The 56856-nt window shown below is 74.3% G+C and carries 53 protein-coding genes and 1 pseudogene (1 of these 54 only partly in view); 31 read left to right on the top strand and 23 right to left on the bottom strand.

Annotated features, from left to right (window positions below):
- From NUM_RS37255 to NUM_RS19195, 4 genes and pseudogenes are all read right to left on the bottom strand, one after another.
- Positions 1 to 51 (bottom strand): annotated as a pseudogene (locus NUM_RS37255) (arsenate reductase/protein-tyrosine-phosphatase family protein) (its annotated part extends 54 nt beyond the left edge of the window); the annotation flags it as partial.
- The gene (arsB, locus tag NUM_RS19205; protein ID WP_308440579.1) at positions 48 to 1136 is read right to left on the bottom strand and encodes an ACR3 family arsenite efflux transporter; all 1089 of its coding nucleotides are present in this window, start codon (positions 1134 to 1136) and stop codon (positions 48 to 50) included. The pseudogene NUM_RS37255 and the gene arsB, both read right to left, overlap by 4 nt.
- Positions 1136 to 1441, bottom strand: coding sequence for an ArsR/SmtB family transcription factor (locus tag NUM_RS19200; RefSeq protein ID WP_207126269.1), 306 nt, complete (start codon positions 1439 to 1441; stop codon positions 1136 to 1138). Before NUM_RS19200 ends, arsB begins: the two co-directional genes overlap by 1 nt.
- A gap of 107 nt (positions 1442 to 1548) precedes the next feature.
- Positions 1549 to 3066 carry an FAD-dependent oxidoreductase gene (locus tag NUM_RS19195; RefSeq protein WP_207126268.1) on the bottom strand — a complete coding sequence of 506 codons (1518 nt, stop codon included), beginning with the start codon at positions 3064 to 3066 and terminating at the stop codon, positions 1549 to 1551.
- An 88-nt stretch (positions 3067 to 3154) separates the two neighbouring features.
- Here NUM_RS19195 and NUM_RS19190 point away from each other — a divergent pair, with 88 nt between their 5' ends.
- The gene (locus NUM_RS19190; RefSeq protein ID WP_207126267.1) at positions 3155 to 3523 is read left to right on the top strand and encodes an ArsR/SmtB family transcription factor; all 369 of its coding nucleotides are present in this window, start codon (positions 3155 to 3157) and stop codon (positions 3521 to 3523) included.
- Positions 3524 to 3539: 16 nt separating this feature from the next.
- Here NUM_RS19190 and NUM_RS19185 read toward each other — a convergent pair whose 3' ends face one another.
- On the bottom strand, positions 3540 to 3911 hold the full coding sequence (locus NUM_RS19185; protein WP_207126266.1) for an ArsR/SmtB family transcription factor: 372 nt from the start codon (positions 3909 to 3911) through the stop codon (positions 3540 to 3542).
- Between the two features lie 250 nt (positions 3912 to 4161).
- Here NUM_RS19185 and arsM point away from each other — a divergent pair, with 250 nt between their 5' ends.
- A complete protein-coding gene (gene arsM, locus NUM_RS19180) occupies positions 4162 to 5004 on the top strand; it encodes an arsenite methyltransferase (protein WP_207126265.1) in 843 nt (280 codons plus the stop codon).
- A gap of 82 nt (positions 5005 to 5086) precedes the next feature.
- Here the strand turns inward: arsM and NUM_RS19175 are convergent, their stop codons facing one another.
- Entirely contained in the window at positions 5087 to 6478 is a 1392-nt protein-coding gene (locus NUM_RS19175; RefSeq protein WP_207126264.1) for a polysaccharide deacetylase family protein, read from the bottom strand.
- Positions 6479 to 6820: 342 nt separating this feature from the next.
- Between NUM_RS19175 and NUM_RS19170 the strand changes: the two genes are divergently transcribed.
- The 9 genes from NUM_RS19170 to NUM_RS19130 are packed head-to-tail and all read left to right on the top strand — an operon-like array spanning position 6821 to position 16803.
- Complete coding sequence (locus tag NUM_RS19170) at positions 6821 to 8170, top strand: nucleotide sugar dehydrogenase (RefSeq protein ID WP_207126263.1); 1350 nt, start codon at positions 6821 to 6823, stop codon at positions 8168 to 8170.
- Between the two features lie 10 nt (positions 8171 to 8180).
- Positions 8181 to 9473 carry a carboxylate--amine ligase gene (locus NUM_RS19165; protein WP_207126262.1) on the top strand — a complete coding sequence of 431 codons (1293 nt, stop codon included), beginning with the start codon at positions 8181 to 8183 and terminating at the stop codon, positions 9471 to 9473.
- A complete protein-coding gene (locus NUM_RS19160; protein WP_207126261.1) occupies positions 9473 to 10699 on the top strand; it encodes an NAD(P)-binding domain-containing protein in 1227 nt (408 codons plus the stop codon). Before NUM_RS19165 ends, NUM_RS19160 begins: the two co-directional genes overlap by 1 nt.
- On the top strand, positions 10696 to 11538 hold the full coding sequence (locus NUM_RS19155; protein ID WP_207126260.1) for a sugar transferase: 843 nt from the start codon (positions 10696 to 10698) through the stop codon (positions 11536 to 11538). Before NUM_RS19160 ends, NUM_RS19155 begins: the two co-directional genes overlap by 4 nt.
- The gene (locus NUM_RS19150; RefSeq protein ID WP_207126259.1) at positions 11529 to 12281 is read left to right on the top strand and encodes a polysaccharide deacetylase family protein; all 753 of its coding nucleotides are present in this window, start codon (positions 11529 to 11531) and stop codon (positions 12279 to 12281) included. Before NUM_RS19155 ends, NUM_RS19150 begins: the two co-directional genes overlap by 10 nt.
- Positions 12278 to 13396: a glycosyltransferase gene (locus NUM_RS19145; protein WP_207126258.1), complete on the top strand. Its 1119-nt coding sequence runs from the start codon at positions 12278 to 12280 to the stop codon at positions 13394 to 13396. The genes NUM_RS19150 and NUM_RS19145 overlap by 4 nt, the downstream gene beginning before the upstream one ends.
- Before the next feature lie 40 nt (positions 13397 to 13436).
- On the top strand, positions 13437 to 14426 hold the full coding sequence (locus NUM_RS19140; protein ID WP_207126257.1) for an NAD-dependent epimerase/dehydratase family protein: 990 nt from the start codon (positions 13437 to 13439) through the stop codon (positions 14424 to 14426).
- Positions 14423 to 15466, top strand: coding sequence for a glycosyl hydrolase family 18 protein (locus NUM_RS19135; RefSeq protein ID WP_207126256.1), 1044 nt, complete (start codon positions 14423 to 14425; stop codon positions 15464 to 15466). The genes NUM_RS19140 and NUM_RS19135 overlap by 4 nt, the downstream gene beginning before the upstream one ends.
- Positions 15466 to 16803: a glycosyltransferase family 2 protein gene (locus NUM_RS19130; protein WP_207126255.1), complete on the top strand. Its 1338-nt coding sequence runs from the start codon at positions 15466 to 15468 to the stop codon at positions 16801 to 16803. The genes NUM_RS19135 and NUM_RS19130 overlap by 1 nt, the downstream gene beginning before the upstream one ends.
- Before the next feature lie 52 nt (positions 16804 to 16855).
- Here NUM_RS19130 and NUM_RS19125 read toward each other — a convergent pair whose 3' ends face one another.
- The 6 genes from NUM_RS19125 to NUM_RS19100 all read right to left on the bottom strand — a co-directional run bounded on the left by NUM_RS19125 (position 16856) and on the right by NUM_RS19100 (position 22040).
- The gene (locus tag NUM_RS19125) at positions 16856 to 17638 is read right to left on the bottom strand and encodes a response regulator transcription factor (protein ID WP_207126254.1); all 783 of its coding nucleotides are present in this window, start codon (positions 17636 to 17638) and stop codon (positions 16856 to 16858) included.
- On the bottom strand, positions 17635 to 17838 hold the full coding sequence (locus NUM_RS19120; RefSeq protein ID WP_207126253.1) for a hypothetical protein: 204 nt from the start codon (positions 17836 to 17838) through the stop codon (positions 17635 to 17637). The genes NUM_RS19125 and NUM_RS19120 overlap by 4 nt, the downstream gene beginning before the upstream one ends.
- Positions 17839 to 18086: 248 nt before the next feature.
- Positions 18087 to 18983: a hypothetical protein gene (locus NUM_RS19115; RefSeq protein WP_207126252.1), complete on the bottom strand. Its 897-nt coding sequence runs from the start codon at positions 18981 to 18983 to the stop codon at positions 18087 to 18089.
- The gene (locus tag NUM_RS19110; protein ID WP_207126251.1) at positions 18980 to 20221 is read right to left on the bottom strand and encodes a glycosyltransferase; all 1242 of its coding nucleotides are present in this window, start codon (positions 20219 to 20221) and stop codon (positions 18980 to 18982) included. The genes NUM_RS19115 and NUM_RS19110 overlap by 4 nt, the downstream gene beginning before the upstream one ends.
- 84 nt (positions 20222 to 20305) lie before the next feature.
- Entirely contained in the window at positions 20306 to 20977 is a 672-nt protein-coding gene (locus NUM_RS19105; RefSeq protein WP_207126250.1) for a response regulator, read from the bottom strand.
- Between the two features lie 73 nt (positions 20978 to 21050).
- Positions 21051 to 22040 carry a helix-turn-helix transcriptional regulator gene (locus NUM_RS19100; RefSeq protein ID WP_207126249.1) on the bottom strand — a complete coding sequence of 330 codons (990 nt, stop codon included), beginning with the start codon at positions 22038 to 22040 and terminating at the stop codon, positions 21051 to 21053.
- 165 nt (positions 22041 to 22205) lie between these two features.
- Between NUM_RS19100 and NUM_RS19095 the strand changes: the two genes are divergently transcribed.
- A complete protein-coding gene (locus NUM_RS19095) occupies positions 22206 to 26054 on the top strand; it encodes a Kelch repeat-containing protein (RefSeq protein ID WP_207126248.1) in 3849 nt (1282 codons plus the stop codon).
- A gap of 87 nt (positions 26055 to 26141) precedes the next feature.
- Here NUM_RS19095 and NUM_RS19090 read toward each other — a convergent pair whose 3' ends face one another.
- The 3 genes from NUM_RS19090 to NUM_RS19080 form a co-directional block, all read right to left on the bottom strand.
- A complete protein-coding gene (locus NUM_RS19090; RefSeq protein WP_207126247.1) occupies positions 26142 to 27506 on the bottom strand; it encodes a serine hydrolase domain-containing protein in 1365 nt (454 codons plus the stop codon).
- 104 nt (positions 27507 to 27610) lie between these two features.
- A complete protein-coding gene (locus tag NUM_RS19085; protein WP_207126246.1) occupies positions 27611 to 28537 on the bottom strand; it encodes a phosphotransferase in 927 nt (308 codons plus the stop codon).
- A gap of 52 nt (positions 28538 to 28589) precedes the next feature.
- Complete coding sequence (locus tag NUM_RS19080) at positions 28590 to 29822, bottom strand: MFS transporter (protein WP_207126245.1); 1233 nt, start codon at positions 29820 to 29822, stop codon at positions 28590 to 28592.
- A gap of 108 nt (positions 29823 to 29930) precedes the next feature.
- Between NUM_RS19080 and NUM_RS19075 the strand changes: the two genes are divergently transcribed.
- On the top strand, positions 29931 to 30887 hold the full coding sequence (locus NUM_RS19075) for a helix-turn-helix domain-containing protein (RefSeq protein ID WP_207126244.1): 957 nt from the start codon (positions 29931 to 29933) through the stop codon (positions 30885 to 30887).
- Between the two features lie 106 nt (positions 30888 to 30993).
- On the opposite strand, the gene NUM_RS19070 is transcribed toward NUM_RS19075, so the two are convergent.
- Positions 30994 to 31773, bottom strand: coding sequence for an SDR family NAD(P)-dependent oxidoreductase (locus NUM_RS19070; RefSeq protein ID WP_207126243.1), 780 nt, complete (start codon positions 31771 to 31773; stop codon positions 30994 to 30996).
- Positions 31774 to 31939: 166 nt separating this feature from the next.
- On the opposite strand from NUM_RS19070, the gene NUM_RS19065 reads away from it, so the two are divergent.
- Positions 31940 to 32929: an alpha/beta hydrolase gene (locus NUM_RS19065; RefSeq protein ID WP_225918697.1), complete on the top strand. Its 990-nt coding sequence runs from the start codon at positions 31940 to 31942 to the stop codon at positions 32927 to 32929.
- A 50-nt stretch (positions 32930 to 32979) separates the two neighbouring features.
- Here the strand turns inward: NUM_RS19065 and NUM_RS19060 are convergent, their stop codons facing one another.
- From NUM_RS19060 to NUM_RS37250, 5 genes are all read right to left on the bottom strand, one after another.
- Positions 32980 to 33450 carry a GNAT family N-acetyltransferase gene (locus NUM_RS19060; protein WP_225918696.1) on the bottom strand — a complete coding sequence of 157 codons (471 nt, stop codon included), beginning with the start codon at positions 33448 to 33450 and terminating at the stop codon, positions 32980 to 32982.
- 155 nt (positions 33451 to 33605) lie between these two features.
- On the bottom strand, positions 33606 to 34208 hold the full coding sequence (locus tag NUM_RS19055) for a dihydrofolate reductase family protein (RefSeq protein ID WP_225918695.1): 603 nt from the start codon (positions 34206 to 34208) through the stop codon (positions 33606 to 33608).
- Positions 34209 to 34291: 83 nt separating this feature from the next.
- Positions 34292 to 36067, bottom strand: coding sequence for an FtsX-like permease family protein (locus NUM_RS19050; protein WP_207126241.1), 1776 nt, complete (start codon positions 36065 to 36067; stop codon positions 34292 to 34294).
- Between the two features lie 5 nt (positions 36068 to 36072).
- Positions 36073 to 36846: an ABC transporter ATP-binding protein gene (locus NUM_RS19045; protein ID WP_225918694.1), complete on the bottom strand. Its 774-nt coding sequence runs from the start codon at positions 36844 to 36846 to the stop codon at positions 36073 to 36075.
- Positions 36843 to 37514 carry a PadR family transcriptional regulator gene (locus NUM_RS37250; RefSeq protein ID WP_225918693.1) on the bottom strand — a complete coding sequence of 224 codons (672 nt, stop codon included), beginning with the start codon at positions 37512 to 37514 and terminating at the stop codon, positions 36843 to 36845. The genes NUM_RS19045 and NUM_RS37250 overlap by 4 nt, the downstream gene beginning before the upstream one ends.
- A 260-nt stretch (positions 37515 to 37774) precedes the next feature.
- Between NUM_RS37250 and NUM_RS19035 the strand changes: the two genes are divergently transcribed.
- The 7 genes from NUM_RS19035 to NUM_RS19005 are packed head-to-tail and all read left to right on the top strand — an operon-like array spanning position 37775 to position 44953.
- Positions 37775 to 38551, top strand: coding sequence for an IclR family transcriptional regulator (locus NUM_RS19035; RefSeq protein WP_207126239.1), 777 nt, complete (start codon positions 37775 to 37777; stop codon positions 38549 to 38551).
- A 28-nt stretch (positions 38552 to 38579) separates the two neighbouring features.
- Complete coding sequence (locus tag NUM_RS19030; RefSeq protein ID WP_207126238.1) at positions 38580 to 40244, top strand: OPT/YSL family transporter; 1665 nt, start codon at positions 38580 to 38582, stop codon at positions 40242 to 40244.
- A 7-nt stretch (positions 40245 to 40251) separates the two neighbouring features.
- Entirely contained in the window at positions 40252 to 41331 is a 1080-nt protein-coding gene (locus NUM_RS19025) for a M29 family metallopeptidase (RefSeq protein WP_207126237.1), read from the top strand.
- Positions 41331 to 42602: an alpha/beta fold hydrolase gene (locus tag NUM_RS19020; RefSeq protein WP_207126236.1), complete on the top strand. Its 1272-nt coding sequence runs from the start codon at positions 41331 to 41333 to the stop codon at positions 42600 to 42602. The genes NUM_RS19025 and NUM_RS19020 overlap by 1 nt, the downstream gene beginning before the upstream one ends.
- Positions 42599 to 43276 (top strand): AroM family protein, encoded by a 678-nt coding sequence (locus NUM_RS19015; RefSeq protein ID WP_207126235.1) that lies wholly within the window; start codon positions 42599 to 42601, stop codon positions 43274 to 43276. The genes NUM_RS19020 and NUM_RS19015 overlap by 4 nt, the downstream gene beginning before the upstream one ends.
- A 54-nt stretch (positions 43277 to 43330) precedes the next feature.
- On the top strand, positions 43331 to 43975 hold the full coding sequence (locus tag NUM_RS19010; RefSeq protein ID WP_207126234.1) for an aspartate/glutamate racemase family protein: 645 nt from the start codon (positions 43331 to 43333) through the stop codon (positions 43973 to 43975).
- A 42-nt stretch (positions 43976 to 44017) separates the two neighbouring features.
- On the top strand, positions 44018 to 44953 hold the full coding sequence (locus NUM_RS19005; RefSeq protein WP_207126233.1) for a DUF1177 domain-containing protein: 936 nt from the start codon (positions 44018 to 44020) through the stop codon (positions 44951 to 44953).
- A 75-nt stretch (positions 44954 to 45028) separates the two neighbouring features.
- On the opposite strand, the gene pepE is transcribed toward NUM_RS19005, so the two are convergent.
- Entirely contained in the window at positions 45029 to 45757 is a 729-nt protein-coding gene (pepE, locus tag NUM_RS19000) for a dipeptidase PepE (RefSeq protein ID WP_207126232.1), read from the bottom strand.
- A 112-nt stretch (positions 45758 to 45869) separates the two neighbouring features.
- On the opposite strand from pepE, the gene NUM_RS18995 reads away from it, so the two are divergent.
- From NUM_RS18995 to NUM_RS18950, 10 genes are all read left to right on the top strand, one after another.
- Positions 45870 to 46202 (top strand): helix-turn-helix transcriptional regulator, encoded by a 333-nt coding sequence (locus tag NUM_RS18995; RefSeq protein ID WP_207126231.1) that lies wholly within the window; start codon positions 45870 to 45872, stop codon positions 46200 to 46202.
- Positions 46199 to 46909: a hypothetical protein gene (locus NUM_RS18990; RefSeq protein ID WP_207126230.1), complete on the top strand. Its 711-nt coding sequence runs from the start codon at positions 46199 to 46201 to the stop codon at positions 46907 to 46909. The genes NUM_RS18995 and NUM_RS18990 overlap by 4 nt, the downstream gene beginning before the upstream one ends.
- Before the next feature lie 172 nt (positions 46910 to 47081).
- The gene (locus NUM_RS18985) at positions 47082 to 48077 is read left to right on the top strand and encodes a MarR family transcriptional regulator (RefSeq protein WP_207126229.1); all 996 of its coding nucleotides are present in this window, start codon (positions 47082 to 47084) and stop codon (positions 48075 to 48077) included.
- A gap of 439 nt (positions 48078 to 48516) precedes the next feature.
- Positions 48517 to 49569: an LPXTG cell wall anchor domain-containing protein gene (locus NUM_RS18980; protein ID WP_207126228.1), complete on the top strand. Its 1053-nt coding sequence runs from the start codon at positions 48517 to 48519 to the stop codon at positions 49567 to 49569.
- A gap of 358 nt (positions 49570 to 49927) precedes the next feature.
- Positions 49928 to 50743 (top strand): endo alpha-1,4 polygalactosaminidase, encoded by an 816-nt coding sequence (locus NUM_RS18975; protein WP_225918692.1) that lies wholly within the window; start codon positions 49928 to 49930, stop codon positions 50741 to 50743.
- A 37-nt stretch (positions 50744 to 50780) separates the two neighbouring features.
- Entirely contained in the window at positions 50781 to 52085 is a 1305-nt protein-coding gene (melA, locus tag NUM_RS18970) for an alpha-glucosidase/alpha-galactosidase (protein ID WP_207126227.1), read from the top strand.
- A complete protein-coding gene (locus NUM_RS18965) occupies positions 52082 to 53092 on the top strand; it encodes a carbohydrate kinase family protein (protein ID WP_225918691.1) in 1011 nt (336 codons plus the stop codon). The genes melA and NUM_RS18965 overlap by 4 nt, the downstream gene beginning before the upstream one ends.
- A 9-nt stretch (positions 53093 to 53101) precedes the next feature.
- Entirely contained in the window at positions 53102 to 54394 is a 1293-nt protein-coding gene (locus NUM_RS18960; protein WP_207126226.1) for an ABC transporter substrate-binding protein, read from the top strand.
- Between the two features lie 77 nt (positions 54395 to 54471).
- Positions 54472 to 55407 (top strand): carbohydrate ABC transporter permease, encoded by a 936-nt coding sequence (locus tag NUM_RS18955; protein WP_207126225.1) that lies wholly within the window; start codon positions 54472 to 54474, stop codon positions 55405 to 55407.
- A gap of 4 nt (positions 55408 to 55411) precedes the next feature.
- Positions 55412 to 56266, top strand: a complete 855-nt coding sequence (locus tag NUM_RS18950) for a carbohydrate ABC transporter permease (protein ID WP_207126224.1) — start codon at positions 55412 to 55414, stop codon at positions 56264 to 56266.
- 7 nt (positions 56267 to 56273) lie between these two features.
- Here the strand turns inward: NUM_RS18950 and NUM_RS18945 are convergent.
- A partial coding sequence (locus NUM_RS18945; protein WP_207126223.1) for a class F sortase occupies positions 56274 to 56856 on the bottom strand: 583 nt, incomplete at its 5' end.

Here is a 56856-nt window from a genome sequence, read left to right as displayed (position 1 = left end):
GCGGCCGGCGTTGTGGACGCAGACGAACAGCACCTCGGGCGTGGTGGTCATGTCGACTCCGTGGCGGTGAGGCGTCGCCGCGCGGCGAGCGAGACGTAGACCAGTGCGATGAGTACGGGCACTTCGATGAGCGGGCCGACGACGCCGGCGAGGGCCTGGCCGGAGGTGGCGCCGAAGGTGGCGATGGCCACCGCGATGGCGAGCTCGAAGTTGTTGCCGGCGGCGGTGAACGCCAGCGTCGCGGCCCGCTGGTAGGGCAGGCGGACGGCGCGGGCGAGCGCGAACGAGCCGAACCACATGATGGCGAAGTAGGCCAGCAGCGGCAGTGCGATGCGGGCGACGTCGAGGGGCTGGCTGGTGATCTGCCTGCCCTGCAGCGCGAACAGGACGATGATGGTGAACAGCAGTCCGTAGAGGGCGATCGGCCCGACCCTGGGCAGGTACCGGGATTCGTACCAGGCTCGGCCCTTGACGCGTTCCCCCACCCGGCGGGACAGGTAGCCGGCGGCCAGCGGGATGCCGAGGAAGATCAGCACGTTGACGACGATCGTCCAGACCGAGACGTGCAGGTCGGTGGTGGGAAGCCCGAGCCAGCCGGGCAGTACGGACAGGTAGAACCAGCCGAGCGCGCCGAACGCGACGACCTGGAACACCGAGTTGAGCGCGACCAGCACGGCGGCGGCTTCCCGGTCGCCGCAGGCCAGGTCGTTCCAGATGATCACCATGGCGATGCAGCGGGCGAGGCCCACGACGATCAGCCCGGTGCGGTAGGCGGGCAGATCCGGCAGGAAGATCCAGGCCAGCGCGAACATCACGGCCGGGCCGGCGACCCAGTTGAGGATCAGGGACGGGATCAGCAGCCGGCGGTCGCGGGTGACTCTGTCGAGCCGGTCGTAGCGCACCTTCGCCAGCACCGGGTACATCATCGCGAGCAGGCCGACCGCGATCGGCAGCGAGACGCCGTCGATCTGGACGGCCTGCACGGCGTCACCGAACCCGGGAATCGCGCGGCCGGCGGCGAGGCCGACGGCCATCGCGGCGAGGATCCAGGCGGGTAGCCACCGGTCGAGGACCGGCAGCCGGGCCACGACCGGGCTGCCGGTGGTGTCGGGGGCGTGCCGGTCGGTGGTGGTCATCAGCATTCCCGCCGTACGCCTGCGTTGGCCCGGGCGCGGGCGGCCAGGGCGGTGAGGCGGTCGGCGGCGGCGGTCAGCGTGTCCGGACGCAGCCGGTAGTAGGTGAACCGGCCGTGCGGTTCGCGTTCGACGACGCCGGCCTCGCGCAGCGCCCTCAGGTGGTGCGACACCAGCGGTTGTTTGGCGTCCAGCTCGGCGACCAGGTGGCAGGTGCACAGGGCGCCGTCGGCGAGTAGTTCGACCATCCGGGCGCGGAGCGGATCGGCCAGCAGCCGGATCACATCAACCTCGCTTGATATCAGCACAGGTTGATGAGACCTCGTCGGGGCGTCGGTTGTCAACTCGGCCACCGGGCCGGATGCCCGGCCGGTGCGGCACGGTCCGGACGTCCAGCCCGCCGGAAACGCCGCATTCAGCAGGACGGCAGGCTGCCCGTCGTGCCGGCCGTGGCCACCGGTTCCGGGTCGGTGGGGCCGCCGGAGAGCATCGCGTCGAGTTGGTCGGCGACCAGGACCGACAGCTGCGTCGCGGCGGTCGCCTCGATGCCCAGCTCGCCGGCCGCGGCGGCGACGGCGGCGGGCAGATCCTGGCTGTCGGGGTAGTGCGCGATGGTGGCGGACACCAGCTTGCCCGGCACGTCGGGTGCCAGGCCGAGGCGGGCGGCGGCGTCGGCGGCGATCGCGCGGGCGCCGGCGGTCACCGAGCACACCCCGGTCTCGGGCAGGTCCAGGTGCACGTCCCGGGCCGCGTCCCAGTCTCCGGCCAGCGCGGCGACGATCGAGCGAACCTGTTCGTAGCCGGTGGCCAGCAGGAACGTCGGCGCCCGGCCGTAGGACTTCATCCCGGCGATGAAGTAGCCCGGCTCGGGCTGGGTCAACTCGTCGACGCCGTGCGGGCGCACGGTGCCGCAGGAATGGATGTTCGGGTCGATCAACGGGGCCAGGGCGCGGGTGCAGCCCAGTGCCGGGTCCAGGTCCAGGCGCAGTTCGTCGGCGATGGTGTGGTCGGGCCGGAATCCGGTCGCCGAGACGATCCGGTCGACGGTGAGCACGTCGCCGCCGTCGACCTCGACCCGGCCGTCAGCGGTGGGTGTCACGGCGCGGACCTTGAACCCGGTCCGCACCTGGACGCGGCCGGAGTCGATCAGCAGCCGCAGCCCGGAGCCCAACGCGCCGCGGCCCGGCAACGCGTCGGCGTCCTCCCCGCCGAACGCCCGATCCGGGCTGCCCCCGCGCACCGCCCAGGTGATCTGGGTGCCCGGTGCGGTCTCGGCCAGCTCCGCCAGCGCGAGCAGCGTGTTCGCCGCCGAATGGCCTGCCCCGACCACCAGCGTGTGCCGGCCGGCGAACCGGTCCCGGTCGGCGCCCAGCACATCGGGCAGGGCGGTGTCGATGAACTCGCTCGCCTCGGCTTCGCCGACTGCCGGCAATCCGTTGGCTCCCAGCACGTTCGGCTGCCGCCACGTGCCGGCTGCGTCGATCACCGCGCGAGCCGGCAACTGCTGCCCGTCGTCGAACCGCAGCAGCAACGGCGCCCGCTCGCGGCCGGCCGTGCGCACCCGGTCGACGCCGTCACGCGACATCGCCACCACCCGCGCCCCGTACCGCACCTGCGCGGCGATACGGGGATGTGCCGCCAGCGGTACCAGGTAGTCGCGCACCAGTTCACCGCCGGTGGGCAACGTCTCGGCATCCGGCGACGCCCACCCCGACGGCTCCAACAAGCGGCGTGCCGCGGCGTCGGTGTCGTACCGCCACGGGCTGAACAACCGGACATGACCCCACTGCCGCACCGCGGCACCGGGCCCCTCGCCGGCCTCGACCACCAGGAACGGCATGCCCCGCTCGGCCAGGTGCGCCGCCGCGGCGAGCCCCACCGGCCCCGCGCCGATCACCACCACGGGAAGCGCCCGTGCCGTCGTCTCGTCCATCGCTGCCTCCACGCAGATCGAACAATGGATGCAAGTATTAACAGCGATGACTGTTGATAGCAAGTACGGTCGGTGCTTGAATGGAGGCATGACCGACGCAGTGGACGTGCGTACCCTCGACCTCACCGATGCGGCAGGCCTGCGCCACCGCGCCGCGGAGTTGGTGCCGTGCTTCAAGGCCCTCGCCGACGAACACCGCCTGGCGATCATGCTGCTGCTGGCCACCGGACCGCACACCGTCCGCGAGCTGACCGACGCCACCGGGTTCGCGCAGACCCTGGTCTCGCACCACCTGGCCGCGCTGCGCGAAGTGGGGCTGGTCACCTCCACTGCCCGTGGCCGGGCCAACCTCTACCGGCTGTGCTGCGACCAGCTCGCCGGCCCGGTCCGGCTGCTCGCGAGCCTCGCCACCCTCACCCCCGAGGGCAGCCAGGCCTGCTGCGCCGACCCCGCCTGAAGCGGGGCCGGCCGGGTCAACGCACCGCTGCGGGCTGCGGAACCTGCAGCAGGCCGGCCAGCCGGGTCAGCATCGCCGGGACGGCCCAGTAGTACACCCAGGTCCCGCGACGTTCGCAGTCGATCAGGCCCGCCTGCCGTAGCACCTTCAAGTGGTGCGAGATCGTCGGTCCGCTCACCGCGAACCGCGGGGTCAGGTCGCACACGCACACCTCGCCGCCCGCGTGCGAGGCGATCAGCGACACCAGCTGCAGCCGGGTCGGATCGCCCAACGCCTTGAACGCGGCCGCGAGATCAGCCGCGTCCGCCGCGGCGATCGGTTGCTCGGCCAGCGGTGAGCAGCAGCCGGTGGCCTCGGTACCGGTCAACACCGGACGCTGTTTCGACATGTCTCTATCTTGACGGATGGCTAATCATGGTGCAAGCTCTGCTTAGACGTTCATCTATCCAGCGAGGGCATCATGATCCGTCTCCGTCGCCACCGGCCCACCCCCACCCGCATCAACGAAGCGTGCGGCTGCGCCTGCGACAGCGCGTGCCACGCCAACGCCCGACTCGACCGCGCGCACACCCGGGCGATGACCGCCCTGGGCGGACCCCGCTGAACCACCACAGCCCAGCCAGCCGAAGGAGCACACCATGACCCAGCAGAGCACCGGCAACCCGCTGCGCGACGAGGTCCGCGCCCGCTACGCCGCGGCCGCCCGCCGCGTCAGCGCCAACGCCACCCAGACCGGCACCGGGCAGACCAGCGGATGTTGCGGCCCCACCGACAACTCCACCGTGCTGGCCACCATCGACGCCAACACCGACTGCTGCGGCGGCGGATCCTGCGCCACCAGCGACCCCGACCCGTTCGGCGCCACCCTCTACGACCAGGCAGACCGCGACCAACTGCCCGCCGACGCGGTCGCCGCCTCCCTCGGCTGCGGCAACCCCCTCGCCGTGGCCGACCTCAACGAGGGCGAGACCGTGCTCGACCTCGGCTCCGGCGGCGGCATCGACGTCCTGCTGTCGGCCAAGCGGGTCGGACCCAGCGGCAAGGCGTACGGCCTGGACATGACCGACGACATGCTCGACCTGGCCCGCCGCAACGCCGAGAAGGCCGGCGCCACCAACGTCGAGTTCCTCAGGGGCGAGATCGAAGCCGTGCCGCTGCCCGACGCGTCCGTGGACGTGATCATCTCCAACTGCGTGATCAACCTGTCCACCGACAAGTCCGCCGTGCTCGCCGAAGCGTTCCGCGTGCTCAAGCCCGGCGGACGCATCGGCGTCTCCGACGTCGTCGCGGAAGACCACCTCAGCCCCGCCGACCGCGCCGAACGCGGCCAATGGGTCGGCTGCATCGCCGGCGCCCTGTCCATCACCGAGTACTACGACGGCCTGACCGCCGCCGGCTTCACCAACGTCGACATCACCCCCACCCAGCAGGCCGCCGAAGGCATGCACTCCGCCATCATCAAGGCCACCAAGCCGGCCTAGCCGTCGTCGTCGGGCCGCGATGCCGCGTCGCCCGTTCCCCGGGGCCGGTCCGGCGGTCGGCCGCCGGACCGGCCGAACCGCATCACCCGACGAGACGGTAGCCGTCGGTGACCACCGTGCCGGCCGAGCGCAGGCGCAGTCCGAACGACACCGCGGTGGCGCCGTCCGGTACCGATGGGGTGCGCCAGGACAGCTGCCGCCAGGTGCCGGTGGCCGGCTGCGTCGGCGGACCGACCGACCAGGCGGTCCAGGCGCCGCGGGCGGTGCGGTAGTAGAGCACCGGCGTGGTCGGTGCGGTGGCGGTGTACCAGACACCCAGCGTGTACCGCCGACCCGGCGCCACCGCGGGCGCGCAGCTGCCGAGATCCAGCAGCGGCATCAGCTGTGCCGCACCGGAGTGGTACCCGCGCACGGTCAGGCTGGCGGCGAACCGCCCCCCGTGCGCGGTGCCGGTCCGGCGCACCGTCACCGAGTTCCGGCCGTACGAGGTGGGCCGGAAACAGGCCGGTTCGCCGTGCTGCCACCGCTCCAGCGACCCGTCCCGTACCGCGTCGTGCCCGGGCGGTGCCGCGGCGGGTGCGCCGAGCCGATGCGGTGCGCGGACCGAGCCGCCGACCACCGCGTCGACCGGCAGGACGGCCGTGCCGTGCGCGGCGCGCGGGGCAAGCCAGTCCAGGAAGCGGCGCAGCGTCTGCGGCGGGATGCCGATGTCGCTGCACCCGTCGCACACGTGGTGGAACGTCAGCGGCAGCCAGCCGCCGTGCCGTTCGGCCCCGCGTACCTCGTTGATCAGGTCGCCGAGCGTCCAGCCGCTGTCGAACTCCGCCGGCGCCCGCACGTCGTACGGGTCCGGTGGCGGGATCTGCTCGGTGTACGGGCAGTCGGCGCAGTCGGCCGGGCTACGCACCGAGTGCAGGTCGCCGAGCTGCCGCGCGCTGTTGTAGCCGCAGTCGCGCACGATCCGTCGCTCCCGCGGCCCGAGCGCGTCGTACGGGTAGGCGAACGAGGTCACCGGGATGCCCCAGCCGAGCCAGTTGGCGCGGTCGTCGCAGACCTCCCGGCGCGCCTCGGCGACGTCGACGTCCGGCAGGTTCTCGTGCAGCACGGTGTGCCCGCCGATCTCTAGCCCTTTCGCGCGCATCTCGCGCACCTGCGCGAGGCTCAGGTAGCCGGGCAGGCCGACCCAGCCGGACGGCACGTAGAAGGTGCCGGGAAGCTTGTGCCGCAACAGTTCCTGCGCGCCGACGAGCTGGTCGGCGTACCCGTCGTCGAAGGTCAGCGACACCACCAGGCGATGCCCGGTCGACGTGTCGCGCGCCGCGGAGACGGCGGCCAGGCCCGCGAGCGGACGGGGCGGCGGTGCGGGCCCGCCGCCACCCCGGTGGCCGGCGGCGAAGACCAACCCGCCGACCAGCACGGCGACCGCGAGCCAGGCCGGCAGCAGCCAGCCACGGGCGAGGCGGTGCGCGCGCATCGCCTCACACTAGGGCGATCGGCCTAGCCGCGCCCCCGCCAAACGACGTAGCGGCCGGTACGCCAGCGGTTCGACCGGCGAGCGGAACCGGTCCGGCCGGCGGCCCGGATCGGCAGCCCGGATCGGCCGTCCGGCACGCGCCTCGCGACCAGCCGCCGGCGCCGTGTCGGCCGCCCGGTCCGCCAATCGACGTAGGGCCCGCTACGCGCATCGCCCGGAGACCGCGGGCACCGCGGCGACCTAGGGTGCACGCAGGGCCGCCGGCAGCCGGCGGTGCACCGGGCTCGGCCGGACGTCGACGCGTCCCGCCGGGCCGCCCGAGGGACACGAGGTGGTGTCGCCATGGCCGGGTTGGAACTCGCGCTGGCAGTCAACGGCCCGCTGGACGACGTCAGGTCGCGACTGCTGCACCGCAGCGCGGCGCGGCCCGGCACCGAACCGCTGTCGGTGGGCGTCGTGGGGCTCGGCTACGTCGGCCTGCCCACCGCGCTGGGACTGTACGCGCGGGGCGTGCCGGGGATCGGCGTGGACGTCAGCGCCGAACGGCTGGCCGCGATCCGGACCGGCGCGGTGGATCTGCCCGACGACGACCGTGCCGCGCTGGCGGACGCGCTCGCGGCCGGTGGGCTGCGGCTGACCGACGATCCGGCGCTGCTGTCCGATGTGGACGCCGTGGTGGTCTGCGTACCGACGCCGGTGGACCGGCACCGGGTCCCGGATACCACCGCGCTGCGGGCGGCGTGCACCGCGGTGGTCCAGCATGCCCGCGCCGGCCAGACCATCGTGCTGACCTCGACCAGCTACGTCGGTACCACCCGGGAGATGCTGATCGACCCGTTGCAGCGCAAGGGACTGCGGGTCGGCGTGGACGTCTGCGTGGCGTTCAGCCCGGAGCGGATCGACCCGGGCGTCCCGGCGCACCGGCAGCGCGAGACGCCGCGGCTGGTCGGCGGCGAGACACCACGGTGCACCGAGCGGGCGGCGCGCCTGATCGGGTACCTGACCGACGCGGTGTACGCGGTCTCCACGCCGGAGGCCGCCGAGCTCGCGAAGCTGTACGAGAACGTCTACCGCGCGGTGAACCTGGCGCTGGCGAACGAGATCGCCGACATCTGCGGTCACCTGGCGCTGGATCCGATCGAGGTGACCACGGCGGCGGCGACCAAGCCGTACGGGTTCCTGGCCTGCTTCCCCGGGCCGGGGGTCGGCGGCCACTGCATCCCGTGCGACCCGCACTACCTGCTCTGGCAGCTGCGTACCGCGGCGCACCCGGCACCGCTGATCGAGCAGGCGATGACCGCGATCGCGGCGCGCCCGCGGCGGGTGGTGGCGCGCGCGGTGGAGCTGCTCGCCGACACCGGCGGATCGCTGCGCGGCGCCCGGGTCCTGGTGGTCGGCGTCAGCTACAAGCCGGGGGTACGGGACCTGCGCGGCTCGTCGGCGCTGGACATCCTCGCCGAGCTGGCCCGGCGCGGTGCGCAGGTGCACTACCACGACCCGCTGGTGCCCGACTGCACGCTGCCGGACGGCACCCGGCTGTCCGGCGAGACCGACCCGCAGGGCGCCGACTGGGACCTGGCGCTGATCCACACCGTGCATCCGGGCGTCGACTACGGCTGGGCCGCCGACTGCCCGCGGGTGCTGGACGCGACGTACCGGTTCGACCTCGCCCCGCACCGGCAGATCGTCTAGGGGAGCGACGATGCTCGACCAGGACGTTCCGGCGGTGGTGCTGAAGCTGGACCGCAACGTGTTCCACCACGGCGGTCTCGGCGTGATCCGCAGCCTGGGCCGCGCCGGCGTCGAGGTGTACGCGGTGTGCGAGGACCCGCTCACCCCGGCGGCGCGGTCGAGGTACCTGCGCGGCCGGTTGCGCTGGTTGCCCGATCCGGACCAGCCGTACCGGGTGCTGGCCGCGCTGGCCCGGGTCGCCGAGCGGATCGGTCGGCGATCGGTGCTGATCCCCACCGACGACGCGGGCGCGATCCTGCTCGCCGAACACGGATCGGTGCTGCGGCGGTGGTTCTCGTTCCCCGCGCAGCCGGCGGCGCTGCCCCGGCGGCTGGCCGGCAAGGCGAGCCTCGCGGCGCTCGGCCGCGATCTCGGGTTGCCCACGGTCGACTCGGTCGAGACCGACGATCCGGTGCTGGCGCGGGAGTTCGCCGAGCGGGTCGGCTATCCGGTGGTGGCGAAGCTGGCCGCGCCCTGGCGCCGCACCGGCGGGCTGCGCAGCACCACCGTCGTCTGGGACGCGGCCGCGCTGGCCGCGGCGTACGCGGCCGGCGTGCCGCTGCTGCTGCAGGAGTACCTGCCGGGCAGCGACTGGTTCTTCCACGGCTACTGCGACGCCGACTCGGTCTGCCGGCCCGCGTTCACCGGCCGCAAGCACCGCTCGTACCCGCCGCACGCCGGGCTGACCAGCCTCGGCGAGTGCGTGCCGGAGCCGGTACTCGCCGGCGAGATGGCGGCGCTGCTGTCCCGCCTGGGCTACCGCGGGATCCTGGACTGCGACCTGCGCCGGGACGCGCGCGACGGCCGGTTCCGGTTGCTGGACTTCAATCCGCGCATCGGCGCGCAGTTCCGGCTGTTCCGCACCGCCGCCGGGGTGGACGTGGCGCGGGCCGCGCACCTGGACCTCACCGGCCGACCGGTACCGGAGTCCGGGCAGGTCGCCGGCCGCCGGTTCGTGGTGGAGAACTACGACACCCTCGCCGCGCTGGGCTACCTGCGGCGCGGTGAGCTGGGCGTGCGGGCCTGGCTCGGCAGCCTGCGCGGCATCGACGAGACCGCGTGGTTCGCAGCCGACGACCTGGCCCCGTTCGGCCTGATGTGCCTGCGCACCGGGTGGCGCGCCGCGCATCGTCCGTTCGCGCGGCGGCGCCCGACCGGGTCGGTGCTGCCACCCCGGCCGGCCCGGTCCGGGCCACGCACCGCACCCCGGCGGCCGGCCCGATCGGCCCCGCCGATACCGATCGAAGCGGGAGGAACGGGCTGATGGCAAGGACGATCGACGTGGCCATCGTGGGCGCCGGGCCGTACGGGCTGTCGCTCGCCGCGCACCTGCGCGACACCGGCCTGACGGTCCGGGTGTTCGGCCGGCCGATGGCGCTGTGGCGCTCGGCGATGCCGGCCGGGATGCAGCTGAAATCCCAGCCGTACGCGTCGAACCTGTCCGACCCGGCGGGCGCCGCGACGCTGGCCGCCTACTGCGCGCACCGCGGCGAGCAGTACGTGCCGTACGGGAAACCGGTGCGGCTGGCCGACTTCACCGCGTACGGCGGCTGGTTCCAGCACACCCAGGTGCCCGACCTGACCGAGACGCTGGTACGCCGGATCGACTCGGTGGGCGCCCAGTTCGAGGTGACGCTCGACGACGGTGAGACGCTGCTGGCCCGCCGGGTGGTGGTCGCGGTCGGCGTCGAGCACTTCGACCGGATCCCGCCGCTGCTCGCCGACCTGCCGGACACCCTCGTCACGCACTCGTCGGCGCACACCGACTTGTCCCGCTTCGCCGGTACCGACCTGACCGTTCTGGGCGGCGGCCAGGCGGCGCTGGAGACCGCGGCGCTCGCCGCCGAGGCCGGCGCCACCGTACGGGTGGTGGTCCGCGCACCGCGCGTCGTGTGGAACGGCGATCCGCTGCGCGCCCGGCGCTCGCTGCGGGTCCGGCTGCGGGAGCCGGAGGCGCCGCTGGGCTCCGGCTGGACCACGCTGCTGTACTCCAACCGGCCGGATCTGCTGCACCGGCTGCCGGCCCGCCGCCGGGCCCGGATCGCCCGGACCGCGCTGGGCCCGGCCGGCGCGTACTGGCTGCGCCCGCGGGTGGAGGGCAGGCTGCCGGTGCTCACCGACCACGAGCTGATCGCCGTCGAGCCCGGCGCCGACTCGCTCCGGCTGACCCTGCGCGACGGCGCCGGTCCGGTGCGCATCAGCACCGAGCACGTCATCGCCGCCACCGGGTTCCGGCCGGACGTGTCCCGGCTGGCTTTCCTGGACGAGCGGCTCGCCGCCGCCGTCGCCACCCTGGACGGTGCGCCCGCGGTCGACCGGGTGTTCCAGTCCTCGGTTCCCGGCCTGTACTTCACCGGGCCGGCGGTGGCGAACTCGTTCGGCCCGGTGATGCGGTTCGTGCACGGCTGCGACTTTGCGGCGCGCCGGATCGCGCACCACCTGACCGGCACCGTGACGACCGGTCGGTCGCTGGCCCGGGCGGCCGGATGAGCGCCCCGACCACCCCGCATCCGGCGACCGGCTCCGGGGCCGCCGCACCGGTCCGACGCGCCGCCGCGTGGTGGCCGGCATCGAGCCTGCCGCCCGGTGGCCGGGCCGTCGGCGTGGCGCGACACGCGTCCGCTCCGGTGCTGCGGTTCCGGCGCAAGCGGGCGCTCGACCTGGCGTTGGGGGTACCGCTGCTGATCCTTTCGGCGCCGGTGGTCGCGCTGCTGGCGCTGGCGATCCGCTGCCTGGACGGTCGGCCGGTACTGTTCCGCCAGGTCCGGCTCACCGCCGGCGCGGCCACGTTCGTCCTGCTCAAGCTGCGCACGGTGGCGCCGGACCCGGACGCCGACGTGCGCTGGACGGTACCGCCGGGCGCGGTCACCGGGCTCGGCGTGGCGCTGCGCCGCAGCCACCTGGACGAGCTGCCGCAACTGGTCAACGTGCTGCGCGGGGAGATGTCGCTGGTCGGGCCGCGGCCGGAACGGCCGCACTTCGCCGAGCTGTTCGCCGCCACCGTGCCGGGCTACCCGGGCCGGTACCGGATGCCGGCCGGGATCACCGGTACCGCCCAGCTGCGCGGACTGTGCGGCGACACGCCGCTGATCACCCGGGTCGTCGCCGACAACGAGTACATCGAACGCTGGACGCTTCGTCGCGACCTTCGGATCCTCGCGGCGACGGCGGCCGGCGCGGCGGCCGGCTGCGCCGTGCCGGCGGGAGCGGCCGGACGTGCCGCGGTGACCGCGATCGGCCGTACCGCGGCGGTGCTTCGTCGCGGTGTCGTGGCGACTGCGGGTCGCGCCGTGCGGGCGGCGAGGGGAGGCGGGCGGCCATGGCGGTGATCGAGCGGGCCCGGCTGGCGGCACCGTGGCGGTGGCGGGAGGTGCCGCTGGTGCTGATGTACCACACCGTCGACGTGCTGGCCGACGACCCGCACCGGCTGGCGGTGTCACCCCGCCGGTTCGCCGCGCAGCTGGCCACGCTGCGCCGGCTCGGGCTGCGCGGTGTCGGTGTCGGGCAGCTGCTCGCCGCCCGCCGGGCCGGGCGTGGCGCCGGGCTGGTGGGCATCACGTTCGACGACGGGTACGCCGGGGTGGTCCGGCACGCGCTGCCGGCGATGCGCCGGTTCGGCTGTACCGCCACCGTGTTCGTGGTCGCCGACCGGATCGGCGCGGTCAACGACTGGGACGGGGGCGAGCTGGCGCTGCTGGACGCCCCGGATCTGGCCGCGCTCGCCGGCGCCGGCTGGGAGATCGGCGCGCACGGCGCCCGGCACGTACCGCTGGCCGGGCTGGCCGGTGCGCGGCTGCGCGACGAGGTCGCCGGCAGCCGGGACCGGCTGGCCGCGGTGATCGACCGGCCCGTCGACGGCTTCTGCTACCCGTACGGCTCGATGGACGCCGGGGCGCGCGCCGCGGTCACCGCCGCCGGCTACCGGTACGCCTGCGCCGTGGACGCACCGCGCTCGACGCTCGGCGTGGCCGCGGTACCGCGGATCTACGTCGGCGAGCGCGACGGCGCGCTGCGACTGACCGGCAAGCGGCTGCTCTACCGGGCCCGGCTGGCCGCCGGAGGCCGACCGTGAGGGTGCTGCACGTGATCACCGGGCTGGGCGTCGGCGGGGCCGAGCTCCAGCTGCCGACGGTCCTGGCCCGCACCCGGCACCACGCCGAGGTGCTCAGCCTGTACAACCCGGGGCCGGTCGCGGATCGGCTGGCGGCGGCCGGGATCGGCGTGCGCGACCTCGGCATGCGGCGCAACACCCAGCTGTCCGCGCTGCCCCGGCTGACCCGGCTGATCGCCGCCGGCCGCTACGACGTGGTGCACGCGCACCTCTACCGCGCCCAGGTGTACGGCCGGGCCGCGGCCCGGTTGGCCCGCACGCCGGTGATCGTGTCCACCGAGCACTCGATCGGCGAGACGCACCTGGAGCGGCGGCGGATGACCGCCGGCGTGCGCGCGCTGTACCTGGCCAGCGAGCGGTGCGGGCAGGTCACCGTCGCGGTGTCCGAGACGGTCCGCGACCGGCTGGTGCGGTGGGGCGTACCGGCGGCGCGGATCACGGTGATTCCCAACGCCGTCGACCTGGACCGGTCCCGGTACGACCCGGTGGCGCGGACCCGGCTGCGCACCGAGCTGCGGGTGCCGCCCGGCACCGTCGTGCTCGGCGTGCTCGGGCGGCTGGATCCGGTGAAGCGGGTCGACCTGGCACTGCGGGCGCTCGCGCCGCTGCTGACCGGCGGCCGGCTGTTCCTCGTGGTCGGCGACGGTCCCGAGCTGGCCCGGCTGCGCGCGCTGGCCGCCGAGCTCGGGATCGCCGACCGGGTCCGGTTCACCGGGGAACGGCACGACGTGGGGCCCCTGCTGTCCGCCATGGACGTGTTCCTGACCGTCTCGGAGCAGGAGACGTTCGGGCTCTCGGCGCTGGAGGCGCTCGCCGCCGGGCTGCCGGTGCGCTACACCACCTGCCCGGCGCTGGCCGGGCTCGACGTGCCGCAGGCCCGCCCGGTACCGGGCACCGTGGCGGGGCTGCGCGCCGAACTCGCCGCGGTCCTCGCCGCGCCACCCACCGACCGCCGGCCGGTCGAGGCGATCACCGACCGGTACGGGGTGGCCGCGGTCGCCGACCGCATCGACACGCTGTACGAACGGCTCGCGGCCCGCCCGCGGGCCGGCCGGCAGGGCCGGCCGACGGGCTGACACGACCCGGCGAGCGGGCCGGACACGACGGGGGGACGACATGCGCACACTGATCACCGGGGGCGCCGGGTTCATCGGCTCGCACCTGACGGAGGCGCTGCTCGCCGCCGGCGACCAGGTCACCGTGCTGGACGACCTGAGTACCGGGCGGTGGGAGAACCTCGCCGGCGTCGCCGACCGGCCGGGCCTGCGGCTGGTGCGCGGCTCGGTCCTGGACGCGGAGCTGGTCGAGCGGCTGGTGCTCGACGCCGACACCATCTACCACCTGGCCGCCGCGGTCGGCGCGTTCACCATCCGCGACCGCACCCTGGACAGCCTGCGCACCAACCTGCACGGCACCGAGCACGTCGTCGCCGCGGCGCACCGGTACGACGTGCGGCTACTGCTCGCCTCCACCAGCGAGATCTACGGCAAGAACGACAAGGTCGGGCTGCGCGAGGAGGACGACCGGATCATCGGCTCGCCGACCAAGAGCCGCTGGTCGTACTCGGAGGCGAAGGCGATCGACGAGACGCTGGTCACCGCGTACGGCCGGGCCGGGCTGCGGGCCGTGACGGTGCGGCTGTTCAACACCGTCGGCCCGCGCCAGACCGGCCGGTACGGGATGGTGGTGCCGCGGTTCGTCGGGCAGGCGCTGGCCGGTGACCCGCTCACCGTGTACGGCACCGGCGACCAGATCCGCTGCTTCTGCCACGTCGCCGACGTGGTCGCCGCGCTGCCCGCGCTGCTGGCCGAGCGCGCGGCGATCGGCGGCGTGTTCAACCTCGGCTCCGCCGAGCAGGTCAGCATCGGGGAGCTGGCCCGGCGGGTGGTGACGCTGACCGGGTCGCACTCGACGATCGACCGCATCCCGTACCAGGTGGCGTACGGGGACGGGTACGAGGACATGATGCGCCGGGTGCCGGACTGCCGGCGGGCCCGGGAGCTGGTCGGCTTCGTCCCGGGCCGTGACCTGGACACCATCCTGCGCGACGTCGTCGACGAGCACCGCGCCGTTCCGCTGGCACGGCGGGTGCTCGCCACACCATGACCGGGCCGGTACGACGATGGCCGCCGCTCGCGGTGGTGGGGTTGCTGCTGATCGGACTGCTCGTGGGGTGCGGACAGGATCGTCCACAGTGGAGGCACGGGGTGCTCGCCGCGGTACCGTACTGGAACTTCGGCGCCGCGCGGCTGGACGGCCACGCCGGCCGGATCGACACGTACTCGCCCTGGGTGTACGGGATCGCCGCGGACGGCACCGTGGTCCCGCAGCGGCCCGGCGCGGACACCGCGGCGCTGCGCTCCCGGCCGCCCGGCACCCGGTACGTGCCGACCGTGGCGAACGCGCTGGACGGCACCTTCTCGTACCGGCCGGTGTCGCGGGTGCTGCACGATCCGGCGGCCCGGGCGCGGCACGTCCGGTCCCTGGTCGCGCTCGCGGAGGCGCCGCACGTGGCCGGGATCGACCTGGACTACGAGGACCTGCGGGCCGGCGACCGGGCCGCGTTCACCGCGCTGGTGCGGCAGGTGGCCGCCGCGCTGCACGCGCGGGACCGTACCCTCAGCGTCGACCTGTTCGCCAAGGACACCGACGCCGGGTACGCGCCGCGCAACGTCGCGCAGGACTACCGGCGGCTCGGCCGGGCCGTCGACCAGGTCCGGCTGATGGCCTACGACTACCACTGGGAGACCTCCGGCCCCGGCCCCATCTCGCCGACCCCGTGGGTACGCCGGGTGCTGCGGTACGCGACCGCGACGATCGGCGCGGACAAGCTCGTCCTCGGCATGTCGCTGTCCGGGTACGACTGGGTCGGCCACCGCGGCACCGACCGCAGCGTCGCCACGCTGCGGCGCGCCGCCACCGACCGGCACGTACCGGTGCGCTGGGACGCCACCGCCCAGGCGCCGTGGTACTCCTACCGGGACGCGCGGGGCCGCCGGCACGAGGTGTGGTTCGAGAACGACCGCAGCGTCGACGCGAAGCTGGCGCTCGCCCGGTCCGCCCACCTGGCCGGGGTGTTCTTCTGGCTCAACGAGGGCAGCGCCGACGGCGCGGTCTGGCGCGCCGCCGCCGGCGGAGGTGACTGATGTTCCCCTGGTGGCTGCTGGTGTTCGTGTTCGGCCTCAACTTCACCCTGTGGGGCCTGATCGGCCTGCTGCGGCTGATCGACGACCGGTTCGTGCGCCGGCACGACCGGCCGGACGTGGCGCCCGGGCCGCGGCTGCTGCGCGACCCGGACGCACCCCGTACCGGGCCGATCGGGCTGGACGAGGTCGCGGTGCTGATCCCGGCGCACAACGAGGCGGTAGTGCTGGCCGCGTCGATCACCGCGGTGCGGCGGCTGGTACCGGCCGGCGCGGTGCACGTGGTCTCGGACGGCTCCACCGACGACACCGTCGCGATCGCCCGCCGCTGCGGCGCCCGGGTCCTCGCCACCCCGGGCAACCTGGGCAAGGCCGGCGCGCTGCAGTACGCGATCCGGCGGTTCGGGCTGGTTCGCCGCTACCGGGCGGTGCTGCTGCTGGACGCCGACACCCAGCTCGCCGACGGCTACTTCGAGGCCGCGCTGCCGCTGTTCGACGACCCCGCGGTCGTGGCCGTCGCCGGCTGTGCCCGTACCCACTGGGCGCCGGGACGGATGTCGCACACCGGGCAGCTGATCGTGGCGCACCGGGAACGGATCTACACGATGACCCAGCGGCTGCTCAAGTACGGCCAGACCTGGCGGTCGCTCAACGCCACGCACATCGTGCCGGGCTTCGCCAGCCTGTACCGCACCGAGATCCTGCCCCGGATCGACATGAACCCGCCGGGGCTGGTGATCGAGGACTTCAACATGACCTTCGAGGTGTACCGGCGGCGGCTCGGCCGGGTCGGGTTCCGCCTCGACGCCGCGGCCACCACCCAGGACCCGGACACCTTCCGCGACTATCTCCAGCAGACCACCCGGTGGTCGCTCGGGCTGTGGCAGACGGTGCGCCGGCACGGGCTGCGGCGCAACCTGTTCTCCGTGGTACTCGCCCTGACCCTGCTGGAGCTGGTCTCCAGCAGCCTGCTGTTCCTGTTGCTGCCGCTGCTGTTCCTGCTGCTCGCGGTGCCGGAGCTGGCACCGGCGGTGGCCGATCTGCCCGGACTGTCCAGCGTGTACACCACGGTGCACGGCTACGTGCGGCTGGAGACGCTCGCGGTCGGCGTGCTGCTGCCCGACTACCTGACCACGCTGCTGGTCGCCGGGCTGCAGCGGCGCCCCCGGTACCTGCTGTTCCTGCCGTTCTTCGTGCTGCTGCGGGTGGTCGACGCGGCGGTGACGCTCTACGCCCTGCCGCGGGCCTTCGTGGCGCGCTCCACCGGCCGCTGGGTCTCCCCGACCCGCCGCCCACCGGAACCGGTCGCCGCACCGTCCACACTGGACCCGGCCAGCTGAGCGTGGCGTCGCTCGCCCGGGAGCACCGCGCCACGATCGACGCGACACGGCCTCAGCCGGCGAGCCACTCGCCGGTCGCGGCGTCGATCAGGCCGCAGCGGACGGCGGCCGTGACGGCCTCCAGCCGGGTGTGCGCGCCCAGCTTGGTCAGCACGTTCTGCACGTGACAGCGCGCGGTCGCCGAGGTGACGCCCATCGACCGGGCCAGCGCCGCGGTGTGCTCACCGCGTACCAGCCGGCACAGCACCTCGCGCTCGCGCGGGGTCAGGAACCCGGCCAGCCGGAACAGGTCCGGTACCGCACCGCGCCGCGGCAGCTGCCGGTACGGCGGGCCGACGACCGTGTCGCCCGCGCACACCCGGGCCACCGTGTCCAGGATCGCCGCGACGTGCTGACCCTTGTCCACCAGGCCGGACGCCCCGGCGGCGAGCGCGTCCGGCGCCCACTGCCGCGGCCCCCGCCCGCCCAGCAGGACCAGGTGCGTCGCCGGCGCGGTCGCGCGCAGCTCGGCGAGCCGCTCGAACCGGTCCCCGAGCCCCAGCCCGACGTCGAGCACGCACACGTCGACCGGGCACGCCCGCAGCACACCGAGCACCTCGTCGATGCTGCGGGTCACCGCGGTCACCCGGTACCCGGCGTCCACGAAGACCATCGCCAGCGACTCGGCGAAGACCAGGTGGTCGTCGCACACCAGCACCCGGGCGCCGGTCCGGGCCGAGCCGGTGCCGGCGGGTTCCGGTGCGGGCACGGGGCCGAGCGTCGCCGCCACGGTGCGGCCGGTGGCGGGGCGCAGCCCGGTCCCCGCCGGGAGGGTGGTCGTCGCCGCGACGTTCATGGTCGGGCACCACCCGGCGACAGCAGCTGGTCGAGCCGGGCCCGGCTGTCCGGGCCGATGTCGACGGCATCGGTCACCGCCCGGGTCAGCAGCATGATGGTGGCGATCTCGTGCCGTACGTCGGGCCCGATCCGCCGGTGCGGTCCCGCCGGCTCGGCGGGACGGCGCGGTGCCGGAACGGGCTGCTGGTCGCCGGTCATGATGTTCCCCCCGTCGGACCGCCGGCCACGCCTGGGTGGCGCGGACCGCGATCCGGAAGATCTCGTCCCACGACAGCACACAATCTCCGTCGCGTCCGGGGTGCCTGGCGAGTAATGGACGGCCGGCCCGCGAACGAACCGTCAGTACCACGCCCGGTGTCCGTTCGTCCGAGGCCGGTCCGGCGACCAAACCGGCGCAACGGGCGGCTCGCAGCTCCCGCCAGCGGCGCCCGCCGGACCGGAACCTCTCAGTCGACGCCGACCGCGAGGTACACGTCGGTACAGGCGGTCGCGATCATCGCCAGATCCGACCGGACGGTGCGTTCCGGTGCGGCCGGATCGAGGTGGGTCAGCAGCCGGGCGCCCGCGGCGTGCCGGGCCACCAGACCATCCCACAGCGGGTTGGTGCGCGGCCCCGGGTCGGCCAGCCGCGCCACCCAACCCTGGTACGGGCGCCGCCAGGTCCAGGCGTCGACCGCCTCGGCGCCGGCCCGCAGCGGGACGTCGACCGCGGTGTGCAGCCGTCGCGCGGCGGCGCCCGCGTCGCCGGACGCGTCGCCCGGGTGGGTCAGATCGGCACGCGCGTACAGCCGGGTCAGGCGCCCCCAGTACCGGACCGTCGCCGACCAGGCCGACCGCTGCGCGACGTCGTCGCCGACTCCCCACCCCGCGTAGGTGGCGGCCGACCGCGGCAGCGTCGCGACCTGCGCCACCTCCGCCGCGCCCAACCGCAGGTAGTCGTGCACGTTGTCGAGCGCCAGCTGCGGGTACCGGCCGCGCAGCCGGGCCGCGGCGACCGTGGCCAGGTGCGGCCGGGTCGGATCGTCGGGCAGGCAGGACAGCTCCGGTACGGCGAGGTCGAGCAGCCGCAGCCGACCCGGTGCGGCGCCCGCCAGCCCGTCCCCGACCTCGGTGAGGAACCGGCTGATTCGCCCCGGAACGGTCAACCCGTCCGCGTAGCCGAGCGCCTCGGTGAACTTGACCCCGACCACGCCCGGCTCCCGGGCCAGGCCGCGCACGGTGCGCAGGGCGGCGTGCAGCCGCGCCGGCCCGTCCTGCCAGGGCCGGACCAGATCCGCCTCCAGCCAGATCCGCAGGCCGAGCCGGTGCGCCTCGACCAGGGTGGCAGCCAGCGGACCGGTCACGGGATCGCCAGGTCGCCGGGGCCGGACCGCTCGCCGGTCATCGGCGTGGCGCGGTCCGGTCCGGTGTAGGTGGCGGTGAGGATCTCGCCCAGCACCGCCGGGTCGTACCGGCCGTCCACCGCCGCCGCGGCGGCATCGGCGAGCCGGCCCGCGGTGTCCCGGTCGGCGAGCAGTCGCGCCGCCGCCCGGCCCAGCAGGTCCGGCCGGCCCGGCGGTACCAGCAGCCCGGTCACCTCCGGCAGCACCAGCTCCGGTACCGCGTCCACCGCGGTGGCGACCACCGGCACTTCGGCCCGCATCGCCTCGACCAGCACGCACGGCATCCCCTCGTACCGGCTGGCCAGCGCGAACACGTCGAACGCGGGCAGCAGCGCCGGTACGTCCTCGCGGTGACCGACCAGCCGGACCCGGTCGGTGAGCCCGCGCCGGGCGACCCGGTCGCGCAGCGCCGCGCGCAGCGGTCCGTCCCCGACCCACACCCCCCAGGTCGACGGCCCGCTCGCGGCGACCGCGTCGACCCAGTCCAGCGGTGCCTTCTGGGTGTCGATCCGGCCGACGGTGCCGACCACCGGAACGTCCGGGGGCAGCCCCAGCCGGCGCCGCGCCGCGGCCCGGTCGGTCGGTGCCGGAGCGGGGTCGACGGCCGGCCAGATCGTCCGGATCCGGGACGGATCGGCGATCCCGTGCCGGATCGCCGCCCGGCGTACCGACCCGCCCACGGCGAGGAACGCGTCGGTGCGGCGGCCCAACCGGCGCTCGATCCGGCGGTACGCGAACCGGCGCCACGCGGGCTGGTCGTCGTGCCAGGGCAGGCCGTGCAGGGTGTGCACGACCCGCGGCACGCCCCGCCGTACTCCGGCGGCACGGCCCAGCGCGCCGGCCTTCGCGCAGTGCGTGTGCACCACGTCGACGTCGGCGAGCAGCCGTACCAGCGCGGCGAACGCCAGCGCGTCCGCCGCCGGCGCCGGTTGCGGCAGCAGTGACGGGATCCGCCGTACCGCGAGGCCGCCGGCGGCGGCGCGGGCCAGCAGGTCGCCCGCCGGCGCCGAAGCGAGCGCGGCGTCGCCGACCAGGATCCCGGGCCGCGGCGACCGCCCCGGGAACAGCGCGGCGGCGCCGGTCACCACGGTCACCGCGAACCGGTCCGGGTCGAGGGCGAGCGCGCCGCGCAGCGCGACCCCGCCGGCACCCGCGGACAGCCGGGTGATCACGGTGGCGACCCGGATCCTGCGTCCCATCACGGCCCTCCCGCGGCCGGGTCCACACACCGTAGCCCGGGCGACCGCGCGGCGACCCTCGCGAACTGACCAGCCGGCGCTACGTCATTCGGCGGATACCTGCCCGGCGCCGAGCCCGTCCGGCCGCATCCCGCTGCGCAACGCGACCGACACCGCCTCCAGCGCCGAGTGCGCCGGCAGCTTCGCCAGCATGTTCTGGGTGTGGGTACGGACCGTGTTCGGCGACATGATCAGCGACTCGGCGATCTGCGCCCGGGTCAGCCCGTCCACCAGGCACTGCAACACCTGGCGTTCGCGTACCGTCAGGCGGTCGAGCACCGGGCTGCTGGCCGGTTCGGCCAGCGTGTGCAGCAGCCCGGCGAGCAGGTCCGGCGGGATCCAGGACTCGTCCCGCAGCACCCCGCGCAGCACCTGCAGCAGGGTGTCGCCGTCGGCGGTCTTGGACAGCCAGGACACCGCGCCGTGCCGTACCGCGGTGGCGACCGTCGCCGGCGACCGCGACGCGCTGAGGATCACCGAGCGCAGCAGCGGGTACCGTTCGCGGGCGTGGTCGAGCAGTTCGATCCCCGACTCGGCGCCGAGCTCCAGGTCGACCAGCTGCACGTCGACCCGCTCGGTCGCGAGCAGCGCCCGGGCCGCGGCGACGGTGTGCACCGCCCCGACGACCTCGAATCCGGCCTGGCGCGCCAACCACACCGCCAGTGCCTCGGCGAACAGCTGCTGGTCGTCGACGAGCAGTACCCGGATCGGGTCCACGCACCGATGCTGCGCCCCTCCCGCCGCCCTGTCATCCGCCGAATGACGGAGCCCCGGAGGCCCGGTCGTGCGGCTAGGCCCAGCCGTGGCGGACCAGTTCCATCCCGAGTTGCAGGCGGGTCTCGGCGCCGACCGCGTCCATCAGGGTGTGGATGTGCCGCTGCACGGTGCGGACGCTGACATCCAGCGCGCGCGCCATCGCCTCGTCGGTCAGGCCGCCGGCGAGCATGCCGACCAGGTCGCGCCGCTCGTCGGTGAGCGCCTCGGCCACCGCTGCCCGGTCGGCGCCGGGACTGGGCTGGTTGAGCGCGACCGACCGGCTCCAGGTCGCCTCGAAGAAGCCGATCAACGCGTCGAGCAGCGCCGAGGGATGGACCAGGTAGGCGGTCTGCGCGTCGAAGTCGGAGGTCGAGTTGACCAGGGCGATCCGGTCGTCGGCGATGGCCAGCTTCAGCGGCAGTGCCCCGGCCAGCCGGGCGCGTTCGCCCTGACGTACCCCGGCCCACACGTCGGCCATCCGGCCGGGCTCGGCGAGCACGCCGCGCTCGTAGATGACCCGGTAGGTGACGCGCGAGCGCTCCAGCGCCTGCAACTCGTCCTCGTTGACCTCGAACGCGCCCGAGCCGGCCGAGTTGAAGTACGGCGGGCGGTCGAACACCCGAACCTGGCTCACCGCGTCGTCCTGCAGCCGGCGGAACGCGCTGCGCACGTTCTGCGCGCCCTCCAGCACCTCGATCAGCTCGGCCGGATGCCGGGACGCCGGATTCGCCGCGTACGCGGTGGCGAGCTGTTGCAGGTGGCTGCGGAACTGGCGGTGCCGCCGCTCCTGCGCCGAGATCAGCTCTGCCGCAACGAGATCCGGCGGTACCGGGGCGTACCGTGCGGGCTGGCCGGGCAGCCGGGTGGCGAGGCCGCGCCGGACCAGACCGGCGATCGTGGTCCGCACCCTGCCGGTCGGCGATCCGGTCGCCGCGGCGAGATCCTCGACGCCGGCCTGCCGCAGACCGACCAGCGCCTCGTACGTGCTGCCGTCCAGATCGTCGAGACCCACCGAGTCCCACACCGTCGGCCTCCCCAGGTTGTCGTGTTCCTGCCAGGTGTCCGGAACCGGAAGCGGATCAATCTTGTCAGCGCTGTCGGCAGCACGCCATAGTCCTCTTCGACCAGTGTGTGTCGTCCGTATGACACGCCTCGACCGGACCGCCGTCGCGCGGTCGGAGGAGTGATCGTGGCCGCCAGAAGTGCGCTGCGGCGGTGGATCGCCGCGCTCGTCGTTGTCCCCGCCGTCTCGCTCGGCCTCGCGGCACCATCCGTACCGGCGGCGGCGAGCGTCCCGGCCGGTACCGAGTCGGCGTCCGACCCGGCCGGCGGCAGGCCGCTGGCCTGCGCCGAGCCCGCCGACCCGGACGACGGCCGGCTTACCGCGCGCTGCTTCGCGATCGTGCACGCGGCCGGCCGGCAGCGGGCCACCACGGCCGCGACGGCGCCACCGCCGACCGCGCTGGCACCGACCGACATCCGGTCCGCCTACCGGCTGCCGGACGGCGGCGCCGACCAGACCGTGGCCATCGTCGACGCGTACGGCTACGAGAACGCCGAGGCCGACCTCGCCGCCTACCGCGCGCACTACGGGCTGCCCGAGTGCAGCAGCGCGAACGGCTGCTTCCGCAAGGTCGACCAGCGGGGCGGCACCGACTATCCGGTCCAGGACGTCGGCTGGGCGGGGGAGACGGCGCTGGACCTGGACGCCGTGTCCGCGGCCTGCCCGAGCTGCCGGCTGCTGCTGGTGCAGGGCGACGACGAGAGCTTCGACTCGCTCGGCGCGGCGGTCGACACCGCGGTACGGCTGGGCGCCACGGTGGTGTCCAACTCCTACGGCGCGGCCGGTGAGGACCCGGTGGAGACCGACTACGACCACTTCTACGACCACCCGGGCGTGGCGGTCGTGGCCAGCAGCGGCGACATCGGCAACGTCAACTCGTGGCCGGCGACCAGCCCGAACGTGGTCGGCGTCGGCGGTACGACGTTGACCCGGGACGCGGCCAGCACGCGCGGCTGGGCCGAGACGGCGTGGTCGGCCGCCGGCAGCGGCTGCTCGCCGTACGAGCCGAAGCCGGCGTTCCAGCAGCCCGTCGCGACCGGGTGCGCCGGCCGGGCGGCGGCGGACGTCTCCGCGGTCGCCGACCCGGAGACCGGCTTGGCGGTGTACGACACGTACGGGTACGGGGGCTGGCTGCAGATCGGTGGCACCAGCCTGTCCGCGCCGCTGGTCGCCGGCATGTACGCGCTGGCCGGTACGCCGGAGCCCGGCACCTACCCGGTCAGCTATCCGTACGCGGCGCGATCGGGCCTGAACGACGTGGTCACCGGCGCCAACGGCGCCTGTGGCACCGTGCTGTGCACCGCCGGCCCCGGCTGGGACGGCCCGACCGGGCTGGGGACCCCGGCCGGCGTCTCGGCGTTGCAGCACGGCCGGTTCGGCCACGTCACCGGTACGGTCACCGATGCGACGACGCGCCGGCCGATCGCCGGGGCGGGCGTGTCGACACCGGACGGGTACACCACCGCCACCGACGATGCCGGCCGCTACGACCTCGCGCTGCCGGCCGGCAGTCACCGGCTCACCGCGACCGACTACGACCACGAGTCGGTCACCCGCGACGTGACCGTGGCCGCGGACGGTGCGGTCGACGCCGACTTCCGGCTGCGGCCGCACCCGACGACCACCCTGTCGGGCACCGTCACCGACGGCTCCGGGCACGACTGGCCGCTGTACGCGCGGATCGGCATCGAGGGCTATCCGCACGGCGACGTGTTCACCGACCCGGCCACCGGGCGCTACCAGGTGGAGCTGCCGGCGGGCGGGGACTACCGGCTCACCGTGACACCGGAGTACGCCGGGTACGAGCCGACCAGCGTGACGGTGTCCGTCGGCTCCCGGGACGTCCGGCGCGACCTCGCGGTGCCGGTGGACCAGAACCGCTGCACCGCCGCCGGCTACGGCTTCGCCTACCACGGCACCGGCACCACCTTCGACGGGACCGACACCCCGGCCGGTTGGCAGGTCGTCGACGCGGCGGGCAGCGGCCACGTGTGGCGGTTCGACAACCCGGGCAAGCGGGTCGACTTCACCGGCGGCGACGGCTCCTTCGCCGTCATGGACAGCTGGTCGTACGGCGCCGGGGCCGAGGACACGTCGCTGGTCAGCCCGGTCGCCGACCTGTCCGGTCAGGACGCGCCGACGGTGTCGTTCGACAGCTGGTTCGACTACTCCAGCGACGTGCACGGTTACCTCGATCTCAGCCTCGACGGCGGGGACAGCTGGCAGACGGTGTTCGAGGACACCTCCCGCACCAAGTACGACCACCGGGTCGTCCCGATCCCGGCCGCGGCCGGCCACGACGACGTCCGGGTCCGCTTCCGCTACACCAGCCCGCAGCGGCACTACAGCCAGTGGCAGCTGGACAACGTGATCGTGGGGCAGCGGTACTGCGCGCAGCAGCAGGCGAACCTGCTGGTCGGCTCGGTCGTCGACCGCAACACCGGCAAGCCGGTACACCCCGCGACCGTCGAGATCGCGGGCGCCGGCCAGGCCCGGACCGTCGCCACGCCGGACGACCCGAACCGCGGCGACGGACTGTTCTGGCTGTTCACCGCCGCCGGTGGCCGGCAGCGGCTGCACGTCGCCGCCACCGGCTACGCCAGCTCGACCGTGCCGGTACGGCTCGGGTCCGGCGCGGCGCACGCCGAGGTGCGGCTCGCCGCCGCCCGACTGTCGGTGCGGCCGACCGACCTCGCCGCGAACGTCCCCGCCGGGCACACCGCGCGGCGGTCGGTGACCATCACCAACACCGGTACCGCGGCCGCGACGGTCACCCTGGGCACGACCAACGGCCGCTACCAGGTGCCGGCCGGGGCGACCGGGGCCGTACCGAAGGCGGTCCACGTGCACGGTGACTTCTCGCCGCTGCCCGTCGACGCGACGCACCGGCCGGCCGGCCCGGACCGCGGCGGCGACGGTACCGCCGGGTCGTGGCAGTCGCTCGCCGCGTTCCCGACCCGGATCATGGACAACGCCGTCGCCGAGCAGGGCGGCACGATCTACTCGCTCGGCGGCGTCGACGGGGTGCGCAAGACGCAGCAGAGCTACCGGTACGACCCGGCGACGAACACCTGGTCGCGGATCGCCGATCTGCCCGAGCCGCGCGAGGGCGGGTCCGCGGCGTTCGTCGGCGGGGAGCTGTACGTCACCGGCGGCGAATCGCTGACGAGCACGCTGACCTCGACCCTGCGGTACGAGCCGGACACCGACTCGTGGCACCCGGTGGCCGACGCGCCGGTCGGTGCCTCGTTCGCCGGCCGCGCCGTGCTGGACGGCAAGCTCTACCTCGTCGGCGGCTGCACCAACGTCTGCGGCCTGAACAACGTCCGGCGCTACGATCCGGCGACCGATCGGTGGCAGCCCCTCGCCGACTACCCGCGGTCGATCGCGCACCTGTCCTGCGGCGCGATCGACGGCCGGCTCTACTGCGCCGGCGGTACCTCCAGCGGCGAGGACCACGCCGAGGCGTACGCCTACACACCGGCGACCGACAGCTGGTCGAAGCTGGCCAGCCTGCCGGAACCGTTGTGGGGCAGCGGATACACCGCGGCGAACGGTGAGCTGGTGGTGTCCGGCGGGATCGGCGACGACACCATCACCAACGCCACCTACGCCTACGACCCGGCCGCGGACCGCTGGTCGGCGCTGCCGCCGGCACCGACGCTGGCGTACCGGGGCGGCAGCGCCTGCGGCCTGGCCCGGGTCGGCGGTTCGGTGGTCAAGCCGTTCAACCCGACCACCGCGGTCGACCTGCTGCCCGGTTACTGGGACTGTGCCGGCGCACCGGCGCCGTGGCTGAGCCTCGACCGCGACACCGTGACGCTCGCGCCCGGCCAGCACGTGACGGTACCGGTGCGGTTGAGCGCGGTGGGCGCGCAGCGCGGCAGCCGGCAGGCCACCGTCTGGGCCCGGGCCCGCACCCCGTACCCGGTCCCGCCGGTGACGGTGACCATGCGGGTCGTCGGCCACGGCTGACCCGGTCGCGGCCGACCCGGTACTGCCGGGCCGGCCGCGCCCCGTCCGGGGACCGGCGTGGCGGCCAGCCCGACCGGCGGGTCGTGATCAGCGACCGGTCAGGTGGACCGGGTGGCTGAGCAGGTTGCCGAGCCAGCCGGTGCGGTCGCCGTCCCGGTACGCGCGGGCCACGCCGGACAGGCCGCCCGGGGTGGCGGTCAGCACGAGGCCCAGCAGCGGGCTGTTGCGGCGGGCGTCGGTGGTGGGCAGCTGAACGTCGAAGGTGGCGGTGCAGTCCCACTCGCCGGACGGTGTCGCCGTGGCGGTCGTGCTGCCGCCGGCCAGGGTCAGCTCGGCCCCGCCGTCCGGGTCGATCCGCAGCGTGACCGGTACCGGATCGCCCGGGGTGGTGATCGTCCCCGACCAGTCGCCGACGGCCGGTGCGAGCCGGCGCACCGGTGCGGTGCCGGCGGGGCTGATCGCCGCCGGTCGGTAACCCGGGACCTCGGCGCGCAGCACGTGGTCGACGATCGCGTCGCGGGCCGCCTTGCTGGTGCAGTTGGTCAGCACCGCCACCGACAGCGCCAGCTCCGGCACCGTTACCAGCATCGTCGCGACACCGCCCATCCCGCCGCCGTGGCTGACGATCAGCGGCCCGGCGCCGCGCGACACGCACCAGCCCAGCCCGTACCCGAGGTGGTCGCTGATCGGCGCGCCGTCCCGGGTCGCCGCAACGGTTTCCGGCCGCAGCAGCGTGTCGTACCGGTGCCCGAACAGCGCCAGCTCGCTCGCGGTGGCGAACCCCGTGGTCGCGCCGGGATGGCTGGTCGACAGCTCGGCCGGATAGCCGCGCCCGTCGATGCTGTACCGCGTTGCCACCGGGCCGGCGCCGGTGGGCGCGCCGAGGCCGGATGAGTGCAGCCCCAACGGATCGAACACCTCGCGGGTCAGCAGTCGCGCCAGCGGCAGCCCGCTCGCGGACTCCAGCAGGGCGCCGAGCAGGCCGTACCCGAGGTTCGCGTACTCGTAGCCGGACCCGGGCCGCCGGTACAGCCGGGTGTACCACGACGCGTCGATCGGCGGCCGCGGATCGTCGCCGTACCGGAAGTCGTAGTGGGCGGTGAGGCCGCCGCGGTGCTGCAGCAGCTGGCGCGGCGTGGGGGCCGGCCAGCCGGCGCCCGGCGGCATCGTCACCGCGTCGGCCGGCAGCGGCGCGTCGAGGTCGATCAGTCCGCGGTCGGCGAGCACGCCGGCCGCGGTCGCGGTGACCGGCTTGGTGATCGAGGCCAGCACGTACCGGGTCTCCGGCGTGGCCGGGCGGCCCGCGGCGACGTCGGCCAGACCGTACGCCTCGGCCAGCACGAGAGTGCCGTCCCGGACCACGGCGACCGACGCCGAGGGGCAGTCGTGCGCGGCCAGCGCCGCGGTGCAGAACTCGCCGAGCCCGTCCAGCATCGGTACCCCCTCGCCCACCCGCGGACCGTCATCGTCCCAGCGCACGGCTCGGTCCGGCGCGGCCGGGCGCCCGGTGTGAGGCCAGCCACCGTGGGCCGGTCCGCGCCTGCCGGGCGGCCCCGTCAGGCGAGGTAGCGGTGGAGGTGGGTCCAGGCGGCGGTGGTGTCCTCGGTGTACTCCCGCGCGCGGCGCAGTTCGTCGACGTAGACGGCGATGTCGGCGAGCTGCCACCGCAGCCGGTACAGCGCGAGCGCCGCGGCCGACACCGGCCGGCCGGTCCGCCGGGTGTACTCGGCGTGCACCGCATCCGGCAGCAGCCACAGGTCGCGTTCCGGCGGGGCGAGTTGCACGGTGTCCCAGTCGATCAGCCGCGGCCCGGCGGGGCCGTGCAGCACGTTGCCCGGGTGCGGTTCACCGTGCGTGACGACCTGGTCGTTGCCGGGCACCTCCCCGACGAGCCGGTCGAACTCGCCCAGCAGCTCCCGGATCCGCCCGGCGCGCTCGGCCAGCAGCGCCCGCAACGGCTCGGTGTACGGGCCGCCGGTCCACGGCCGGTCGACGGCGCGCAGGGCGTCTCGCAGGTGGTCCCGGCCGGGCAGCACCGGCTCGGCGCGCGGCGCGTCGACCCGGGCCGCGTGCAGCCGGACCAGCAGGTCCAGGACCGCCGGCGCATCCTCGCCCCGGTGCGCACCGAACTCGCCCGCCACCCCGGCTACCTGCGGAAACACCGCGACCGAGTGGTGCGCACCGAGCGGCAGCACGGTCTGCCCGGTACCGGCCGGCAGCGGCGCCACGACGAACTCCAGGCCGGCGTCGCGGTGCAGCGCGAGCGCGGTGTCGAAGGCGCGGCGCAGCCGTGCCAGCCCGGCGGCCGGGTCGTGGTGGAACGCGTCGACGGTGACGAACAGCGGCCGGCCGGCGTCCACCGCCCAGTGGTAGCTGCCGAACCCGACCGGCCGGTAGGTCACCGACCGCACGTCGAGCCCCCAGCCGTCGGCGACCGCGGCGGCGAGCTGCCCGTCCGACACGCCCGCGGGTCTGTCCCTCATGCCGGCAGTATCGCGACCGGCCCTCGGCCGCAGCACCGCATTTCTGCGGCGCTCAGGTCTCCTCGGCGGGGGTGGTGGTGCGGGCCCGGATCGCCGGGACCAGGCAGGCGGCGGCGATCGCGAGCGGGATCAGAGTCAGCAGCGCGGTACGGTCCCAGCCGATGGTGGCGAGCAGCGCGCCGGCCGACAGCGAACCGGCCGCCGAGGCGACCCGCGCCATCGTCTGCGCCGCGGTCTGGGTGCGGACCCGTTCGCTCGGCCGGTAGGCGGCGGCCACCAGCGTGGTGGCCGCCACGAACATCAGGTTCCAGCCGACGCCGACGAGGATCAGCGCCACCAGGAACGTGGCCACGCTGGTACCGGTGGCCGCCACGACGGCGCCGGCGACGGCGAGCAGGATCCCGTCGACCAGCACCGGTACCGGCCGCAGCCACTGCACCAGGTGCCCGCTGACCAGCGCCGGCAGGAACATCCCGACCAGGTGCCACTGCACCACGGCGGCACCCTGCCCGACGGTGTGGTGGTGGTTGACCGCCGCGATCGGCGCCGCGGTCATCAGCAGCGACATCACCAGGTACGCGACCGCGCCGCCGACGCCCCCGGCGACGAACCGCGGGGTACGCATGATCTCCCGCAGCGGTCGCGCGCCCGCGGTGTCCGGCTCGTCGGTCGTCGTGGCCGCCGGCGCCTCCCGGAGCAGTCGCAGCAGCCCGGCCGAGACCAGCGCCAGCACCGTGACCAGCAGGTACGCCCCGGCGAACGGCACCGGCAGCACGTGCACGCCGGTGGTGGCGAGGAACGGCCCGACGACCGCGGCGACCACGCCGCCGATCAGCACGGTGGCGATGGCCCGGCCGCGCCTGCCGGCGGGCGCGTCGTCGGCGGCGGCGAAGCTGTAGTAGCCGGCCGCCGCCTGGTAGCCGCCGACCAGCGCGGTGCCGAGGCAGAACAGCGGGAAGCTCGCCACGCTGACCGCCAGTACCGAGACCAGCCCGCCGGCGGCCGCGGCGACCGACCCGGCCGGGAACGCGACCCGCCGGCCGTACCGGGCCAGCAGCGCCGCCGCCGGCCCGGTGCCGGCCAGCGTGACCACCGTGATCAGCGCCGCGGGCAGGGTGGCGAGCGCCGGCGTCGGTGCCAGCCGGTACCCGACCAGCCCGGTCAGGGTGAGATCGACGCTGGTGCCGCACAGGAACAGCGCCTGCGCGACGGTCAGCACCGCCAGGTTGCGCCGGTACCGGCGTCCGGTCGGCTCGGTCGCCCGGGTGGTACTGGTCTGCGCCACGCGTGGTCCCTTCTCCCTCGGTCCCGGCCGGGTGTTCGTCCAGCAGCCTCGCAGCCGGGCCGGCCGGAGGGGAGTGGCTGGAAAGCCATCTCGGGTAGGATTCCAGCCATGCGTACGGTGGCGGTGCTGGCCCTGCCCGACGTGGTGCTGTTCGATCTGGCGATCCCGGTGCAGTTGCTCGGCGAGACGCTGCGTGACTTCGGCACCGAAACGGACGGGTACCGGGTGCGGGTGTGCGGCCTGGCGCCGGGCCCGGTGCGCACCGGCAGCGGGATGCCCCTGGTCACCGAGTACGGGCTGGACGAGCTGGCCGGGGCCGACACCGTGGTGGTGCCCGGGTTCGGCGGCCTGGCCGAGCCGGTGCCCGCGGCGGTCCGCACCGCGCTGCGCACCGTGTACCAGCGGGGTGGCCGGGTCGCGTCGATCTGCACCGGTGCGTTCGCGCTCGCCGCCGCGGGGCTGCTGGACGGCCGCCGGGCGGTGACGCACTGGGCGTACGCGACGCTGCTCGCCGACCGGTACCCGGCGGTCCGGGTCGACCCGGACGTGCTCTACGTGGACGAGGGCCGGGTGCTCACCTCGGCGGGGCTGGCCGCCGGCATCGACCTGTGCCTGCACCTGGTCCGCCGCGACCTCGGTACCGCCGCGGCCAACCACGCGGCCCGCCGGATGGTGGTGCCGCCGCACCGGGACGGCGGCCAGGCACAGTTCATCGAGCGGCCGGTGCCCGGCCGGCCCGGGGACGACCTGGCCCAACTGCGCGGGTACCTGACCGGGGCGCTGGCCGAGTCGCACTCGCTCGCGTCGATGGCCGCCCGGGCTCGGATGTCGGCGCGCACGCTGACCCGCCGGTTCCGGGCCGAGACCGGGCTGTCGCCGACCCGCTGGCTGCTCGAACAGCGGGTGCAGCGGGCCCGGGAACTGCTGGAGACCACCGACCTGCCGATCACCGCCGTCGCGCACCGGTGCGGTTTCGCCACCCCGCTGGCGTTGCGCGAACAGTTCGCCCGGCGCACCGGCACGACCCCCGGCCGGTACCGCGAGGCCTTCGGCGCCACCCGCTGAGCCGTGGCGGCGCACCGCCTTCCGCTGCCGACCGCGGGAACGGGGGCGTGCACGGTCGCGCCGGACGAGGCGTCTCGACCGGTGGGCCGACCGCGGCGCGACGGGCTCAGTGCACCGAGAAGCCGCCGTCGACGAAGACCGACTGCCCGGTGACGTAGCCGGCGGCGCGGCTGGCCAGGAACACCGCGGCGCCGGCGAAGTCGTCGGCGCGGCCGTTGCGGCCGACCATGGTGCGCTCGGCGAGCGCGGCCACCCGCTCCGGGTCGCCCTGCAGCCGCGCGTTCAGCGGCGTCAGCACGAACCCCGGTACCAGCGTGTTGCAGGTGACGCCGTGCCGCGACCACGCCTCCGCCTGGGATCGGGCCAGCGACTCCAGCCCGCCCTTCGACACCCCGTACGCGCCGCTGTCGACGAACGCGCGGTGCGCCTGCTGCGAGGTGATGTGGATGATCCGGCCGAAGCCGCGCTCGGCCATCCGCGGACCGAACCGCTGCCCGAGCAGGTACGGCGCGGTCAGGTTGACCGCCATCGTGGCGTCCCAGTCCCGCTCGGTCAGCTCGGCCATCGGTGGCCGCAGGTTGATCCCGGCGCAGTTGACCAGGATGTCCGGCTCGCCGAACGGTGCGACCGCACGGTGCGCCGCCGCCCGTACGCCGTCGCGGGTGGCCAGGTCGGCGTCGACCGCCGCGGCCCGGCAGCCGGCCGCGGTCAGCTCGGCCACCGTCGCGTCCAGGGCGGATCTGGTGCGCGCCACCACGACCACGCTCGCCCCGGCTCGGGCCAGCGCGTCGGTGATGGCGCGGCCGATCCCGGAACTGCCGCCGGTCACCACCGCGGTCAGCCCGTCCAGCGAGAACAGCTCGGCCAGGTACTCGCGCGCACTCATCCGACCGACTCTAGAGACGGCTCCGCGGCCCCGGCCGAGCGCCCGGGGCTGCGGTGTCATCGAGATGTCATCGGCCGTACCTAGCGTCTCGGCAGGGCGGCCGCGGGCGGCCCGGGCCGGCACGGCACGCGTCGCCGGTCGGCCGGATCGGCGATCGGGAGGACACGTGAGCGAGCATCGACACAGCCGGCGGAGCCTGTTGAAGGCGGCGGGCGGCATCACCGCGGCGGTCGCCCTCGGGGCGGCCGGCGCGGTCGGGTCGTCGACGGCGGCCAGCGCGGCGAGCAACGGCTTCGGGCTGACCATCGTCGAGCGCGGCGAGACCGACCCCCGGATGTGGTACTACCGGTTCCAGACCAGCGCGATCGGCTGGAACCCGGCGGTCAACGTGCTGCTGCCGGACGACTACCACACCAGCGGCCGCACCTACCCGGTGCTCTACCTGCTGCACGGCGGCGGTACCGACCAGGACTTCATCACGTTCGACCGGTGGGGCATCCGGCAGCTGACCGCGGGCAGGCCGATCATCGTGGTGATGCCGGACGGCGGGCACGCCGGCTGGTACTCCAACCCGGTCAGCTCCAACGTCGGCCCGCGCAACTGGGAGACGTTCCACCTCAGCCAGCTGGTGCCGTGGATCGACGCCAACTTCCGCACCTTCGGCGAGTACGCGGGCCGCGCGGTCGCCGGGTTCTCGATGGGCGGCTTCGGCGCGCTGAAGTACACCGCCAAGTACTACGGCCACTTCGCCTCGGTCAGCGCCCACTCCGGACCGGCGAGCCTGCGCCGCGACTACGGCCTGGTGACGCACTGGGCGAACGCCACGTCCGCCGCGCTGGATCTCGCCGGCGGCACCGTGTACGGCGTACCGCTGTGGGACGAGGCCCGGGTCAGCGCCGACAACCCGGTCGAGCGGTTGGACAGCTACCGCAACAAGCGGATCTTCCTGGTCGCCGGCACCAGCCCGGACCCGGTCAACTGGTTCGACACGGTCAACGAGACGCAGGTACTGGCCGGTCAGCGCGAGTTCCGCGGCCTGCTGGCCAGCGCGGGCATCGCCCACGAATGGCACGAGGTGCCGGGTGGGCACGTGTTCCGCCCCGACATGTTCACCCTCGACCTGAACGGCATCATCGCCCACCTCAGGCACGCCTGACGCACCCCGCCGGTCCGGTGCCGGGCGCCGGGCCGGCGGCGCGCTCGGGGTCAGCCGACCGGCGCGGGGACCGGACGCACCAGGTACACGTCGATCGGGTCGTCGCGCTCGAACACGAACCCGTGCCGCTCGTAGAGCCGGCGCGCGGCGCTGCCCTGCAGCACGACGAGCCGCACCGGCAGCCGTCGCGCGTCGGCGCGGGCCAGGACCCGGCGCAGCACCGCGGATCCGAGGCCGCCGCCCTGCCGGTGCGGCGCGAGGTAGAAGTGCTCCAGCCACCACCCGTCGTCGGCCGGCCGCACCGTGACGCAGCCGATCGTCTCGCCGGCGGCGACGATCACCGAGGTGTACCGCGGGTCGAACCCGTCGCGGAGCCGCTGCCGCACCCGGTGCTCGTCGTACCGCCCGAGCCGGGTCAGGTCCGCCCGCATCACCGTGGCCCGCAGCTCCGCCAGCGCGTCCAGATCGGCGTGCACCGCCGGCCGCATCGCCCAGTCCGGCCCGACCTCCGCCTCCGCCACAGCGCCCCCTGTCGTACCCGGGTGGCCGCCCCGGTCGCCGCCGAGTATGTCAACCGCAGCGGCGCCGGCCGTCGACACCCGCGCACCGGGTCACACCTTCACGGCGGAGTGCAGGCGAGGCACTCCCGGCCGTGGATGTCGCACGTGCCCCCGGGTCAGCTCCTGCGGCGGTAGCGGACGTGGGTGGCCAGCGGGGAGTGCAGCGCCTCGACGGGCTCGAAGTCGAAGTCGACCCCGGTGAGGATCCGCTCGCCCGAGCCGAGCAGTATCGGCGCGATGTCGAGGGTGAGCTCGTCGATCACCCCGGCGGCGAGCGCCTGCCGGACCGTCGAGGCGCCGCCGGCGATGTCCACGCCCCGGTCGCCCGCGGCCTCGCACGCCGCGGCGTAGGCCGCGGCGAAGCCGTCGGTGACGAAGTGGAACGTCGTCCCCCCGGCCATCGCGATCGGGTCGTGCCGGTGGTGGGTCAGGACGAACACCGGCGCGTGGTAGGGCGGCTCGGCGCCCCACCAACCGGACCAGTCCTCGTCCCAGTCGCCCCGGATCGGGCCGAACATGTTGCGGCCCATCACGTACGCGCCTCTCGGGCGCATCAGCCACCCGGTCGCGGCCCGGTCCGCGTCGTTGGCCCGCGGGTCGCCGAGGTGCCAGCCGTGCAGTTCCTGCCCGCGCTTTCCCAGCGGGTCCGTACGGCTCTGGTCGGGGCCGGCGACGAAGCCGTCCAACGAGATCGACATGTGGCAGGTGGTGTCGGACACGACGAACTCCATCCGGTGAGCGCGGCCGGGGCCGATGCTAGTCGGCCCGCGGTCGCCGGTCGTCTCGACCGACCGGCGGTTCGTCACCGGGTTTCGGCGTCGAGGATCGGGGCGACGGGGCGGCGGGCGTCCAGCCGGGCCGGGATCGCGCCGAGGGCGGCGACGCCCGCCACGATGGCGGCGCCGGCGGCCAGCAGCCACCAGGTCGGCGGGGTGGCGACCATCCGGGCGCCGGATACCAGCCAGTACAGGCCGAGTCCGATCGGCATGCCGACGGCGGCGCCGACCGCGGCCGCCGGCAGCGGCGCGAGCACGAGCCCCGCGGTGACCTGCCCCGGGGTGGCACCGAACGCCCGGGCCACCGCGAGGGTGCGCCGCGCGTCCAGCGCCGTCGACCAGACCACGACCACCGCGTCCAGCGCCGCCAGTGCCACCAGCGCGCCGGTGATGGCGAGGAGCGCCTGGTAGGTGTGCTCGGTGCGGGTGGTCAGCGCGGCGGACGCGGCGGGCTGGGCGTGCCAGCACAGCATCCCGGCGATCACCGCCGCCACCGCGGCGATCCCGGCGGCCGTCAGCACCGCACGGCGCAGCCGCCGGGCGGCGAGCCGCAACCCGAGCATCAGCGGTACCGGCAGCGCGCCGACCACCCCGGTCAACCCGGCCGGGTGGGTCAGCTCGCGGCCGGCGGTACCGGCCATCGCCGTGACCGTCGGCGTGCGGGCCACCCGGATCGCCGGCCCCGCCGAGGTCAGCAGCGCGACCAGCAGCGCCAGGGCGCACACCGGTACCGCGGTGCCGGGCCCGATCGGCACCGGTGCGCGCAGCAGGCTCTCGCTGGGGTGCCCGATCGTCGACACCGCCAGCCGGGCGGCCAGCAGCCCGGCCGCCGCGGCGGCGAGGGCGAGCAGCAGGTACTGGGCCAGCAGGACCGTGCCGATCAGGCCCGGCGTCGCGCCGGTGGCCTTCAACCGGCCGGCCCGCCGCAGCTGCTGGTCGGTGCGCAGGGTCGCCAGGCCGACCAGCCCGGCGAGCCCGGCGACGGCCAGCAGCCAGCCACCGATCTGCAGCACCGACTCGCTGTCGGCGAGCAGCCGGTTGCTGGCGTCCTCGGTGGTGATGCGGCCGCGGGTGTTGATCCGGACGTCCGGGTTCGCCCGCAGCGACGGCCTGATCGCGTTCTGGAAGGCCTTGACGTCCGGATCAGCCAGCGTCAGACCCATCGCGTACCCGGGGCGCAGCTCCGGCCTGCTCAGCGGGCGGAGGTCGGCGTCGGTGAGCCAGACCAGGCCGGCGTAGTCGTTCGGGCCGACGTCGAGCCCGGCGCCCGGGTAGACGCCGGTCGCGGTGGTGACGGCGATGCCGACGACCGGGAAGGTCCGGCCGGCCAGCGTGATGCGGTCGCCGACCCGGAGGTGCAGGGCGGTGGCGAAGCCGCGTTCGACCACCGCACCGCCGGGCCGCAACCAGCGCCCGGCGGTCACCAGCGGTCGGTCCACGGCGCTCGGTGCGGTGCCGCGGCCCTCCACCGTCGCGGTCATGCGGTGTCCGTGCGCGGCCAGCGTCGCCCCGCGCAGCAGCCGGTACGGCCCGACCTGCCCGGTCACCTCCGGCCGGCGGGCGACCGAGCGCAGCGCGGTGCGTTCGGCGGGCAGCTGGTCGGCGGTCAGGACCATCAGGTCCGGCCCGTTGGTCGCCGCCCGGGTCGCCGCGTAGTCGGCCCGGGTGGTGTCGCCCAGCGTCATGCCCACCGCGAGCGTCCCGGTCGCGACACCCACCACGACCACGAACAGCACCGCGAGCAGCGGCCAGTGCCGCAGGTCGGTCCGGATCAGCCGGCCGACCAGGAGCAGCCTGCCCATCCGCCTCAGCCGTCCAGCCCGGTCGGTCCGCCCGGCGTGCCGGTGGCCAACCCGCCGAGCGCGGCCAGCGGACCCGCGGGCGCCCCGGCCAGCCAGACGTCGTCCACGAACGCGCCGTCGCGCATCGAGACCAGCCGGTCGGCGGTGGCCGCGACCCGGTCGTCGTGGGTGACGATGACCAGGGTCTGACCGTCCTGCCGCAGCTCCTCGAACAGCCGCAGCACGTCGCGGGCCGCGGCACTGTCCAGGTTGCCGGTCGGTTCGTCCGCCAGTACCACCAGCGGCGCGTTGGCGAGGGCCCGGGCGATGGCGACCCGCTGGCGTTCGCCGCCGGACAGCGCCGCCGGCAGGTGCCGGGACCGGTGGGTCAGGCCGACCCGGTCGAGCAGTTCGCCGGCGCGGTGCCGGGCGGCGCGCGGCGAGGCGCCGGCGAGCAGCGCCGGCAGCTCGACGTTCTGCCGCGCGGACAGCTCCTCGACCAGGTGGAACGCCTGGAACACGAACCCCACCGTGCGGCGTCGCAGCCGGGCCAGGGCGCGTTCGCTCAGCCCGTCGACCCGGCGACCGGCCAGCCACAGGGCGCCACCGGTCGGCCGTTCCAGCCCGCCCAGCAGGTGCAGCAGGGTGGACTTGCCGCAGCCGCTGGGCCCGGTCACCGCGAGCGTCTGCCCGGTGGGTACGTCCAGGTCGATCTCGTCGACCGCGCGGACCAGCGTCTGCTGCTCGCCGTGCTCCCGGCGCAGCGACCGTGCCTGGATCGCGAACGGTGCCGCGTTCACGCGTTCCTCCCGCGCGGCACCCAGGTCTTCTCGCACGCCTGCAACCAGCGCAGGTCGGCCTGCAACCGCAGCACGATCCCCTCCAACAGCAGTGCGGCCATCGAGTCGTCGGGTTCGGCCAGCACGGCGCGCTGGGCGTCCCGCAGCCGGCGCAACAGCTCCCGGCGCTGCGCGTCGATCACCGCGACCGGATCGGCCAGCCGGCTCGCCGCCACCGCGACGAGCTTGAGATGGAACTCGGCCAGATCCGGCCGGGGCCAGCTGACCTCGCCGACCCACTCGGCGACCCGCCGCTGCCCGGCCGGGGTCAACGCGTACGTCTTGCGGTCCCGGTCGGTGCGATCGGCGGACCGCTCCGCCGACGCCGGGTCGGCCTTCGACAGCGGGCCGGCCTTGGACAGCGGGTCAGCCTTCGGCGCCGGGTCGGCCGCCGACACCGGGCCGGCCGTGGACGCCGAGCCTGCCTTCGACGCCGAGCCTGCCTTCGACGCCGAGACTGCCTTCGATGCCGGGTCGGCCCTCGACACCAGGCCGGCCTTCTCCAGCCGGCCGAGCGTGACGTACACCTGGCCGGCGTTCAGGTCCCCGCCCAGCGGCCCCAGCGCGGCGCGCAGCCGCGCGCGCAGCTGGTACCCGTGCGCGGGCTCCTTGGCCAACAGGGCCAACACGACATCCTGCACCGACACCCCTAACGGTTAGCTCTAATAGATAGCGGTTATCTGTTCGCACGTCAAGATCGGGTCGGGTCGGTGGCGCCCGCCCGATGTCGCCGTCGATGGGGTGTCCGGAGGTCGCTGTCGGGTCCCACGGAGCCGATTCAGCAGGGGAAACGCTTGACCGGGCGTGCCGGGCGGGGCAATACTCGCCGCATGCGTGTCAGATAATTGAACAGCGTTTCAATTATTGAAACACGTTGAACGGAGGCTCCATGAACGCGACCGGTGACGGCGATCGCGGTCCGGCCCGGACCGCCGATCGGGCGCTGCGGGTGCTGCTGGCGTTCCAGCGTCGACCCGAGTGGGGCGTGAGCGACCTCGCCCGCGAGCTCGGGCTGGACAAGGCGGGCGTGCACCGGCTGCTGACCACGCTCGCCGGCCGCGGCTTCGTGCTCGCCGACCCGCACAGCCGGCGGTACCGGCTGGGCCCGGCCATCGCCGTGCTGGCCCGCACCGCCGAGCGCGGCGGCGGGCTGGAGACGGCGGCCCGACCGCTGCTCGCCGAGCTGGTCGACGAGTTCGGCGAGAGCTCCGTACTGAACGTGCCGCACGGCGCGCACTACCGGTGCGTGCTGGCGGTGGACTCGACCGGCCCGGTCCGCTACTCGGCCACCGTGGGGGAGACCATCCCCGGCCACGGTGGCGCGGCCGGCCACGCGATCTTCGCCTTCTACCCGGAGGACCAGATCGACCAGTTGCTCGGGGAGGGGCCGCTGCAGCGGTTCAACGATCGGACGATCGGATCGCTCGCCGAGCTGACGGACCGGTACGCCAGGGTCCGGGCAGAGGGCATCGCGGTTTCGCACGGTGAGTTCGACGCGAACGTGACGTCGGTGGCGGCGCCGGTCTTCGCGGCCGGCGACATCGTCGGCTCGCTGGTCGTCATCGGGCCGCAGGACCGCATGTCGGGCAAGGTTGATCGCGTCGTCGACCGGGTGCGCGCCGCCGGCGCGGCGCTGACCCGGCTGCTCGGCGGCGACGCCACGTAGCGGCGACACGCCGCGCCAAAGGAGAGTCATGGCCAACCCGACGATCCCGAAGGGCGCCGTCCTGCACGGGGCCGAGTCACATCCGCGCACCGTCGAACCGGTGGTGCTGATCCTCACGATCGCGCTGTCGGTGCTCGGTGCCTTCATCGGGCTGCACCTGATCACCACGCTGGGCATCTCGGCCAACACCGCGGTCATCGGCGCGCTGGTGGCGATGCTGGTCGGCCGGATCCCGCTCAACCAGCTGCGCAAGATGCGCTCGATCCACCGGCAGAACCTGGTGCAGAGCGCGATCTCCGGCGCCACGTTCGCCGCGGCGAACTCGCTGCTGGTGCCGATCGCCGTACCGTTCCTGATCGGTCGCCGCGACCTGGTGTGGCCGATGCTGGCCGGAGCCGCGATCGGTCTCGCCGTCGACGCCTGGGTGCTGTTCAAGGTGTTCGACTCCAAGCTGTACCCGGCGAAGGCCACCTGGCCGGCCGGGGTCGCGGCGGCGGAGACGATGATCGCCGGCGACGAGGGCGGCCGGAAGGCGGCGCTGCTCGGGCTGTCCGGCCTGGTCGGCTTCGCCGGCTCGTTCGTGAAGATCGCCGGTGCCGCGCTGCCGTTCTCCGCCGCCGGCGTCGCGCTGATCGGCAACATCTGGGCGCTCGCCATGTTCGGCACCGGCCTGGGCTTCCGGCAGTACGCGCAGGAGTGGTTCGGCGTCGACCTCAACGCCATGTACATCCCGCACGGGATGATGGTCGGTGCCGGGATCGTGGCGCTGATCCAGGCGCTGGTGCTGCTGTTCCGCCGGGACTCCTCGAAGCCGGCCCCGGAGCCGTCCCCCGAGGCGGAGGCGGCGGCGCCCGGGCTGGCCGACGAGGCGCCGGGCATCGACTCCCGCGGGCTGCGCCGGGCGCTGGGCCAGGGGTACGTGCTGTTCGCGCTCGGCGCCGTGGTCGTGGCGCTGCTCGGCGGCCTAATCGGGCACTTCTCGGTACCGGCGCTGATCGGCTGGTGCCTGCTGGCCGGTTTCGCCGCGCTGGTGCACGAGCTGATCGTCGGCCTCGCCGCGATGCACTCCGGCTGGTTCCCGGCGTTCGCGGTGACGCTGATCTTCCTGGTACTGGGGTTGGTCATCGGGTTCCCGACGGTGCCGCTGGCGCTGTTCGTCGCGTACGTGGCGGCGACCGGCCCGGCGTTCGCCGACATGGGCTACGACTTCAAGGCCGGCTGGATCGTCCGGCAGGGCGGCGTGCCGCACAAGCTGGTGGAGCGCGCCGGCCGCAAGCAGCAGTACATCGCCGGGCTGGTCGGCTTCGGCGTCGCGCTGATCGTGGTCGCGCTGGTGTGGCAGTCGTACTTCGACTCCGGCCAGATCCCGCCGGTCGCCAAGGTGTACGCGGACACCGTCACGCACGGCCTGACCGACACGTCGATGCTGGTCAACATCCTGCTGTGGGCGATCCCGGGCGCGGCGATCCAGCTGATCGGCGGGCCGAACCGGCAGATGGGTGTGCTGCTCGCGACCGGCCTGTTGATCCTCACCCCGTACGCGTGCTGGTTCGTGTTCGGCGCGCTGGCGTTCCGGATCGTCTGGTCCCAGGTGCGCGGCAGGGAGAAGGCGGCGACCGAACTGAACCTGTTCGGCGCCGGGCTGATCGCCGGCAGTTCCGTCACCGACGTCAGCCGGATAGTGAAGGGTTGATTCCATCATGGAAGTAACAAGTCGGATCGAGTCGCGACCGGAGTACCTGTCGTTCGAGGCGGCGCTGGGGGCCCGCAAGCTGATCGAGGAGATCATGCTCGTGCGGCCGGGCGAGAACGTGGTCATCACCGGTGACACCGCCACCGACGGGCGGGTCGTGGAACTGACCGCGCAGGCGGCCGCCGCGGCCGGCGCCACCCCCACGGTGATCCGCTACGACACCCGGCCGACCGTGGCGATGGAACCACCGGCCCCGGTCGCCGGCGCGATCGCGCACGCCGACGTCTGGATCGAGTACACGCTGAGCTACATCATGCACTCGGACGCGTTCCGGGCCGCGATGGCCGCCGGCGCCCGGTACGCCAACCTGACCGGGATGGACGTGCAGATGCTGGTGGACACCGTCGGCAAGGTCGACTTCGCCGGTACCACCGAGCTGGGCAACGCGCTGGTGGCGTTGCTGTCCGCCGCCGACGAGGTGCACATCACCACGCCCGCCGGGACCGATCTGCGGGCGCGCAACGGGAACCGGCCGGTGAACCTGCGCGGCAAGCCGGCGGAGAAGCCGGGGGAGACGGTGATGCTCGCCGGTCAGATCTCCTGGAACCCGTTGGAGCAGACGCAGCAGGGCGTGCTGGTCTTCGACGGCGCGTGCTGGCCGCCGAACGAGCTCGGACTGCTCCGGGCCCCGATCCGGATGGCCGTCGAGAACGGTGTGGTGACCTCCATCGAGGGCGACGGCGCGGACACCGCGACGTTCCGGCGCTGGATGGCCGCCCAGGCCGCGCTGCCCACCGGCGAGAACATGTACCGCGTCGCGCACTGGTCGCTCGGCTTCAACCCCGGCGTCACCAAACCCACCGGCCGCATCGTCGAGGACGAGCGGGTCTTCGGCTGCGTGGAGCTCGGCATCGGCACCAAGGGCGCCTGGATCGGCGGCGAGCACTGGGTGGCGCCGGCGCACACCGACGGCAGCCTGCTCGACCCGACCATCGAGCTGGACGGCGAGGCCATCGAGGTCGACGGCCGCTACGTGCATCCCACCCTGGTGGAGATCTGTCACCGACTGCAGATTGCGGGGTACTGATGATCACCGGCAGCTTCCGCCAGCACGGCGTGGTCTACACCGACCACGTGCTCGAGGTACCGCTGGACCACACGAACCCGACCGGCGAGAAGATCGAGCTGTTCGCCCGCGAGCTGGTCGACGCGTCCAAGGTGGACAGTGAGCTGCCCCGGCTGCTGTACCTGCAGGGCGGTCCGGGCGGCAAGGCCATCCGGCCCGCCAACCGCGGCGGGTTCGTCGGACGTGCTCTGGACGACTACCGGGTGGTGCTGCTCGACCAGCGCGGCACCGGCCGCTCCACCCCGGTCAACCGCCAGACCCTGCCGCGCCGCGGGGACGCCGCCGCGCAGGCCGGGTACCTGACGCACTTTCGGGCCGACTCGATCGTGGCCGACGCGGAGATCCTGCGCCGCGAGCTCGGCGGCACCGCGCGGTGGGACACGCTCGGGCAGAGCTACGGCGGGTTCATCACGCTGACCTACCTTTCGCTTGCGCCGCAGGGGATCCGGCGCGCCTTCGTCACCGGCGGGCTGGCGTCGCCCACCGCGACCGCGGCCGACGTGTACGCGCTGACCTTCGACCGGATCGCCGAACGCAACGAGCGCTACTTCCACCGGTACCCGGGCGATCGGGCGCTCGCCGCCCGCATCGCCGGCCACCTGGCCGAGCACGACGTTCGGCTGCCCACCGGGGAGCGGCTGTCGCCGCGCCGGTTCCAGGGTCTCGGCGTCGGGCTCGGCCAGCGCGGCAGCTTCGACGCGCTGCACTTCCTGCTGGAGGAGGCGTTCGTCGGCGACGAGCTGTCCGACGCCTTCCTCGCCGGCGTGCACGCCGAGGTGTCGCTCGCCACCCGCCCGCTGTACGCGGTGTTCCAGGAGCTGATCTACAACCAGGGCGACGCCTCGGACTGGGCCGCGGAACGCGAGTACCAGCGACGGGCGGCGTTCGCGGTGGACAACCCCGACTTCCTGTTCACCGGCGAGACCTACCACCCGTTCCACTTCGCCGAGGACCCGGCGCTGGTGCCGCTCGCCCCCGCCGCACAGCTGCTCGCGGCGAAGTCCGACTGGCCCGCCCTTTACGACGTGGACCGGTTGCGGCGCAACGAGGTCCCGGTGTACGCGGCGGTGTACCACGACGACATGTACGTACCGCGCGAGCTCTCGCTGTCCACCGCGGAGCTGGTCGGCAACGTGCACCCGTGGATCACCAACGCCTACCAGCACGACGGGTTGCGCGAGACGCCGACCGTGCTGGACACGCTGTTGCGGATGGCCCGGGAGGACGGATGAGCCGGCTCGGGATCGTCACCATCGGCCAGTCGCCGCGGGTCGACATGGTGCCGGAGCTGCTGGCGCCGCTGGGCATCGACGCCGCTTCGGTGGTCGAGCGCGGCGCGCTGGACGGCCTGACCACGGCGCGGATCGCCGCGCTGGCCCCGGCCGAGGGCGCCGAGCACGTGCTGACCACCCGGCTCGCCGACGGCTCCGCGGTGCTGCTCGACCACGACGCCGCGATCGGGGCGGTGCAGGCGGCGATCGCCGCGGTGGAGACCGGCGTGGACGCCACCCTGGTGGTGTGCACCGGGACGTTCCCGCCGCTGCGGCACGACCGGCCGTTGCTGTTCGCCGAGCCGCTGCTGCTCGGCGGTGTCGCGGCCCTGTGCGCGGGTGAACGGGTCGGCATCGTGTGCCCGCTGCCCGCGCAGGTGTCGATGAGCCACCAGAAGTGGGAGCCGGTGGTCGGTGCGGTCACGGTGGCCGCGGCGACCCCGTACGAAGCGGGCGCGCCGGCGGCGGTCGCCGCGGCCGCGGCCCGGCTGGCCGCCGGCGGTGCGACCCGCATCGTGCTCGACTGCATGGGCTACACCGCCGCGATGCGGTCCGCCGCAACCGAAGCCGCCAGCGTACCGGTGCTGCTGGCCCGGTCGGTGGTCGCCCGGCTCGCCGGTGAACTGGTCGCCTGACCCGGCCGGGTGCCGGCGCGGCACCGGACGGAGCGCAAGGAAGGAGCAACGACGATGAGCGACCCACTGCTGGGCATCGTCCGGGTGGTCACCAGCGACGACCCCGCGTTCGTCGGGGCGCACGGTGCGGCGATCCAGGCCAGGTACCAGATCGCGACCACCTCGGCGTGCATTCCCGACCAGCCGCACGGCATCCACGACGCGGCCACCGAACGGGCGGCCGAGCCGAAGATCCTCGACCTGGCGGCCGGGCTGGTCGACGGGGGCGCGACGGCGATCCTGATCAGCTGCGCCGCCGACCCGGCCCTCGCCGCGGCCCGCGCCGCCCTGCCGGTACCGGTGGTCGGCGCCGGCTCGGCCGCCGCCGCGGTCGCGCTCGGGCTCGGCGGCCGCGTCGGGGTACTGGGGCTCAACGCCGAGCCGCCGGCCCCGGTCGCCGCCGTGCTCGGGGACCGCCTGGTCGGCTCGCTGCGGCCCGCGGGCGTGCACCGGACCACCGACCTGCTGGAACCAGGCGCCGTCGACCGCGCGGTCGACGCCGCCCGGGAGCTGGTGTCGGCCGGGGCCGAGGCGATCCTGTTCGCCTGCACCGGCATGACCACGATCGGCCTGGCCGGGCCGATCCGCGACCGGCTCGGTGTGCCGGCCGTCGACGCGGTACTGGCCGGTGGGCTGCTCGCCTCGTACGCGATGGGCTGAGCGGCCCGACACTCCACACAGGACAGAATGCAAGGGGGATCCATGAGTTGGCGGCACGTGATCGACGCGTACGAGCTGCTCGACGACCCGGCCGTCACCGGCGCCGCGGTGGCCGAGTACCTGACGGGCTGCGGGGCGCCGAAGCCGACCGTGCACACGGTGCGCGGTGACAAGGGCAGTACCGACTTCGTCCGGCTGACGATCCCGGGCCGGCGCGGCCGCAGTGCCGGTGGGGACGCGCCGACGCTCGGCGTGATCGGCCGCCTCGGCGGGCTCGGTGCGCGGCCGGAGCAGCTCGGCTTCGTCTCGGACGGCGACGGCGCGCTGACCGCGGTGTCGGTCGCGGCGAAGCTGTCCGCGATGCACGCCCGCGGTGACGTGCTGGACGGCGACGTCGTGGTCGCCACGCACATCTGCCCGGACGCACCGACCCGGCCGCACGATCCGGTCCCGTTCATGGACTCGCCGGTCGACCTGGCCGCGATGAACGAGCACGAGGTGGATCCGGACGCCGACGCGGTGCTGTCGGTGGACACCACGAAGGGCAACCGGATCGTCAACGTCAACGGGTTCGCGATCTCACCGACGGTCAAGCAGGGCTGGATCCTGCGGGTGTCGGAGGACCTGCTCGCGGTCCAGCAGCGGGTCACCGGCTCGCTGCCGGCGGTGCTGCCGCTCGCGATGGCCGACATCACCCCGTACGGCAACGGCGCCTACCACGTGAACTCGATCCTGCAGCCGACCACCGCCACCGCGGCGCCGGTGGTCGGCGTCGCGATCACCACCGAGACACCGGTCGCCGGCTCGGCCACCGGCGCCACCCAACTGTCCAGTGTGGAGTCCGCCGTCCGGTTCTGCATCGAGGTGGCGAAGGACTTCGGCCGCGGCACGCTGCGCTTCCACGACCAGGCGGAGTTCGAGCACCTGGTGCACCGGTACGGCCCGATGACCGCGCTGCAGACCCAGGGCAACGCCTGAGGCTGCGAGCCGCAGACCCCGGCCCGCCGTTCGCCACGGGGCGGCGGGCCGGTACCAGACCCGCGCGAGGCGACGTCAGGCCGCTGCGTCGAAGCGGGGCGTGCCGGACAGCAGGAACGACACGTCGTCGCCGGGCGCGAGCTCGCGCGGCTGCGCGTCGCGGGCGAACAGCCGGGCGCCCCTCACCCCGCCCAGCCGGGCCGCTCCGTCCCGCACCCGCAGCAGCCCACCCTCGCGGATGCCGAGCACCGGCACGTCGTTGTCCTCCAGGAACTCGGTGATCCGCTGCTCGCGCGTCTCGCCCATGTGGGTGGAGGACGGGTCCGGGTCGACGTAGTGCGGGTTGATCTGGAACGGCACCAACCCCAGCGCGGTGAACGAGGCGGGCTCGGTGATCGGCATGTCGTTGGTGGTCCGCAGCGTCGGGCAGGCCATGTTCGTGCCCGCCGAGGCACCCATGTAGCGCAGCGTCCCGGATCGCACCCGGCCGGGGATCGCTTCGGCCAACCCGGTGTGTTGCAACGTCTTCAGCAGCCGGAACGAGTTGCCGCCGCCGACGAAGACGGCCGGCGCCGCCTCGATCGCCGCGACCGGGTCGGCCGCGGTGTGCACCCCGGTCACCGTCACCCCGAGCGGCCGCAGCGCGTCGGTGACGGTGGCCGTGTACCCGTCGTGGTCGCGCAGCGCGTACGGCACGAAGGCCAGGTCGGTGGCGCCGGCAAGGAACTCGGTGATCTCGTCGCGCACGTGCTCCAGGTAGCCGTAGCCGTGGGTGCGCGAGTTCGACAGCAGCAGCAGGTCCATGGGGCCATTCTTACCGGTCGGCGGGTACGGCGGCCGACGGAGCCGGCCCGCGGCGAGACCTGCCACACCCGGGGGATTGACTACCTAGCTTTCGATGCATAGGTTCCTAGGTATGGACCTTCGAGGCCACCTCGACCTGCTGTTGCTCACCGCGCTGCACGATCTCGGCGCGGCGCACGGCTACTCCGTCATCGTGCGGTTGCGGGAACGCTCCGAGGGCGCGTTCGACCTGCCCGAGGGCACCGTCTACCCGGCCCTGCACCGGCTGGAACGGGACGGGCTGGTCGCGAGTGAGTGGGCCACCGTCGCCTCGCGGCGCCGCCGGGTCTACCGGCTGACCCCCGACGGCCGGGCGACGCTGCGCGCCAAGCGCCGCGAGTGGCGGGTCTTCGCCGCCGGCATGGGCGCCGTGATCGGACCGACCCCGATGGAGGGACTGACATGACCGAACCCGACAGCGTCGAACGCTACCTGGACGACCTGTTCGACCGACTCTCCGGTACCGGTGGCGCCGGCCGCCGCGCCCTCGCCGAGGCCGAGGAACACCTGCGCGACGACGTCGCCGAGGCGGTCTCCCGCGGTGTCCCGGCCGACCTGGCCGCCCGCGAGGCGGTCGCCCGGTTCGGCCGCGCGGCCGACCTGGCCCGGCGGCTGCGCCGGGCCAACCGTTCCCACCGGGCGCTGGCACTGTCCAGCGGCTGGTTGGTCGCCGGCTGGGCCAGCGCGATCGTCGCCCTGTCGTTCCTGCTCACCGCGGTCGACCGGCTGGTGGAGCTGCGGCGAACCCCGGGCAATGCGGTGGAGTGCGCGTCGACGACCTGCCCGACCCAGACTCAGGCGCTGGAGCACTACCTCGCGCTCACGGTCGGCTTCGGTCTGCTCGGCGCCGGCCTGCTGCTCGCCCGCCGGGTGGTGCGTCCGGTGCCCGTTCCCGCTGCGCTGCCCATCCTGACGGCGGTGGTCAGCGCCCTGCTGACCCCGGTGTTCCTGTTCGGTGCGCTGTCGCCGGTGCTGTCGGATCTCAACCTGCTCGTCGGCAGCGCCGGCATCTACTTCACGCTCTTCGTCGGCGTGGTGCTCGGCGCCGCCACGCTCGCCAGCGCCGGCTGGGCGATCGCGGTGCGCCGCCGCCCGGCGGTGGCCGCCGGCTGACCGACGACCCAGCGTGCGGGAGGACCGGCAGATCGGTGGATCTGCCGGCCCTTCGCCGTGCCGACCGCGCCGTCCAGCGGCGGCACTTGCACCCGTACCTACAGTGAATTCGATTTCCGATTTGCGCGCTCTGCCGGGCGCGGGGCGAGACACCAGCGCGGGGACGGGGTCGATGGATCGGCGGGGGACGGACGAGGTGCACTGCGCCTGCTGGGACGGGCTACGGGTCAGCGTCGCGCTGCACCCGATGCTGAGCGCGCTGACCGCGCTGTACGACGCGGTCGGCGGCTGGGACCGGGACCTGCACCCGCAGTGGCGGCGGGAGTTGCTGCACGCCATGCCCGAGCATGCGGCCGAGACGCTGCACCCGCTCACCGCCGGCAGCGCGCGCACCCCCGACCTGCTGACCCTGCCGTACCGCCGGGTCGACCGCGACGTCGGCTTCGACGCGGCGATGGCGGCGCTGTCCGCGCTGCGCGGCGAGGACATCGTGGCCGACATCGGGTGTGCGTTCCCGGCCGGTGCGCCGGCGCTGTGGGACCCGGTGCTGCGCGCGCCGCGGACCTGGCTCGGCCGCTACGTGGACGTGCTGCGTGCCGCCTGGACGGTGCTCGGGCCGGTGTGGCGCCGGGCCGAACACCTGATCGCGACCGAGATCGCCCGGGCCGGTGAGATGCTCGTTCGGCGCACCGTGCCGGACCTGCTCGGCACGGTACTGCCGGGCGCGAGCTTCGCCGACGGCGTGCTGCGGCTGCCGTCGGTGCAGCCGGGCCGGCTGGACGTGCACGGCCGGGCGCTCACGCTGATCCCGCTGGTGTCCGGTCGCCGGGTGATGGCACACGACCTGGACGACCCGGAGCGGTCCTGGATCGCGTACGGGCTGCCCGGTCTGGAGACGCTGTGGCCGGGCACGGTGGGGGAGCCGGCCGACTCGCTGCTCGCCGCGGCGCTCGGCGGCTCGCGGGCCGAGGTCCTGCAACGGCTGTCGGTACCGCTGACGATGAGCGAGCTGGCCGACGCCACCTACCGCTCGCGCAGCGCGGTGACCGGCATCGTCGACGCCCTGTCCGGTGCCGGGCTGGTCAGCCGGCAACGTCGCGGCCGGCACGTGTACGTGACGCTCACCCCGCGCGGTCGCAGACTGCGCGCCCTGCTCAACACGCCCTGACGGCCCGAGCCGGCCGTGCCGGCCGCCTCCGGCAGACGAGCGACGGTTCGGAAGATTCGCGACCGAGGCCGGCCGCGCCGGTGCCGCTGCCTGCCGCACGGCACGCTCGACCCGCTCGGCCGGCACCCATCGTGTCGACGAGCTGACCGCTGGTCCGGCCCGCCGCCGCGCGAGGATTCGGAAACATCCGAACCGTCGCCGAGGCGGTGATCGACGCCGTTGTCGGCCGCACGGCACGCGGTTACGGTCCATCGCGGACCGCCGGAACCCCGTCGTACCAGCGGAAACCGCTGCCGACGGTGCGCCGTCGCCGGGTTCCCGGTGCCGGGATCGACCGGTTGCGTCCATTGTGCAGTGTCGTGTGTGGACATGACACGAACCGGTGCCCGGACGCGGCGCCGCGGTGTGATCGATCGAAACCAGTGCTGGAGGAAGCCAGATGTCAGGGTTCGCAACGAGAAGGGTGCTCGCCGGTCTCGGCGCCGTCGTGGCCGCCGGTGCCGGTGCGCTCGCGCTCGCCACGCCGGCCGCCGCCGATCCCGGCAGCGACCACGCGTTGCAGGCGACGATCACCAAGCCCGCCGCGGTCGCCCCGGGCGGCTCCGGCAGCTTCCACTACTCGGTGCAGAACGTCAGCGGGCAGGCCACCGACGGGGTGCTGATGAACGTGGCGATCCCGCGCTACGTCACGATTCCCGACATCCAGCAGGACAAGGCCTGCAAGCAGACCGAGGACCAGGGCGCGCAGACGCTGTGGAGCTGCGCCATCACCGACCAGAGCGGCAAGCTCGCGCCCGGCCAGCGGGCCGACAACGACGCGAAGTTCAGCGTGGCGGCCAACGCGCCCGGGCCGCAGTCGATCGGTACCGTGGTCGCGCTGGTGGTTCCGTTGGACGCCACCGGGAAGCCGACCGAGGACTGGCACGACCTGAAGGGGCCGAACACGGTCAGCACGCCGATCACGACCACCGCGAACCACTACGACTACGTGGTCTCGGCGACCAAGGCGAGCGGCGCGGTCGGCGACACCGTCACGGTCACCGCCAAGGGCGACAACACCGGCCCGTCGGACATGATCGGCGGCAGCATCACGATCGTCGCGCCGTCCGGTACCACCCTGGCCGAGCTGCCGAAGGGCTGCGAGTGGGCGACCAAGGGCGCCAAGGCGACCTGCCACAGCGACGACGCCGTGGTCGGCGCCGGCAAGGGCGCCACGCTGAAGCTGACGTTCACCATCGACAGGGCGGACGTCGGCCACGACGGCAGCATCACGGTGACGACCAAGACCCCGGGTGACACCGACGCCAAGAACAACACCGCCGCGTTCGACATCACCGCGGCCGGCGGCCAGGGCGGCGGCGACGGCTCCACCCTGCCGGTCACCGGCAGCAGCACCGGCGCGATCGCCGGCGGCGGCGCCGCGGTACTGCTGGCCGGAGCCGCGCTGTTCTTCCTCGGCCGGCGTCGTTACCTGGCCCGCCACCGCGGCTGACACCGGTTCACCGGCGGTACCGCCGCACCGGCGGTACCGCCGCACCGGCGGTACCGCCGCGCGCGGTACCGGCTCACCGGCGGTACCGCCGCGCGGTGACGGCCCTGACCCCCGGCCTACCGGGAGTCGGGGCCGTCGCCGTCTTCGCCCCGGCGTGGCGGAGAGGCACCGCGCCGTTCTTGACAACGGGGGCGGACCGGCGGTTGTATGCACTTCGACACGACCAGCTGCCGAACCGGTCGTGTCGACCAGGTAGATCGGGCCCAGTCGACGCCGGTGTTCCCCGGTGCCGGCACCAAGGTCGCCAGGGCGTCGCCGCCCGAGGCGGGGCAGATCTCGACCGGCCCGGAGTGTCGTCGTGATCGACCGTTTCCGTACCCGTCGTGCCCTCTCGGCCGCGTTCGTCGTGGCCGCCACGCTGTTCGCTGCCACGGTGCCGGCCGGCGCCGCGCCGGATGTCGTGCCCCCGCCGGGCAACACCGGCTTCGACTACCAGATCGGCGCACCCTACCCGCCGCCGAGCGGCGTGCAGGTGGTGTCCCGGGACCGCACCGCGCCGCCGGCGCCGAACGTCTACACCATCTGCTACGTGAACGCCTACCAGACCCAGCCGGGTGAGCTCGCCTGGTGGCGCGCGAACCACGAGGACCTGCTGCTGCACGACGCGGACGGCAACGAGGTGGTCGACTCCGACTGGGGCGAGGTGTTGCTGGACACCTCGACCGCGGCGAAGCGGGCCGCGCTGGCCGACCTCGTCGGCGGTTGGATCGACGGCTGCGCCGCGGACGGTTTCCGGGCGGTGGAGCCGGACAACCTCGACTCCTGGACCCGCTCGCAGCGGCTGCTCGACCGGGCCGATGCGCTCGCGTACGCCCGGCTGCTTACCGCCCGGGCGCATGCGGACGGGCTCGCCATCGGGCAGAAGAACACCGCCGAGATCGCGAACGTCGGTCGGCGGACCGGGTTCGACTTCGCCGTCGCGGAGGAGTGCGCCGAGTACGACGAGTGCGGCGACTACACCGCCGCGTACGGCGCCGAGGTGTTCGTCGTCGAGTACGACCGGACCGGGTTCGACAAGGCCTGCCGCACCGTGGGCGACGAGCTGTCGGTGGTGTTGCGGGACCGGGACGTCACCGCGCCCGGCTCCGACACGTACGTCCGCGACGCCTGCTGATCCTCTTTCATCGCAACCGAAGAAAGTACGCACAACCATGCCTTCGATCGTCTTCCTCGGTGCCGGCAGCGTCGTGTTCACCCGCGACCTGCTCACCGACATCCTGTCCACCGCCGAACTCGCCGACGCCCGGATCGTGCTGTACGACATCGACGCCGACCGGCTCGCCACCGCCTGCCGGGTCGCCGGCTGGATCGCCGAGGCGCTCGGCGCGAAGCCGACCATCGTCGCCACCGACGACCGGCGCACGGCACTCGCCGGCGCCGACTTCGTGATCAACTCCATCCAGGTCGGCATGCACGCCGCGACGGTGCGCGACTTCGAGATCCCCGCCGGGTACGGCCTGCGGCAGACCATCGCCGACACGATCGGCGTCGGCGGCATCTTCCGCGGCCTGCGTACCTTCCCGGTGCTGGACGGGATCGCCCGCGACATGCTCGCGGTCTGCCCCGACGCCTGGCTGCTCAACTACACCAACCCGATGGCGATGAACGTCGGCTACCTGCACGCCGTCGCGCCGGAGCTGAAGACCGTCGGGCTGTGCCACTCGGTGTACTGGACGGTGCGCGGCCTGTGCGAGCTGGTCGACGTGCCGTACGAGGAGGTCGAGTACCGGACCGCCGGGATGAACCACCAGGCGTGGCTGCTGTCCTGGCAGCGGGACGGCACCGACCTGTACCCGTTGCTGGACCGGCGGATCGCGGCCGACGGCCAGCTGCGGCGCCGGGTCCGGGTGGACATGTACCGTCGGCTCGGGTTCTACCCGACCGAGACCAGCGAGCACTCGGCCGAGTACGTGCCGTGGTACCTGCACCACGACGGCGAGGTCGACCGGCTGCGCATCCCGGTCGGCGACTACCTGCGCATCAGCGCCGACAACCTGGCCGAGTACCAGCACATCAGGCAGGCGGCGGCGCTGCCGGCGGACGCGCTGGAGCGGGACGGCACCGAGTACGCGCCGCAGCTCGTGCACGGCATCGTCACCGGCACCCCGCGCCGGATCGTGGTCAACGTGCCCAACGCCGGGCTGATCGACAACCTGCCGGGCACGGTCGCGGTGGAGGTACCGGCCACCGTGGACGCCACCGGGGTGCATCCGGAACCGGCCGGCAGCCTGCCGATCGCCTGCGCCGCCGTCAACCGGTCGTACGCGAGCGTGGTGGAGCTGACCGTGGCGGCCGGGCTGACCGGTGATCCGCGGCTGGTGCGGCAGGCCGCGCTGGCCGACCCGAACACCGCCGCGACGCTGACACCCGACGAGATCTGGCTGCTGTGCGGCGAGCTGACCGCGGCGCACGGTGACCTGCTGCCGCCCCCGCTGCGCGCCCGGGTGTCGCCATGACCGCAGTGGATCTGGTCGTGGTCGGCGACGCCAACCCGGACGTGCTCGTCGACGGCGCCCCGGCCGACGTCCGGTACGGGCAGCGCGAACAGCTGGTCGGCGACGGGCGGCTGGTACTGGGCGGTTCCGCGGCCATCACGGCGTGCGGGGCGGCGCGGCTGGGGCTGCGTACCGCGCTGGTCTCGGTGGTCGGCGACGACGCGGCCGGCACGTTCGTGCTGGCCGAACTGGCCGCGGCCGGCGTCGACACCACCGCGGTACGGGTGCTGCCGGGTGCCACGCCGTTGTCGGTGGTCCTGCGCGCCGGCGCCGATCGCGCCATCCTGACCTACCGTGGGGTGCTGGACGAGCTGTCCGCGGCCGACGTGCCGGCGCGGCTGCTGGCCGACTGCCGGGCCGTGCACGCCGCGTCGTACTTCCTGCAGCCGCGGCTCGCCGGCGGCCTGCCGGCGCTGTTCGCCGCCGCCCGCGCCGCGGGCGCCACCACCTCGCTGGACACCAACGACGATCCCCGCGACACCTGGTCCGGCCTGCCCGACGTACTGGCACACACCGACGTGCTGCTGCCCAACGAGCGCGAGCTGCTGCGCATCACCGCGGCCTCGGTGTCGACCGCCGGCACCACCCCGCCGCCGGGGCGGGCCGGCCCGGCCGACGCCTCCACTGTGGAGTCCGCCGCGGCCGCGCTCGCCGCGACCGGGGTGCTGCCGGTCGTGACGCTGGGCGCGGCGGGCGCGCTGACCGTGGCGGGGCAGACGATCCTGCGGGCCGCGGCCCCGCCGGTGGCCACGGTGGACAGCGTCGGCGCCGGAGACAGCCTCACCGCCGGCTTCCTCGCCGGCCGGCTCGGCGGTCGACCGCTCGCCGACTGCCTGCGACTCGCGGTCGCCTGCGGTGCGCTGTCCACCCGAGCACCCGGCGGCACCGCCGGACAACCCACCCTGACCGAGGCCGACACGGTGGCCGGCGCCGCCGCGGCCACCGCCGGTACGGCGCGGATCGCCTAGGAGGCCGACGTGTTGCGAGGCGAGACCACCCGGCGCGGGGTACTGCTCGGCGCCACCGCCGCGGCCGCGACGGCACTGGCCGGCTGCGGCGGTACCGGCGGCACGGTGCACGGAGTCACCACGATCGTGCTGTGGCACGGGCAGAACGACGTGGCGAAGGCGACGGTGGAGCGGCTCGTCGCCGAGTTCAACCGGACCCACCCGCACATCCGGGTGCGGGCCAGCAGCGGGGGAGTGCTCGCCGACGGCATGCTGCAGAAGGTGATGGCCGCCCTCGCTGCCGGTAGCTACCCGGACCTCGCGTACGTGTTCGGTTCCAACCTCGCCAACCTGGCCCGCAGCGACAAGGTGCTGGACCTGACCGAACAGGCCCGCGATCCCGCCTTCGGCTGGGCGGACCGCTGGCCGCCGGCGCGGGCGGCGGCCAGCGTGGACGGCCGGGTACGGGCGATGCCGGCACTGCTGGACTCGCTGTGCGTGGTCTACAACAAGAAGCTGTTCGCGCGGTCCGGGGTCGAACCACCGCGTCCCGGGTGGAGCTGGGCGGACTTCACCACCGCGGCGCGACAGCTGACCGACCGGCACCGCGGCGTGTTCGGTACCGGCTGGCCGGCGGTGGGCGACGAGGACACCGTCTGGCGAATCTGGCCGATGGTCTGGGATCTCGGCGGCGACGTCGCCCGGCACGGTCGGCCCGCCTTCGGTGGCACCAGCGGGCTGCGGGCGCTGGACACGGTGGCGCGGCTGGCCGCCGACCGGTCGGTCTACATCGACACGCAGACCGGCAGCGACCAGCTCTACCAGGTGTTCCTGGGCGGATCGATGGCGATGGTGCCGACCGGGCCGTGGCAGCTGCCGCAGGTACGGGAGGCGAAGCTGGACTACGGCGTGGTTCCGATGCCGACCTACACCGGCCGGCCACTGACGATCTCCGGCCCGGACAACTGGGTGATCTTCGACAACGGCCGGGACCGGGCCGCCGCGGCGGTGGAGTTCGCCCGCTGGCTGACCGCGCCGAAACAGGACGTCCGGTGGGACGCCAGCGCCGGCAGCCTGCCGCTGCGTCGATCCACCGCGCGGCAACCCGCCTGGCGGCACACCGTGGCCGGTACCCCGGGGCTGCAGGTGTTCGTGGACGCGCTCACCACCGCCCGGGTCCGGCCGACGATCCGGGCCTACCCGCAGATCTCCCGCGCCGTCGGCGAGGCGATCGTGTCGGTGCTGCTCGGCCACGCAACCCCGGACGCGGCGCTGTCCGGCGCGCTCGCCGCCGCCCGTACCGCCCTCGCGTCGAGCCTGTAGAGCTACTCCCGGGCAGGTGCCGGCGGCCCTCGTACCGGCGGCTCCCGGCAGTCGAGCCCGGAGAAACGGAGCGCAGCATGGCGAAGACGTTCGCGGTCGGGTACCGCGCCCGGGAGACGGCCACGGTGCGGCGCACCCGGCGCGACCGCAGCCGGGTCGGCGGCACGCCGACCGCGTGGCTGTTCGTCGCGCCGGCGGTGGTGATCATCCTCGGCCTGTCCATCGGGCCGATGATCTGGTCGCTGCTGCTGTCGTTCCAGTCCGCCGACCTCGTCACCCCGGCCCGCTGGCTCGGCTGGCACAACTACGAGGTACTCGCGACCGACCCGACGTTTCGCCGCGCGGTGGAGCACACGCTGCTCTACACCGCCCTGTTCGTACCGCTGTCGATCGTCGGCGGGCTCGGCCTCGCGCTGGCGCTCAACCGCCGGATCCGGCTGATCGGGCTGTACCGCACGCTGATCTTCGTGCCGTTCGTGGTGTCGGCGGCATCCCAGGGGGTGCTGTTCTCGTTCGTGTTCGACGCCCAGTTCGGCATCGCCAACTCGCTGCTGGCCCGGATCGGGCTGCCCACCCAGGGGTTCTTCGCCGACCCGAACGAGGCGCTCCCGTTGCTGGTGGCGATCGGGTTGTGGAGCGGCGTCGGGTTCTGCGTCATCATCCTGCTGGCCGCGCTGCAGGACATCCCGCCGGAGCTGCGCGAGGCGGCGATCGTGGACGGCGCCGGCCGCGGCGCGGTGCTGCGCCACGTGGTACTCCCGACGCTGCGGCCGGTGCTGGTGTTCCTGGTGGTGTGGCAGACGATCCAGGCGCTGCAGGTGTTCGACCTGGTGTACGTCACCACGAAGGGCGGACCGCTCGGCTCCACCGTGGTCATCGTGTACTTCGTCTGGGACCAGGCGTTCCAACTGTTCCAGGCCGGGTACGGGGCGGCCGCGGCCTACCTGCTCGCCGCCGTGCTGCTCGCCGCGAGCCTGCTGCTGCGGCTCTACCAACGGATCCGAAAGGCGTGAGGACATGACGACCGCCGACACCGTTCGCCGGCCGGGCCGCGGCCGGAGGCTGCCGTTCAGCGGCTGGCACCTGCTGCTCGCCCCGCTGTCGATGGGGTTCGCGCTGCCGCTGCTGTGGCTGCTCGCCAGCTCGTTCATGACCAACGCGGAGATCAACCGGTTCCCGCCCGCGCTGTTCCCGCACGGCATCCACCTGGACGGCTACCTCTACGTGCTGCGCAACGCGCTGTTCCCGCGCTGGTTCGCCAACACCGCGATCGTCGCGATCGTCGCCGTCCTGGCCAACCTGGTGTTCGGCTCGCTCGCCGGCTACGCGTTCGCCCGGATCCGGTTCCTCGGCTCCCGGGTGCTGCTCGCGGTGATGCTCGCGACCATGGTGATCCCGTTCCAGATCACCATGATCCCGACGTTCCTGTTGATGAGCCGGCTGCGGTTGACCGACACGCTGGGCGCGCTGATCGTGCCGTCGCTGGTCACCCCGTTCGCGGTGTTCCTGTTGCGGCAGTTCTTCCTGCGGCTGCCACCGGAGCTGGAGGAGGCGGCCCGGATCGACGGCTGCTCCCGGCTGCGCACCCTGGTGTCGGTGATCCTGCCGCTGGCCCGGCCGGCGCTCGCCACCGTCGCCGCGCTGACGTTCCTGACCACCTGGAACGACCTGACCTGGCCGCTGATCGCGATCACCTCGGACCACCAGTACACGCTGCAACTCGGGCTGGCGACCTTCCAGGGCCAGCACCGCACCGAGTGGCCGGCGGTGATGGCCGGCAACGTGATCACGATCCTGCCGGTACTGGTGGCGTTCCTGCTGGCGCAGCGCACGTTCGTGCAGTCGCTCACCTCGACCGCGGTGAAGGGCTGACCGGGCCCTACCTCGGCGGCCCGGTCACCAGCGGCCGGGCCGCCTCCGCGCCGGTCTCCCGGTGCGACGAGGACAGGCTCGCGAACACCACCACGTTGCGCTCGTAGCTGTCGCTGTGCTCGTCGAACGCGCCGCCACAGGTCACCAGGCGCAGGCTCGGCCCGGTCGTCGGGCCGTACACCGCGGTCGCCGGGAACTCGGTCTTCGGGTACCCGGCGACGCCGTCGACGGTGAACACCGCGACCCGGTGGTCGGCCCGGGTGACCTCGATGGTGTCGCCGCGGGTGAGCGTGCCGAGGTAGTAGAAGACGGCGGGCCCGGTGCGGTGCGAGTCGACGTGGCCGAGCAGCACGGCGGCACCGGTCTGCCCCGGCGTCACGCTCCGGTCGTACCAGCCGGTCAGGTACGGGTGGTCGATCGGCGGCACCGCGACGGTGTCGTCCGCGTCCAGCCCGGTGGCGATGATCGGCGCGTGGATGCGCGCCCGCGTGACGTCGATGCGTACCGGTGTGGACGGCGGCAGCGGGGCGGCGGCCGCCGGCGCCGGCGATGGTGGCGCGGTGGCGGTCGGCGCGGGGGGCGCGCCGGCC

The organism is Actinocatenispora comari (genome assembly GCF_017312725.1).
In the GTDB taxonomy this organism is placed as follows: domain Bacteria; phylum Actinomycetota; class Actinomycetes; order Mycobacteriales; family Micromonosporaceae; genus Actinocatenispora; species Actinocatenispora comari.
The sequence above is the reverse complement of the archived record's forward strand: the minus strand, read 5'-3'. Positions and strand labels throughout refer to the sequence as shown.

Excerpts from the sequence above, each read along its gene's own strand:
- NUM_RS19050 (WP_207126241.1), bottom strand. The coding sequence starts at position 36,067 with ATGGGCAGGCTGCTCCTGGTCGGCCGGCTGATCCGGACCGACCTGCGG.
- NUM_RS18950 (WP_207126224.1), top strand. The coding sequence starts at position 55,412 with ATGACGACCGCCGACACCGTTCGCCGGCCGGGCCGCGGCCGGAGGCTG.
- NUM_RS19170 (WP_207126263.1), top strand. The coding sequence starts at position 6,821 with ATGGCCGGGTTGGAACTCGCGCTGGCAGTCAACGGCCCGCTGGACGAC.
- NUM_RS18955 (WP_207126225.1), top strand. The coding sequence starts at position 54,472 with ATGGCGAAGACGTTCGCGGTCGGGTACCGCGCCCGGGAGACGGCCACG.
- NUM_RS18995 (WP_207126231.1), top strand. The coding sequence starts at position 45,870 with ATGGACCTTCGAGGCCACCTCGACCTGCTGTTGCTCACCGCGCTGCAC.
- NUM_RS18965 (WP_225918691.1), top strand. The coding sequence starts at position 52,082 with ATGACCGCAGTGGATCTGGTCGTGGTCGGCGACGCCAACCCGGACGTG.
- NUM_RS19160 (WP_207126261.1), top strand. The coding sequence starts at position 9,473 with ATGGCAAGGACGATCGACGTGGCCATCGTGGGCGCCGGGCCGTACGGG.
- NUM_RS19185 (WP_207126266.1), bottom strand. The coding sequence starts at position 3,911 with ATGTCGAAACAGCGTCCGGTGTTGACCGGTACCGAGGCCACCGGCTGC.
- NUM_RS18990 (WP_207126230.1), top strand. The coding sequence starts at position 46,199 with ATGACCGAACCCGACAGCGTCGAACGCTACCTGGACGACCTGTTCGAC.
- NUM_RS19140 (WP_207126257.1), top strand. The coding sequence starts at position 13,437 with ATGCGCACACTGATCACCGGGGGCGCCGGGTTCATCGGCTCGCACCTG.
- pepE (WP_207126232.1), bottom strand. The coding sequence starts at position 45,757 with ATGGACCTGCTGCTGCTGTCGAACTCGCGCACCCACGGCTACGGCTAC.
- NUM_RS19175 (WP_207126264.1), bottom strand. The coding sequence starts at position 6,478 with ATGCGCGCGCACCGCCTCGCCCGTGGCTGGCTGCTGCCGGCCTGGCTC.
- NUM_RS19135 (WP_207126256.1), top strand. The coding sequence starts at position 14,423 with ATGACCGGGCCGGTACGACGATGGCCGCCGCTCGCGGTGGTGGGGTTG.
- NUM_RS19195 (WP_207126268.1), bottom strand. The coding sequence starts at position 3,066 with ATGGACGAGACGACGGCACGGGCGCTTCCCGTGGTGGTGATCGGCGCG.
- NUM_RS19155 (WP_207126260.1), top strand. The coding sequence starts at position 10,696 with ATGAGCGCCCCGACCACCCCGCATCCGGCGACCGGCTCCGGGGCCGCC.
- NUM_RS19005 (WP_207126233.1), top strand. The coding sequence starts at position 44,018 with ATGAGTTGGCGGCACGTGATCGACGCGTACGAGCTGCTCGACGACCCG.
- NUM_RS19015 (WP_207126235.1), top strand. The coding sequence starts at position 42,599 with ATGAGCCGGCTCGGGATCGTCACCATCGGCCAGTCGCCGCGGGTCGAC.
- melA (WP_207126227.1), top strand. The coding sequence starts at position 50,781 with ATGCCTTCGATCGTCTTCCTCGGTGCCGGCAGCGTCGTGTTCACCCGC.
- NUM_RS18985 (WP_207126229.1), top strand. The coding sequence starts at position 47,082 with ATGGATCGGCGGGGGACGGACGAGGTGCACTGCGCCTGCTGGGACGGG.
- NUM_RS19085 (WP_207126246.1), bottom strand. The coding sequence starts at position 28,537 with ATGAGGGACAGACCCGCGGGCGTGTCGGACGGGCAGCTCGCCGCCGCG.
- NUM_RS19035 (WP_207126239.1), top strand. The coding sequence starts at position 37,775 with ATGAACGCGACCGGTGACGGCGATCGCGGTCCGGCCCGGACCGCCGAT.
- NUM_RS19125 (WP_207126254.1), bottom strand. The coding sequence starts at position 17,638 with ATGAACGTCGCGGCGACGACCACCCTCCCGGCGGGGACCGGGCTGCGC.
- NUM_RS19130 (WP_207126255.1), top strand. The coding sequence starts at position 15,466 with ATGTTCCCCTGGTGGCTGCTGGTGTTCGTGTTCGGCCTCAACTTCACC.
- NUM_RS18980 (WP_207126228.1), top strand. The coding sequence starts at position 48,517 with ATGTCAGGGTTCGCAACGAGAAGGGTGCTCGCCGGTCTCGGCGCCGTC.
- NUM_RS19165 (WP_207126262.1), top strand. The coding sequence starts at position 8,181 with ATGCTCGACCAGGACGTTCCGGCGGTGGTGCTGAAGCTGGACCGCAAC.
- NUM_RS19010 (WP_207126234.1), top strand. The coding sequence starts at position 43,331 with ATGAGCGACCCACTGCTGGGCATCGTCCGGGTGGTCACCAGCGACGAC.
- NUM_RS19025 (WP_207126237.1), top strand. The coding sequence starts at position 40,252 with ATGGAAGTAACAAGTCGGATCGAGTCGCGACCGGAGTACCTGTCGTTC.
- NUM_RS19075 (WP_207126244.1), top strand. The coding sequence starts at position 29,931 with ATGCGTACGGTGGCGGTGCTGGCCCTGCCCGACGTGGTGCTGTTCGAT.
- NUM_RS19030 (WP_207126238.1), top strand. The coding sequence starts at position 38,580 with ATGGCCAACCCGACGATCCCGAAGGGCGCCGTCCTGCACGGGGCCGAG.
- NUM_RS19110 (WP_207126251.1), bottom strand. The coding sequence starts at position 20,221 with ATGGGACGCAGGATCCGGGTCGCCACCGTGATCACCCGGCTGTCCGCG.
- NUM_RS19150 (WP_207126259.1), top strand. The coding sequence starts at position 11,529 with ATGGCGGTGATCGAGCGGGCCCGGCTGGCGGCACCGTGGCGGTGGCGG.
- NUM_RS19190 (WP_207126267.1), top strand. The coding sequence starts at position 3,155 with ATGACCGACGCAGTGGACGTGCGTACCCTCGACCTCACCGATGCGGCA.
- NUM_RS19020 (WP_207126236.1), top strand. The coding sequence starts at position 41,331 with ATGATCACCGGCAGCTTCCGCCAGCACGGCGTGGTCTACACCGACCAC.
- NUM_RS19070 (WP_207126243.1), bottom strand. The coding sequence starts at position 31,773 with ATGAGTGCGCGCGAGTACCTGGCCGAGCTGTTCTCGCTGGACGGGCTG.
- arsM (WP_207126265.1), top strand. The coding sequence starts at position 4,162 with ATGACCCAGCAGAGCACCGGCAACCCGCTGCGCGACGAGGTCCGCGCC.
- arsB (WP_308440579.1), bottom strand. The coding sequence starts at position 1,136 with ATGACCACCACCGACCGGCACGCCCCCGACACCACCGGCAGCCCGGTC.
- NUM_RS19120 (WP_207126253.1), bottom strand. The coding sequence starts at position 17,838 with ATGACCGGCGACCAGCAGCCCGTTCCGGCACCGCGCCGTCCCGCCGAG.